Origin of the sequence: Streptomyces sp. NPDC048420, assembly GCF_040651535.1 — a bacterium.
In the GTDB taxonomy this organism is placed as follows: Bacteria; Actinomycetota; Actinomycetes; order Streptomycetales; family Streptomycetaceae; genus Streptomyces.
The window spans coordinates 1-57671 of record NZ_JBEZKG010000003.1 but is presented as its reverse complement, the minus strand read 5'-3'; the positions used below and the strand labels follow the sequence as shown (position 1 = coordinate 57671).

The 57671-nt window shown below is 71.5% G+C and carries 36 protein-coding genes (1 of these 36 running past the window's edge); 20 read left to right on the top strand and 16 right to left on the bottom strand.

Features of this window, described 5'->3' with window-relative positions:
- The 3 genes from AB0D34_RS05370 to AB0D34_RS05360 form a co-directional block, all read left to right on the top strand.
- On the top strand, positions 1-521 hold the final stretch of the coding sequence (locus AB0D34_RS05370) for an ABC transporter ATP-binding protein (RefSeq protein ID WP_362656764.1). 1186 nt of this gene lie to the left of the window's left edge; the window shows 521 of its 1707 coding nt (coding positions 1187-1707); its start codon lies off the left edge, out of view; it ends in the stop codon at positions 519-521.
- Positions 518-2539, top strand: a complete 2022-nt coding sequence (locus tag AB0D34_RS05365; protein ID WP_362656761.1) for an ABC transporter ATP-binding protein — start codon at positions 518-520, stop codon at positions 2537-2539. The genes AB0D34_RS05370 and AB0D34_RS05365 overlap by 4 nt, the downstream gene beginning before the upstream one ends.
- A 118-nt stretch (positions 2540-2657) precedes the next feature.
- Positions 2658-3725 (top strand): iron-siderophore ABC transporter substrate-binding protein, encoded by a 1068-nt coding sequence (locus AB0D34_RS05360; protein WP_362656758.1) that lies wholly within the window; start codon positions 2658-2660, stop codon positions 3723-3725.
- 53 nt (positions 3726-3778) lie between these two features.
- On the opposite strand, the gene AB0D34_RS05355 is transcribed toward AB0D34_RS05360, so the two are convergent.
- The gene (locus tag AB0D34_RS05355; RefSeq protein WP_362656755.1) at positions 3779-3988 is read right to left on the bottom strand and encodes an MbtH family protein; all 210 of its coding nucleotides are present in this window, start codon (positions 3986-3988) and stop codon (positions 3779-3781) included.
- Positions 3985-22941 carry an amino acid adenylation domain-containing protein gene (locus AB0D34_RS05350; RefSeq protein ID WP_362656752.1) on the bottom strand — a complete coding sequence of 6319 codons (18957 nt, stop codon included), beginning with the start codon at positions 22939-22941 and terminating at the stop codon, positions 3985-3987. The genes AB0D34_RS05355 and AB0D34_RS05350 overlap by 4 nt, the downstream gene beginning before the upstream one ends.
- A 170-nt stretch (positions 22942-23111) precedes the next feature.
- Between AB0D34_RS05350 and AB0D34_RS05345 the strand changes: the two genes are divergently transcribed.
- From AB0D34_RS05345 to AB0D34_RS05335, 3 genes are all read left to right on the top strand, one after another.
- The gene (locus tag AB0D34_RS05345; RefSeq protein ID WP_362656749.1) at positions 23112-24152 is read left to right on the top strand and encodes an iron chelate uptake ABC transporter family permease subunit; all 1041 of its coding nucleotides are present in this window, start codon (positions 23112-23114) and stop codon (positions 24150-24152) included.
- Between the two features lie 74 nt (positions 24153-24226).
- Entirely contained in the window at positions 24227-25285 is a 1059-nt protein-coding gene (locus AB0D34_RS05340) for an iron chelate uptake ABC transporter family permease subunit (protein ID WP_362656746.1), read from the top strand.
- 5 nt (positions 25286-25290) lie between these two features.
- Positions 25291-26139: an ABC transporter ATP-binding protein gene (locus tag AB0D34_RS05335; protein ID WP_362656743.1), complete on the top strand. Its 849-nt coding sequence runs from the start codon at positions 25291-25293 to the stop codon at positions 26137-26139.
- Between the two features lie 7 nt (positions 26140-26146).
- Here AB0D34_RS05335 and AB0D34_RS05330 read toward each other — a convergent pair whose 3' ends face one another.
- The gene (locus AB0D34_RS05330; RefSeq protein WP_362656740.1) at positions 26147-27094 is read right to left on the bottom strand and encodes a methionyl-tRNA formyltransferase; all 948 of its coding nucleotides are present in this window, start codon (positions 27092-27094) and stop codon (positions 26147-26149) included.
- Between the two features lie 124 nt (positions 27095-27218).
- On the opposite strand from AB0D34_RS05330, the gene AB0D34_RS05325 reads away from it, so the two are divergent.
- The gene (locus AB0D34_RS05325) at positions 27219-28523 is read left to right on the top strand and encodes a lysine N(6)-hydroxylase/L-ornithine N(5)-oxygenase family protein (protein WP_362656738.1); all 1305 of its coding nucleotides are present in this window, start codon (positions 27219-27221) and stop codon (positions 28521-28523) included.
- Positions 28524-28691: 168 nt separating this feature from the next.
- Here the strand turns inward: AB0D34_RS05325 and AB0D34_RS05320 are convergent, their stop codons facing one another.
- The 8 genes from AB0D34_RS05320 to AB0D34_RS05285 all read right to left on the bottom strand — a co-directional run bounded on the left by AB0D34_RS05320 (position 28692) and on the right by AB0D34_RS05285 (position 36406).
- Positions 28692-29384: a GntR family transcriptional regulator gene (locus tag AB0D34_RS05320; protein ID WP_362656735.1), complete on the bottom strand. Its 693-nt coding sequence runs from the start codon at positions 29382-29384 to the stop codon at positions 28692-28694.
- 64 nt (positions 29385-29448) lie between these two features.
- On the bottom strand, positions 29449-30450 hold the full coding sequence (locus tag AB0D34_RS05315) for a proline racemase family protein (protein ID WP_362656732.1): 1002 nt from the start codon (positions 30448-30450) through the stop codon (positions 29449-29451).
- 61 nt (positions 30451-30511) lie between these two features.
- On the bottom strand, positions 30512-31408 hold the full coding sequence (locus tag AB0D34_RS05310; RefSeq protein WP_362656730.1) for a dihydrodipicolinate synthase family protein: 897 nt from the start codon (positions 31406-31408) through the stop codon (positions 30512-30514).
- 32 nt (positions 31409-31440) lie between these two features.
- Entirely contained in the window at positions 31441-32838 is a 1398-nt protein-coding gene (locus tag AB0D34_RS05305; RefSeq protein ID WP_362656727.1) for an NAD(P)/FAD-dependent oxidoreductase, read from the bottom strand.
- On the bottom strand, positions 32831-33130 hold the full coding sequence (locus AB0D34_RS05300) for a (2Fe-2S)-binding protein (protein WP_362656724.1): 300 nt from the start codon (positions 33128-33130) through the stop codon (positions 32831-32833). Before AB0D34_RS05300 ends, AB0D34_RS05305 begins: the two co-directional genes overlap by 8 nt.
- Complete coding sequence (locus tag AB0D34_RS05295) at positions 33127-34281, bottom strand: FAD-binding oxidoreductase (RefSeq protein ID WP_362656721.1); 1155 nt, start codon at positions 34279-34281, stop codon at positions 33127-33129. The genes AB0D34_RS05300 and AB0D34_RS05295 overlap by 4 nt, the downstream gene beginning before the upstream one ends.
- 46 nt (positions 34282-34327) lie before the next feature.
- The gene (locus AB0D34_RS05290) at positions 34328-35143 is read right to left on the bottom strand and encodes a hypothetical protein (RefSeq protein WP_362656718.1); all 816 of its coding nucleotides are present in this window, start codon (positions 35141-35143) and stop codon (positions 34328-34330) included.
- 240 nt (positions 35144-35383) lie between these two features.
- Positions 35384-36406: a LacI family DNA-binding transcriptional regulator gene (locus tag AB0D34_RS05285; RefSeq protein WP_362656716.1), complete on the bottom strand. Its 1023-nt coding sequence runs from the start codon at positions 36404-36406 to the stop codon at positions 35384-35386.
- 374 nt (positions 36407-36780) lie between these two features.
- Between AB0D34_RS05285 and AB0D34_RS05280 the strand changes: the two genes are divergently transcribed.
- From AB0D34_RS05280 to AB0D34_RS05245, 8 genes are all read left to right on the top strand, one after another.
- On the top strand, positions 36781-38049 hold the full coding sequence (locus tag AB0D34_RS05280) for an extracellular solute-binding protein (RefSeq protein WP_362656713.1): 1269 nt from the start codon (positions 36781-36783) through the stop codon (positions 38047-38049).
- A 431-nt stretch (positions 38050-38480) separates the two neighbouring features.
- Entirely contained in the window at positions 38481-39353 is an 873-nt protein-coding gene (locus AB0D34_RS05275; RefSeq protein WP_362656710.1) for a sugar ABC transporter permease, read from the top strand.
- A 13-nt stretch (positions 39354-39366) separates the two neighbouring features.
- Positions 39367-40281, top strand: a complete 915-nt coding sequence (locus AB0D34_RS05270) for a carbohydrate ABC transporter permease (protein ID WP_362656707.1) — start codon at positions 39367-39369, stop codon at positions 40279-40281.
- 107 nt (positions 40282-40388) lie between these two features.
- Entirely contained in the window at positions 40389-41246 is an 858-nt protein-coding gene (locus AB0D34_RS05265; RefSeq protein ID WP_362656704.1) for a glycoside hydrolase family 43 protein, read from the top strand.
- A 264-nt stretch (positions 41247-41510) separates the two neighbouring features.
- Positions 41511-43991, top strand: a complete 2481-nt coding sequence (locus AB0D34_RS05260) for a carbohydrate binding domain-containing protein (protein WP_362656701.1) — start codon at positions 41511-41513, stop codon at positions 43989-43991.
- Between the two features lie 270 nt (positions 43992-44261).
- A complete protein-coding gene (gene rsgA / locus AB0D34_RS05255) occupies positions 44262-45353 on the top strand; it encodes a ribosome small subunit-dependent GTPase A (protein ID WP_362656698.1) in 1092 nt (363 codons plus the stop codon).
- 138 nt (positions 45354-45491) lie between these two features.
- Positions 45492-46880 carry an AlkA N-terminal domain-containing protein gene (locus AB0D34_RS05250; RefSeq protein ID WP_362657808.1) on the top strand — a complete coding sequence of 463 codons (1389 nt, stop codon included), beginning with the start codon at positions 45492-45494 and terminating at the stop codon, positions 46878-46880.
- Positions 46880-47362 carry a methylated-DNA--[protein]-cysteine S-methyltransferase gene (locus AB0D34_RS05245; RefSeq protein ID WP_362656695.1) on the top strand — a complete coding sequence of 161 codons (483 nt, stop codon included), beginning with the start codon at positions 46880-46882 and terminating at the stop codon, positions 47360-47362. Before AB0D34_RS05250 ends, AB0D34_RS05245 begins: the two co-directional genes overlap by 1 nt.
- Here the strand turns inward: AB0D34_RS05245 and AB0D34_RS05240 are convergent.
- Together AB0D34_RS05240 and AB0D34_RS05235 are read right to left on the bottom strand one after the other, a co-directional pair.
- Complete coding sequence (locus AB0D34_RS05240; RefSeq protein WP_362656692.1) at positions 47359-47730, bottom strand: PPOX class F420-dependent oxidoreductase; 372 nt, start codon at positions 47728-47730, stop codon at positions 47359-47361. The genes AB0D34_RS05245 and AB0D34_RS05240 overlap by 4 nt on opposite strands.
- A 78-nt stretch (positions 47731-47808) precedes the next feature.
- A complete protein-coding gene (locus tag AB0D34_RS05235) occupies positions 47809-48291 on the bottom strand; it encodes a DUF456 domain-containing protein (RefSeq protein WP_362656690.1) in 483 nt (160 codons plus the stop codon).
- A 206-nt stretch (positions 48292-48497) separates the two neighbouring features.
- On the opposite strand from AB0D34_RS05235, the gene AB0D34_RS05230 reads away from it, so the two are divergent.
- From AB0D34_RS05230 to AB0D34_RS05220, 3 genes are read left to right on the top strand one after another with little or no spacing between them, the layout of a single operon-like run.
- Complete coding sequence (locus AB0D34_RS05230) at positions 48498-50732, top strand: protein phosphatase 2C domain-containing protein (RefSeq protein ID WP_362656687.1); 2235 nt, start codon at positions 48498-48500, stop codon at positions 50730-50732.
- Positions 50733-50786: 54 nt separating this feature from the next.
- Complete coding sequence (locus tag AB0D34_RS05225; protein WP_362656684.1) at positions 50787-52529, top strand: pyruvate dehydrogenase; 1743 nt, start codon at positions 50787-50789, stop codon at positions 52527-52529.
- 31 nt (positions 52530-52560) lie between these two features.
- Entirely contained in the window at positions 52561-52929 is a 369-nt protein-coding gene (locus tag AB0D34_RS05220; protein WP_362656681.1) for a VOC family protein, read from the top strand.
- On the opposite strand, the gene AB0D34_RS05215 is transcribed toward AB0D34_RS05220, so the two are convergent.
- Complete coding sequence (locus tag AB0D34_RS05215; RefSeq protein ID WP_362656678.1) at positions 52926-53093, bottom strand: hypothetical protein; 168 nt, start codon at positions 53091-53093, stop codon at positions 52926-52928. The two genes, AB0D34_RS05220 and AB0D34_RS05215, sit on opposite strands and share 4 nt — an antisense overlap.
- Positions 53094-53836: 743 nt before the next feature.
- Between AB0D34_RS05215 and AB0D34_RS05210 the strand changes: the two genes are divergently transcribed.
- Positions 53837-54259, top strand: a complete 423-nt coding sequence (locus tag AB0D34_RS05210) for an ATP-binding protein (RefSeq protein ID WP_362656676.1) — start codon at positions 53837-53839, stop codon at positions 54257-54259.
- 73 nt (positions 54260-54332) lie between these two features.
- On the opposite strand, the gene AB0D34_RS05205 is transcribed toward AB0D34_RS05210, so the two are convergent.
- Positions 54333-55364: a DUF2637 domain-containing protein gene (locus AB0D34_RS05205; protein WP_362656673.1), complete on the bottom strand. Its 1032-nt coding sequence runs from the start codon at positions 55362-55364 to the stop codon at positions 54333-54335.
- A gap of 313 nt (positions 55365-55677) precedes the next feature.
- Positions 55678-56571: a (2Fe-2S)-binding protein gene (locus tag AB0D34_RS05200; protein WP_362656670.1), complete on the bottom strand. Its 894-nt coding sequence runs from the start codon at positions 56569-56571 to the stop codon at positions 55678-55680.
- A gap of 173 nt (positions 56572-56744) precedes the next feature.
- Between AB0D34_RS05200 and AB0D34_RS05195 the strand changes: the two genes are divergently transcribed.
- The gene (locus tag AB0D34_RS05195; protein ID WP_362656667.1) at positions 56745-57536 is read left to right on the top strand and encodes a GntR family transcriptional regulator; all 792 of its coding nucleotides are present in this window, start codon (positions 56745-56747) and stop codon (positions 57534-57536) included.
- Positions 57537-57671: the final 135 nt, after the last annotated feature.

Sequence of the window (57671 nt, the reverse complement as noted above, 5' to 3'; positions counted from 1 at the left end):
TGCCGAGGCTGAGCCTCGACGAAGTTCGCGGGGCCGTCCTGGTCGCCGAACACGACACGGACCTGTTCGAAGGGACGGTCCTGGAGAACATCACCGCGGCGGCGGCCTCCGGAACAGCGTCCGCCGTCGCCGTCACCGCCGCGATCACCGCCTCCGGCACCGACGAAGTGCTGCGGGCCCTTCCGGACGGCGCGCACAGCCCTGTCACCGCGCGCGGCCGCTCCCTCTCCGGAGGTCAGCGGCAACGGGTCGCGCTGGCACGGGCGTTGGCCGCCGACGCACCTGTGCTTGTCCTGCACGAGCCGACCACGGCCGTCGACAGTGTCACCGAGGTACGGACAGCTGCCGGGATCACGGACCTGCGCAGGACGCGCACCACGCTCCTGGTGACCAACAGCCCGGCCCTGCTCGCGGTGACCGACCGGGTCGTCCTCCTCGACGGCGGCCGACTCGCCGCACAGGGCCACCACGACCGCCTCGTCCACGAGCACCCGACCTACCGCGCGGCGGTCCTCACATGACGGACACCCACGACGACGGCCGCGACGACGACCGCCCCGCGCCCGACGCCCACCCTGCCTCCATCAGGCCGGAGCTCCGGCCCCATCCTGCCTCGACCGGCCGGGCCCCTCAGCACGGCCCCGACGACACCGCGGAGGCTGAGTCCTGCCCCGACGGCGATGCTCCGGGCCTCTTGGGCGGTCCCGGCGACACCGCCTCGGGAAACGAGCTCCACCCCGGCCGCGATGCCCCAGCCTCCCAACCCGCCCCCGCCCCCGCCCCCGCCCCCACTGCCCAGCCCCCTCACCTCCTCCCCACAGCCACCCCGCCCCGCACCCGTGCCGCGGTGGCCGAACTCCTGCGCCCCCACCGGGTACTGGCCCTCACCGCCTTCGCCGTCATGGTCGGTGCCACAGCCGTGAGTCTGCTCGTGCAGCCGCTGCTCGGGCGGATCGTCGACCTGGCCGCCGAGCGCGGATCCGTGGACGCCATCACCGCCACCGCGGCCCTCCTCGTGGCCGTCGCCGTCGCCCAGGGGCTCACCACCGGACTCGGGCTCTCCCTGATCTCCCGGCTCGGCGAGACGACCCTGGCCCGGCTGCGGGAGCGGTTCGTAGAGCGGGCCCTCGGGCTCCCACTGGAGCGGGTCGAGAAGGCCGGTGCCGGTGACCTGACCGCTCGGGTCACCGCCGACGTGTCCCTCATCGCCGACGCGGTCCGAAGTGCCCTTCCCGAACTGGCCCGTTCGCTCCTGACCATCGTCCTCACCCTGGGCGCACTCGCGCTGCTGGACTGGCGGTTCCTGCTCGCCGCCCTGCTGGCCGTACCGGTACAGGTGCTCACCGCCCGCTGGTACGTGGCCCGGGCCGTGCCGCTCTACGCCGACCAGCGTGTGGCCGCCGGTGCCCAGCAGCAGCAACTGCTCGACACCATCGGCGGCACCGCCACGATCCGGGCGTTCCGGCTGGAGCGCGAGCACACCGAGCGGGTCACCGAACGCTCCTGGTCCGTCGTCGAGTTGACCCTGCGCGGACTCCGGCTGGTTCTCGGCTTCTACAGCCGCCTGCACATTGCCGAGTACCTCGGCCTCGCCGCCGTACTGACCACCGGCTACTGGCTGGTCCGCCAGGGCTCGGCGTCCATCGGCACGGCGACCGCCGCCGCCCTGTACTTCCACAGCCTCTTCGGCCCGGTCAACGCGGCCCTCGCCCTCCTCGACGACGCCCAGTCGGCCACCGCGAGCCTCGCCCGCCTCGTCGGCGTCACCGACCAACCGGCGCCCGCACAGGGGCAGTTCGTGGCACGCAGTGCAACGGAAGTCACCGTTCGTGGCCTGAGCCACGCCTACCGGCCCGGCCATCCCGTCCTGCACGACCTCGACCTGACGATCCGGCACGGCGAGCGAGTCGCCCTGGTCGGCGCCAGCGGGGCCGGCAAGACGACCCTGGCCCGTCTGATCGCCGGCATCCAGGAGCCCACCTCGGGCACCGTCCTGGTCGGCGGTCTGCCCCCGGACGGCAACTCGGGCGCCATCGCCCTGATCACCCAGGAGACCCACGTCTTCGCGGGCCCCCTCGCCGACGACCTGCGCCTGGCCCGCCCGGACGCCACCGACGACGAACTGCGCGCCGCGCTCGACACCGTGGAGGCCCTCAGCTGGGCCGAGGCCCTGCCCGACGGACTCGACACGGTCGTAGGGGACGGCGGGCACCGCCTCGACGGAGCCCGCACACAGTCCCTCGCCCTCGCCCGGCTGATCCTGGCCGACCCCGCCCTCGTCGTCCTCGACGAGGCCACCGCCGAAGCGGGGAGCGCGGGCGCCCGCGCGCTGGAGAAGGCGGTCGCCCGGGCCGTGGACGGCCGCACCGCACTGATCGTCGCCCACCGCCTCAGCCAGGCGGCGGTCGCCGACCGGATCGTCGTCATGGACGGCGGCCGGATCGTCGAGTCCGGTACCCACGACGAACTCCGGGCCGCCGGGGGCCCCTACGCAACCCTCTGGGAGGCGTGGTCGGACACCCGGGGCGACGGCCCGTGACCCCCGCTCTCGCACGCACCTCCGTACCTCCGAAGCACGCACCTCCGTACCTCCGAACCACGCACCTCCGAACCTCCGAACCACGCACCTCCGTACCCCGAATCCCGAAGGACCGCCGATGTTCCGCTCCCGCAGAGCCGCCCGTCACACCGCGGCGCTCGCCTCCACCCTTCTGCTCCTCGCCGCCGCCACGGCCTGCGGCGACGACTCGGACTCCGACAGCTCGAACGCCGGCGCGGAGACGAGCTCCTCCGGAGACTCCGCCTTCCCGGTCACCATCGCCCACAAGTGGGGCAGTACGACCGTCAAGACCGAGCCGAAGCGGATCGTCACCGTCGGCCTCACCGACCAGGACTCCGTCCTCGCCCTCGGCAAGGTCCCCGTCGGCACCACGGAGTGGCTCGGCGGCTACAAGGGCGCCATCGGCCCCTGGGCCGCGGACAAGCTCGGCTCGGCCGCCGCCCCGACCGTCCTCAAGGACACCGGCACCGGCCCGCAGATCGAGAAGATCGCCGCGCTCAGGCCCGACCTGATCCTCGCGGTGTACGGCGGACTCACCAAGGAGCAGTACGAGTCGCTGTCCAAGTTCGCCCCCGTGGTCGCCCAGCCCAAGGAGTACAACGACTACGGCGTCCCGTGGCAGCAGCAGACCGAGATCATCGGCACGGCCCTCGGCGAGTCCGAGGAGGCCACGAAGGTGGTCAAGGAGACCCAGGACCAGATCCAGGCGGCCGTCACCCAACACCCGGAGTTCAAGGGCGAGTCGGCGGTGATGGCGACGCCGTACGAGGGCATCTTCGTCTTCGGCAGCCAGGACCCGCGCTCGCACCTGCTGACCGACCTCGGCTTCACCCTGCCCAAGGACCTCGACAAGGTCATCGGCGACCAGTTCGGCGCCAACATCAGCAAGGAGCGCACCGACCTGCTCGACCAGGACGCCCTCGTCTGGCAGGTCGGCGACGTCACCAAGGACGCCGACAAGCTGCACAAGGACGCCTCCTACAAGGACCTGAACGTCGTCAAGCAGGGCCGCGAGGTCTACGTCCCCGAGACCAGCGACTACGGCAACGCCCTGTCGATGAGCGACGTGCTCAGCCTCCGGTACGTCATCGAGCGCCTGGTGCCGCAGCTGTCGGCGGCGGTCGACGGCAAGGCGGACACGAAGGTGGAGCAGCCGGCGTCCTGAACCGTGCCGTGGGAAAGGGGGCCGGTGGCAACACCGGCCCCCTTTCTACGTGTTCAGCTGTCCATGCTCTCCGCGAGGCTCCGCGGACGCATGTCGGTCCAGTGGGTCTCCACGTGCTCCAGGCAGGACTGCCGGGAGGCGGGGCCGTGGACCGTGCGCCAGCCGGCCGGCACGTCCACGAAGTCCGGCCACAGGCTGTGCTGGTTCTCGTCGTTGACGAGCACCAGGTAGACGCCCTCGGGGTCCTCGAACGGGTTGCTCATACGGTTCCTTCCCTCGTTTCCTCACGGGCCGCCGCGACGAGCCCCTCCAGCGCCCTGAACCAGGCCTCGGCCAGATCCCGGACGGTCTCGCGGGTCAGCAGTCCTTCCAGATACGCCCAGTGGGCGGAGAGCACAGGACCGTCGGCCCGGTCCTCGGTGACCACGTTGATCTCCAGCGCGTGCCCCTCGCGCATCGCGCCCTCCGGGCCGATGTCGGCCACGTCCTCCTCGGGCGCGTACGACCAGTCCGTCTCCTCCGGGATCCCGAACCGCCCCAGGTAGTTGAACTCGACCCGAGCCTGCTCCGAGCCGGCCAACACCTGACGGGTACGGGGGTTGAGATGCCGCAGCATGCCGTAACCGACCCCGCCCGCGGGCCGCGACGCCAGATGCTCCCGAACCCGCCGTACGGCGTCCCGGGCCGCTGGGCCACCGGCGAAGACCTCGTCCGGGTCGACGGGCCCGGCGTCCAGCCGCACCGGGTAGACGCTCGTGAACCAGCCGACCGTACGGGAGAGATCGACCCCGTGTCCGGCCAACTCCTCCTCCCGGCCGTGCCCTTCGAGGTCGACGAGGACCGAGGTTCCCGAACCCCCCTCGCGGCGCCGCCAGTCGGCGAAGGCCAGGGCGAGCGCGGCGAGCAGCACGTCGTTCACGCCGGCGCCGAAGGCCGCGGGCACGGTCGACAGCAGCGGCCCGGTGTGCTCGGCGGGCAACCGCAGGACGACCTCCCGACGGGTCGCGGTCGTGTCGCGCTCCGGGTCCGGCTCCCGCAACAGGGGGAGTGGTGCGGTGTCTTCGTGGTCCCACAGGGGGAGTTCGGCCTCGCGCGCCGGGTCCTGCGCCAGCTGGTCGAGCAGTCGCGACCATGTGGCGAACGACGTCTCGACCGGGGCGAGTTGCACCGGCCGCCCGGCCGAGACGTGCTGCCACGCCGTCGCCAGATCCGGCAGCAGCACCCGCCAGGACACCCCGTCCACCACCAGGTGATGGGCCATCAGCAGCAGCCGCCCGGGCGCGCCGCCCGCGTCGAACCACACCGCCCGGACCATGGCACCCGCGTCCGGGTCGAGGAGCGCCCGGGCCGCGTGTGCGTGTTCCCTTACGGCCTCGCTCAACCGCTCCGCGTCCAGTCCCGCCACGTCCACGCGCTCGATCCACGAGGCCGCGTCGACCGTCCCGGCGGCCGGAACATGCAGCGACCAGTCCTCGACGGCCTCACGGGACGGCCGTACGAGCGTCGCCCGCAGCAGGTCGTGCCGGTCGGCCAGGGCCTGGAGTACGGCGGTCAGGCCGGGCAGGTCCAGGGCCGCGGGCGTGCGGACGAGCGCCGACTGGTGGTAGGTCGAGAAGGGACCGCCCAGTTTGCGCAGCCAGTGCATCACCGGGGTGAGCGGGACCGTGCCGGTGCCGTCGTCCTCGGGGCGGGGTGCCGTGTCCGCCGCCGAGGCGACCATGCTCAGCGCGGCGACCGTGCGGTGGCGGAACACCAGCCGCGGAGTGATCCGTACCCCCGCCGCCCTGGCCCGTCCGACGAGCTGCATCGCGACGATGCTGTCCCCGCCGAGAGAGAAGAAGTCGTCGTCCACACCGACCTGTTCGAGGTTCAGCACCTCGGCGAAGACCGCGCACAACGTCTCCTCCAGCGCGGTGGCGGGAGCCCGTCCGGAGGACAGCGCGGAGAAGTCCGGCGCGGGCAGCGCGGCCCGGTCCAGCTTGCCGTTCGCCAGCTCCGGGAAACGGTCGAGGGCGACCACGGCCGCCGGGACCATGTGCTCGGGGAGCCGCGCGCCGACGTGCGCACGCAGTTCACCCGGGTCCGCCGTCGCACCGGGGGCCGGGACGACGTAGGCCACGAGCAGCTTGCGCACACCCTCCTGATGAACCGTCACCAGGGCCTGACTGACCTTCGAATGAGCGGTGAGCGCGGACTCGATCTCGGCCGGCTCGATACGGAATCCGCGGATCTTGACCTGGTCGTCGGCCCGGCCGAGGTAGTCGATACGCCCGTCGGAGGTCCAGCGGGCCAGGTCACCGGTGCGGTACAGCCGGGAGCCCGGTTCGCCGAACGGGTCGGCGACGAACCGCTCGGCCGTCAGCCCGGGAGCGTGCAGGTAGCCGCGGGCGAGTCCGCCGCCCGCCAGGTACAGCTCGCCGGTGACGCCGGGCGGCACGGGCCGCAGCCCCGCGTCCAGGACGTACGCCCGGGTTCCGGCCACCGGGCGTCCCACGAGCGGGCGTTCGCTGTCGCGGACGCGGGCCACGAGGGCGTCCACGGTGGACTCGGTCGGCCCGTACAGGTTGAACGCCTCGGTGCCGGGCAGTTCCGCCAGCCGCCGCCACAGGGCGACCGGCACGGCCTCGCCGCCGACGCCGACGACCGCGAGGGGGAGGCCGCCGTCGTCGAACCGGTCGGCCAACTGCGCGAAGAACGAGGGCGTGACCTCCAGGAAGTCGAAGCGGTGCCGGACCACGGCCGCCGCGAGCAACTCCGGGTCCCTGCGCGTCTCTTCGGACACGATGTGCACGCAGTGCCCGTCCAGCAGCCACAACTGCGGCTGCCAGGAGGCGTCGAAGAAGAACGACCAGGCGTGCCCCGCCCGCAGGTGCCGCCGCCCGGCCGCCTCGATCGCCGGCCCGTAGAGGGTCTCGCGGTGGCTGTGGAAGAGGTTGCCGAGGGTCTCGTGGGTGACGACGACCCCCTTGGGGCGGCCGGTGGAGCCGGAGGTGTAGATGACGTAGGCGGGGTGTCCGGGGGCGAGGTCGGCGGTGACCTCGCCGGACTCCGTGCGCGCGATCCGCTCGACGACCGCGGGATCGTCCAGGACCAGCGTCCCGGTTCCCGGGGGCAGGACCGCGGAGAGTTCGCGTGTGGTGAGCGTGACCACGGGCCGGGCGTCGTCGAGGACCTCCGCCGTACGCTCGACCGGCGCGTCGGGGTCGAGCGGCAGATAGGCAGCCCCCGCCTTGTGCACCGCGAGCACGGCCACCAGGAAGTACGCGGTCCGCGGCAGCGCCAGGGCGACGAACCGCTCGGGTCCCGCCCCGCGTTCGACGAGGAGCCGCGCCAGCCGGTTGGACTCGGCGTCCAGCTCGGCGAAGGTGAGCTCGATGCCCTCGGAGGCGACGGCGGGCAACTCCGGGTGCCTGCGCACCTGTTCCGCGAAGCGCGCGGGCACCGTGGTCGGTTCGCCAGGGAGCGGCTGACTGTGCCAGCCGCCGCTCAGCAACCGCCTCTCGTCCTCGTCGAGGATCTCGATGCGCGCGATGGACAGGCTCGGGTCGGCGACTACGGCCCGCAGGACGCGCCGCAGCCGGTCCGCGAAGGACTGCGCGGTGCTGTGGTCGAACAGGTCCGCGCTGTACTCCAGCACCCCGTCGATCCCGCTCCCGTCCGCGCGTTCCACGAAGTCGAAGGACAGGTCGAACTTGGCGGTGGTCTGCGCGACTTCGTCGCTGCGGACCTCAAGGCCCGGCAGCCCCGTGCTCTCCCCGCCGGCCGCCAGATACACGACCATCACCTGGAACAGCGGATGCCGTGCGAGTGAACGGGCCGGGTTGAGCGCCTCCACCAGCCGCTCGAACGGCACGTCCTGGTGGTCGAAGGCGGCCAGGTCGGTCTCCCGTACCCGGCCCAACAGTTCACCGAAGGCGGGGTCGCCGGAGGTGTCGGTGCGCAGCACCAGGGTGTTGAGGAAGAACCCGACGAGATCGTCCAGGGCCGCGTCGGTCCGTCCGGAGATGGGGCTGCCGATCGGGATGTCGTGTCCCGCGCCCAGCCTGGAGAGCAGGGTCGCCACGGCGGCCTGGAGCACCATGAACACACTGACCCCGTGCTCGCGTGCCAACCGGTTCAGCCCGGCGGCCAGTTCGGCGTCGAGCGCCAGGTCCGCCGAGCCGCCGCGGTACGACGACTCCAGTGGCCGTGGCCGGTCCACGGGCAGGGCCAGCTCCTCGGGGAGCCCGGCCAGCGCCCGTTTCCAGTAACCGAGTTGCCGCTCGCCGACTTGGTCGAGGAGCCGCTGCTGCCAGAGCGTGTAGTCGGCGTAATGCACCGGCAGCGGCTCCCACTCGGGTGCCCGCCCTTCGACCCGGGCCGCGTAGGCGTGCGCGAGGTCCCGGTGCAGCGGTGCCTCGGACCACTCGTCACCGGCGATGTGGTGCAGCAGAAGCAGCAGGGTCCACTCCCTCTCGCTGGTGCGGAACACATGGACGCGCAACGGCGGTTCGCGGTCCAGCTCGAATCCGTACGCCCCGGCCTGCGCGAGCCGCTCGGCGAGCCGGTCCGCGTCGACGTCCTCCACCTCGAAGAACACCTCACCCGGCGCGAGCACGAGCTGGCGGGCCCGGCCCTCCTCGTCAGGGAACACCGTGCGCAGCGTCTCGTGCCGTACGACCAGGTCGTGCACCGCGGCCCGCAGCGCCGCCACGTCCAGGTCGCCGCTCAGCCGCCAGGCCGAAGGGATGTTGTACGTCGCGCTCGGGCCCTCCACCTGGTACAGCACCCACAGCCGCTGCTGGGCGGAGGAGAGGGGCAGCCGTGCCGGACGGGGACCGGACGTGAGCGTCGGCCGGGCCTCATGGGTGCTGCTCTCGGTCAGACGGGCCGCCAGCGCGGCCGGGGTCGGCGCGTCGAACACCGTACGCAGGGACACCTCGGCCCCGAGCGCCGCCCGTACCCCGGAGACCAGCCGCATGGCGAGCAGGGAGTGCCCGCCGAGGGCGAAGAAGTCGTCGTCGACGCCGACCCGGTCCACGCCCAGGGCGTCCGCGAACAGCCCGCACAGGATCTCCTCCCGCGGATCGCGGCCCCGGCCGCCCGCACCGCCGTCCGCCGCCAGGTCCACGGCGGGCAGGGCGCGGCGGTCGAGCTTGCCGTTCGGGGTGAGCGGCAGCGCGTCCAGCGTCACGAAGGCCGCCGGGACCATGGCCCCGGGCAACGCGGCAGCCGCGTGCCGGCGCAGCTCGTCCGGGTCGAAGCCCGCTCCGGCGGCCGGAACCACGTACGCCACGAGCAGCTGGCCGTGTGCCACGACGACCGCGTGCCCGACCGAGGCGTGCACGGCGAGGACGGACTCCACCTCTCCGGGCTCCACGCGCACCCCGCGGACCTTGACCTGGTGGTCGGTGCGGCCGAGGAAGTCGAGCGTGCCGTCGGGCCGCCACCTGGCCAGGTCGCCCGTGCGGTACATGCGGGTGCCGGGGGTGCCGTGCGGGTCCGCCACGAACCGCTCGGCGGTGAGTCCGGGACGGTCGAGGTAGCCACGGGCGAGCTGGACGCCCGCCAGGTACAGCTCGCCGGGAACACCCGGCGGGACCGGCCGTAGGCCCGCGTCCAGGACGTAGGCGCGGGTGTTCCACACGGGGCGGCCGATCGTCACCGCTGCGGTGCCCGGCGGCACTTCACCGGCGGTGACGTCGATGGACGCCTCGGTGGGCCCGTACAGGTTGTGCAGCCGCGCCTCCGGCAGCACCCGGTGGAAGCGTTCCGCCACCGCGCCCGGCAGCGCCTCGCCGCTGCACATCACCTGCCGCAGCCCGGTGCAGCGCGCGGCCGCGGGCTCGGCCAGGAACACCTGGAGCATGGACGGCACGAAGTGCGCGGTCGTGACGCCCTGTTCCCGGATCAGCTCGGCCAGATAGGCCGGATCCCGGTGCCCGTCAGGCCGTGCGACGACCAGCGCGGCCCCGGTGATCAGCGGCCAGAAGAACTCCCACACCGACACGTCGAACCCGGACGGCGTCTTCTGCACCACCCGGTCCCCGGCCGTCAGACGGTACGCGTCCTGCATCCACAGCAGCCGGTTGACGATCCCGGAGTGCGGGACGACCACCCCCTTGGGGCGACCGGTCGAGCCGGAGGTGTAGATGACATAGGAAGGGCTCAACGGGTCGTACGACGACGGCAGTTCACCTTCCGGGCCGGCCGGGAGCGTGTCCTCGACGACACACACCGGGCGGGCCTCCTCCAGCATGAGGGCGAGCCGCTCCCGGGGCTGGTCGGCGTCCAGCGGCAGGTAGGCGCCGCCTGCGCGGTGCACGGCCAGCAGGGCGACGACGAGGTCCAGGGAACGCGGCAGGGCCACGGCCACCGTGCGCTCCGGTCCCACGCCCATTCCGGCAAGCACCCGGGCGGTCCGCTCGACCCGCGCGTCCAACTCGGCGTAAGTGAGCCGCTGTTCGCCGAAGACCAGCGCCAGGGCGTCCGGCGTGCGGGCGGCCTGCGCACGGAACAGCTCGGGCAGGGTGGTCGCCGGCACGTCGTGCGCGGTGTCGTTCCAGGCGCCCAGAACGGTGTGCCGCTCCGCCTCCGACAGCACGTCCAACTCCCGCACCGGCACGTCCGGTTCGGCGGCCACCTGCTCCAGCAGCCGCACCAGCCGCCGGGCCGTCCGCTCGGCCGTGGAGTCGTCGCACAGGTCGAGCGCGTACTCCAGTTGCAGAACCAGCCGGTCCGACTCGTCCACGAACGTGAAGTGCAGGTCGAACTTGGCCATACCGGTGTCCATGTCGAACCACTCGGTCGGCATCCCCAGCACATCGGGGTCGCCGCCGGGGCGGTGGTGGTAGCCGAGCATGACCTGGAACAGCGGGTTGCGCCCGGCCACCCGGGGCGGGTTGACGGCCTCCACGACCCGGTCGAAGGGCAGGTCCTGGTGCTCGTACGCGGCCAGCGCCGACTCCCTTACACGGGCCAGGAGGTCACGGAACCGAAGGCGGTCGCCCGAGATGTCGGTGCGCAGGACGATCGTGTTGACGAAGAAGCCGACCAGGTCGTCCAGCGCGTCGTCGGTGCGGCCCGCGATGGGAGAGCCAAGCGGGATGTCGTCCCCGGCGCCGAGCCGGTGCAGCAGGGCCGCGGTGGCGGCCTGGAACACCATGAACATGCTGGTGCCGGTCGCCCCGGACAGGTCCCGCAGCGCGCGGGCGGTGTCGGGGGCGAGCTTCAGACGGACCTTGCCGCCCCGCCCTGTGGGCACCTCCGGCCGAGGGCGGTCGAGGGGGAGGGGCAGCTCTTCGGGAAGATCACGAAGGGTCTCGGTCCAGAAGCCGAGCTGCTCCTCGCCGACCTGCCCGAGCAGCGTGTCCTGCCAGAGCGTGTAGTCGGCGTACTGGACCGGCAGCGGCTCCCACTCGGGCGCGTGACCGTCACGACGGGCCTCGTACGCACGCCCGAGGTCACTGAGGAACGGCCGGTCCGACCACTCGTCGGTCGCGCTGTGATGCAGGACCAGAGCCAGGACGTGCTCGTCCGGCCCCAGCCGGAACACGTCGGCACGAACAGGCAGTTCGGTTCTCAGGTCGAACGGCCGCCGCTGGGCCTCCTCGACGTGTGCCGCCAGCTCGTCTTCCCGGCAGTCGACGACCCGGAACGCTGGTTCGGCCGCACCGATCCACTGGCAGGGCTCGCCTTGAAGTTCCACGAAGCGTGTACGCAGCGACTCGTGACGACCAGTCACATCCCGTACGGCGTCCCGCAGGGCCTCCAGGTCCAGCCGTCCCCGGAGCCGGAACACCAGCGGGAAGTTGTAGGCGACCCCGTCCCCGGTGATGCCCTCCACCAACCACAGCCGGCGCTGTGCGGCCGACAGCGGGACACGGTCCGGCCGCTCGGGCAGGGCCTTCAGCACCGGCCGCGCCGGACGTCCACCCGCCGCGCGCACCGACAACGCCTCGGGCGTCGGCGCCTCGAACAGGTCCCGGATGGCCAGCTCCGCGCCCAGTTCGGTGCGGGCCCGGCTGATCAGCCGGGTGGCGAGCAGTGAATGTCCGCCCAGGTCGAAGAAGTTGTCCTCGGCGCCGGTGCGGGGCAGCCCCAGCACCTCGGCGAAGAGCCGGCACAGCACCTCCTCGACGGGTGTGCTCGGCCCGCGCCCCTCGGACAGGGCCACCGCGGGCTCGGCATCGGGCAGTGCCCGGACGTCGAGCTTGCCGTTGTCGTTCATCGGCAGCCCCGGCAGGACCACGAAGGCGGCCGGGACCATGTAGTTCGGCAGCCGCCGGCCCAGCTCCTCGCGCAGCCGCCGCACGAGTGCGCTGTTGCCGCGGGTCGCCGTGGGCGTGTTGGCGTACGGGTCGGCGCCCCGGTCGGCGCGGGGTCGGTGGAGGCCGGACGTACGGACCGGATCGGTCTCCGTGCGGACGAACACGGCGTCGTAGTAACCCGGTTCGTGGGACCACGTGGTCAGCACCCGGTGGCCCTCGTGGAGGCTCCGCAGCTCCTCGGGCTCTACCCCGGGCGCGACGATCCCTGTCGGCCGCCCCGCGTCCATCGCCCGGGTCGCCGCGAGGTCCTCGGCCGTACGCGGGTCGGGGATCCGTCGTACGCGGAGCACGTCGACCCCTTCGAGCCGGGCCCGCAGCGCACTCACCTCCGTCCACTCCCACTCCGGGGCGTCCCGCAGGTCCAAGGCGCCCTCGCCGTCGTACAGGACGACGTCGTACCGGTAGCGGGTCAGTTCGTTGTGGTGCCGTCCCGCCTTGGTGCGCAGGTCGACGCCGACGCCGAGGGTGCTGAACCAGTCCGGGTCGACGAGGAGTTCCTTCTCCAGCGCGAGTCCCCGGTCCACGGCCCGGCGCAGGTCCTCGGCGCCGCGGGCCAGCTGGATACCCGTCTGGAAGACGCGGGCCTGCCGCAGGTCCCGTACGTCACCGAGGAACAGGGCGCCCCCGGGGGCCAGCAGGCTCATCGCGCCGCGGATCACCTTGCGCAGATGGTCCAGGCTCGGGAAGTACTGCACGACGGAGTTGATGACGATCGTGTCGAAGTGGCCGACCGGCAGACCCTCCGTCACCTCCGCCCCCTGGCACCGCAGTTGGACCTTGCGGGACAGCTCCGGGTCTGCCCTCAGGTCCTCGCCGAGCTTGCGGATGACGGGCTCGGCGAAGTCCGTGGCCCAGTACGACTCGGCGTCCGGGGCGAGTCGGGACAGCAGCAGCCCTGAACCGACGCCGATCTCCAGGACGTTCCTCGGGTTCAGCTCCCGGATCCTGCGCACGGTGGCCTCGCGCCACTCGCGCATGTGGTCCAGGGGGATGGGCTCGCCGTCGTAGGAGCTGTCCCAGCCCGCGAAGTCCTCGGTGAAGACAGCTGTGTCGATCTCCGTGTACTCGGCGGAGTAGATCTCCCGCCATTCGCCGATCTGGTCCCGCTCGGCCTCCTCAAGGGCCTCGGTGTCGGGTTCGGCCGGGACGACGTACGCCACCAGCCGCTTGGTGCCGGGCGCGGAGGTGTCGTCACGGGCGATCACCGCGGCCCGGGACACCTCGGCGTGCTGGGCGAGCGCCGTCTCGATCTCGCCCAACTCGACGCGGTACCCACGGATCTTGACCTGGTCGTCGGTGCGGCCGAGGAAGTCCAGGTTTCCGTCGGGACGCCGCCGTACGAGGTCGCCGGTGCGGTAGATCCGCTCACCAGGCCGGCCGTACGGGTCGGCCACGAACCGCTCGGCGGTCAGCCCCGGACGGTCCAGGTAACCCCGGGCCAGGCCGACGCCCGCGATGTACAACTCGCCCGCCACACCGTCCGGTACGGGGCGCAGCCAGGTGTCGAGAACGCGGGCGCGGGTGGCGCGGATCGGGCGGCCCACGGTCGGGGTCGCGCTGTCGAGGGTGCCGCCGCCCAGGGTGTTGATGGTGTACTCGGTGGGCCCGTAGAGGTTGTAGCCGTACGTCCCCTCGGTGTCCCGGAGCGTGTTCCACACCGTCTCGGTGACCGCCTCGCCGCCGAGCAGCACCAGCGGGGGCCGGTGCCCCTCCAACAGGCCCTCCTCGATGAGGAGATGGGCGTAGGTCGGCGTCACGTTCACCACGTCGACGCGGTGCTCCTCGCAGTACGCCACCAGCGCGGTGGCGTCCCGCCTGAGCTCCTCGTCGCAGATGTGCACCTCATGTCCCTCGACCAGCCACAACAGCTCCTCCCAGGACATGTCGAACGCGAACGACACGGTGTGCGCGATCCGCAGCCGCCGCCCGCCTGCCGCGGCGATCGCCGCGGCGAAGATCTCCTTCTGGTGGTTGAGCTGCATGTTCGTCAGGCCGACGTACGGCGTGACGACACCCTTGGGGCGCCCGGTCGACCCGGACGTGTAGATGACGTAGGCCGGGTGGTCCAGGCTGAAGCGGCGGCTGACCGGCTCGGCGGACAGCCCGCCGAGCATCTCCGGGTCGTCGAGCAGCACCCTCGGTGTGTCGCCGGTCAGGGTCCGGGACACCGCCTCCGTCGACAGCAGGAGCAACGGCCGGGCGTCGGCCAGCATCAGCGACAGCCGCTCGGCCGGATGGTCCAGCTCCAGGGGCAGATAGGCGGCCCCGGTGCGCAGTACGGCGAACAGCGCCACCACCGTGTCGATCGAGCGTGGCAGCCCGAGCGCCACCACCTGCTCGGGCCCGGCGCCCCGCGCGATCAGCAGTCGCGCCAACTGGTTGCAGCGCGCGTCGAGTTCGGCGTACGTCACCGTCCGCGCCCCGAAGACCAGCGCCGTCGCGTCCGGGGTGCGGGCCGCCTGGGCCGCCAGCATGTCCGCGACCGTCTCCTGCGGCACGGGCTGCCGCTGTGCGGTCTCCTCGCGGGCGAGTGCGGAGGACTCGGCGGGCAGGAGCGGGTCGAGGGAGCCGACGGCGGCTTCCACGTCGGTCACCAGTCGGCCCAACAGGAGGACGAACCGGTCCAACAGGCCCCGCGCGTAGGCGTCTTCCAGCAGGTCGGGCCGGTAGGTGAGGGTGACCCGAACCTGCTCGCCGGGCGTCACGACCAGGTTGGCCGGGTAGTGCGTGGCGTCCACGTTGGCCACGGCGGTGGCCCCGTGCCGGTCGCGCAGCTCGGCGAGCCGCTCGTCGGTGTCGGCGTTGCGCAGCACGAACAGTGTGTCGAACAGCCGCCGATGGCCCGACTCGGCCTGCAGCACACCCAGGCCCAGATACTCGTACGGCATCAACTCCAGCCGCTCGCCCTGGATCCGGCGCAGCAGGCCGAGGACCGGCTCGCGCGGGTCGAAGGCGAGACGCGCCGGGACCGTGTTGAGGAACATGCCGATCACGTTCTCGACGTCCGGCACCTCGGTGGGCCGCCCTGCGACCGTCGTGCCGAAGGCCACGTCACTACGGCCCGTCGCGCTCGCCAGGACCAGCCCCCAGGCCGCGTTGAGCACGGTGTTGAGGGTCAGCCCGTGCCGCCGGGCGGTGTCCCGCAGCCGATCGGCCACCTCCGGAGCGAGGGCGGCGTCCAACTGCTCCGGGATCACCGGCTCAAGACCCCGGTCGGAGACCGCGGGCACCAGCAGCGTCGGCTCCTCGAATCCGGCCAGGGCGGCCCGCCAGGCAGCCGTGGCCTCGCTGTCGTCCTGCCGCTCCAGCCAGGTCAGATAGTCACGGTACGAGCCGGGGCGGGCCAGTCCGGCCGCGTCGCCCCCGCTCTCGTACAGGGCGAACAGCTGGTCCAGGAACAGCCAGGCCGACCAGCCGTCCCACAGGATCAGATGCCGTCCTACGATCAGCCGGTCACCGCGCCCGTCGCCGAGCCGCACGAGCAGCATCCGGAACAGCAGGGGACGGCCGAGGTCGAAGCGCCGGGACCGTTCCTCGTCCATCAACTCCCGCAGCCGTACGTCCTGTTCGGCGTGCTGGAGGCCGGTGAGGTCCACCTCCGTGAGCGGGATCTCGACGTCCCGCACGATGAACTGCACCGGCTGGCGCTGGCCTTCGCTGGTGAACCCGGCCCGCAGGCTCGGGTTGCGGTCCAGCAGCGTCCGGGTCGCCGCCCGCAACCGCTCGGTGTCCACACGTTCGGCGAAGTCGAAGGACTCGTGGACCGTGTAGACGTCCAGCGCGCTGTCGTCGTACGTGGAATGGAAGAACAGGCCCTCCTGGAGCGGGGCGAGAGGCCACACGTCCTCGATCCGCCCCGGGGCGAGCCGTTCGACCCGGCTCCGCTCCTCCTCGGTGAGGACGAACGCGGACGCCTGTGTGACGGTGTTCCCTGCCAGGCCGGCCAGGCCTACCACTTCGGCCGCGGCCGCCAGCGCGGCGGGTGTGCGGTGTTCGAAGACTTCCCGCGGCCCCAGGACCAGACCCGCGCGGTGGGCCCTGCTGGAGACCGCGATGGAGCTGATGCTGTCACCGCCGAGCAGGAAGAAGTCGTCGTCGACACCGACCTCGGGCAGCTTCAGTACGGCGGCGAAGATCTCGGTGAGGATCTGCTCGCGCGGATTGCCCGGAGCGCGGTGCTCGGTGGACCGTACGGCCTGCGGGGCGGGCAGCGCGGCCCGGTCGAGCTTGCCGCTGGGGGTGAGGGGGAGGGCGTCCAGGGTGACCCAGGCGCCGGGGACCATGGGGGAGGGGAGGGTCTTGGCCAACTCCCGCCGGAGCACTGCCACTTCGAGACCGGGGCCGACGAGATAGGCCACGAGCGTGTCGTCCCGTACCGTCGCGGCCGCCTGTGCCACCCCGGGCAGTCGCGTCAACGCCGCCTCGATCTCGCCCAGTTCGACGCGGTTGCCGCGCAGTTTCACCTGGCGGTCCGTGCGGCCCAGGTACTCGATCTCGCCGTCCGTACGACGCCGGACCAGGTCACCGGTGCGGTACATCCGGCTGCCGGGTGGGCCGTAGGGGTCGGCCGTGAAGCGTTCCGAGGTCAGCGCGGGGCGGGCGTGGTAGCCCCGGGCGAGCTGGACGCCGGTGAGGTAGAGCTCGCCGGGTACGCCGTCGGGGACCGGGCGTAGGCAGGCGTCCAGGACGCGCAGGCCCGTGTTCCACACCGGCCGCCCGATCGGGACGGTCGCCGTGTCCTCCGACGGGTCGTACGGGTGGTGGGTGACGTCGACCGCGGCCTCGGTGGGGCCGTACAGATTGTGCAGCGGCACTCCCGTCAGGGCGTGCCAGCGGCTCGCGGCGGACACCGGCAGCGCCTCGCCGCTGCTCAGGACGCGGCGCAGCGAGGCCGCCCAGCCGGGATCGTCCGTGACCTGCGCCGACTGGAGGAACGCCTCCAGCATGGACGGTACGAAATGCATCGTCGTGACGGCCTGCTCGCGCACCAGGCCGGCCAGGTACACGGGGTCGCGGTGGCCGTCCGGCTTGGCGAGCACCACGGCCGCGCCCTCCAGCAGCGGCCAGAAGAACTCCCACACGGACACGTCGAAGCTGGACGGCGTCTTCTGCAGGACCCGGTCGTCGGGGCGCAGCCCGTAGGCGTCCTGCATCCAGGCGAGCCGGTTGAGGATGGCGCGGTGGGAGACCACCACGCCCTTGGGGCGGCCGGTGGAGCCGGAGGTGTAGATGAGGTACGCGGGGTCGTCGGGGTGGGGGGCAGCCGGAACGACCATGTCGGAGCCGTCGATGAGCTCGTCCAACAGGATGACGGCAGGAACGTTCCCTCCCGGCAGCCGGTCCTCGCTGCCGGACACCGTGACCACCGCCGTGGCCCCCGAGTCGGCCAGCATGTGCGCCACCCGGTCCGCCGGATAGTCCAGGTCCACCGGCAGATAGGCCGCGCCCGACTTCAGTACGCCGAGCAGTGCGACCATCAGTTCGGTCGAGCGGGGGACGGCGACCGCGACGAAGGCGCCGGGACGGGCACCGGCTCGCTGGAGGCGTTGTGCCAACACATCGGCCTGTGAGGAGAGTTGGGAGTACGTCAGTCGCTCGCCCTCGAAGACGACCGCTGTCGCTTCCGGTGTCCGGGTCACCTGGGCGGCGAAGGCCTCGGCCAGCGTGGTGTCCGGGACCGGGCGTTCCTCGCCCCTCGGGTGGGCCCGCAACACCTCGTCGGGCGAAAGCAGTTCGACGCTCGCCGCTTTCGTCTCCGGATCGTCGGCGATGGCCTCCAGGACCCGAGTCAGCCGTTCACCCAGGGCACGGACGAAGTCCCCGTCCAGCCGGTCCGCGTGGTGCTTGAGCCGGAGGTCGAGCCTTCGGCCCGGCTTGACGACGAGGGCGAGCGGATAGTGGACGGCGTCATGGAACGCGTCCCCGGTGATCCGCACCCGTCCCGTCCCGTCCCGCAGGTCTGTCTCGGCGGGGTAGTTCTCGAACACCACGAGGGTGTCGAAGAGTTCGCCCCCGCCCGCGTGGCCGGCGAGCCGCTGGATCTCGGCGAGCCCCAGGTGCTGGTGGTCCAGCAGTCGTGCCTGCTCGTCCTGGAGCCGGCGCAGGAGCTGACCCATCGGAGTGCCGGGCGTCCAACGGAACCGTGTGGGCAGGGTGTTGATGAACAGGCCCACCATGGAGTCGATGCCGTCGACGTCGGTGTCCCGCCCGGAGACGGTGGTGCCGAACACCACGTCGCCCCGGCCCGTCAGCCGGCCGAGCAGCAACCCCCAGGCGGCCTGCACCACCGTGCCGAGGGTGACGCCGTGCTCGCGGGCCCGCTCGGCCAGGCGCGCGGTGGTCCGCTCGGGCAGCTCCAGCCGGACGTGCCCCGGTCGCACCGGCGTCCGTCCCGCCTGACCGTCGACCAGCCGCGTCGGCTCGTCAAACCCGGCCAGGGCGTCCCGCCAGGCCTCGCGGGCCGCCTCCTGGTCCCGCTCACCGAGGCGGCGCAGGTGGGTGCGGTAGGGCGTGACGTCGGCCAGCGGGGGAGCGTCGGTGCCGTAGAACGCCATCAGCTCGCGGTGCAGGACGGGCAACGACCAGCCGTCCGCGATGATGTGATGGAATGTCAGGATCAGTCGGGCGCGCTGGTTGTCGAGTCGTACGAGAGCGCAGCGCAGCAGCGGGGGTGCGGCCAGGTCGAAGCCGGCGGCCCGTTCCTCGGCGGCGACTCGCTCGGCGTCCTGGGTGTCGGTCTCCCGCCATGGAAGCTCGGCGCCGCGGGTGACGACCTGCACCGGTGAGCCGTCCGGCAGGCGTCGGAAGGCCGCCCGCAGCGGCGCGTGCCGGTCCAGGAGCCGCTGAGCCGCCCGCCGCAGGGTCGGACCGTCGACCGGCCCCGCCAGGTCGAGTACCTGCTGCACCACATACAGATCGGCGCCGGTCAGCGAGTGGAAGTAGAACCCCTGCTGGAGCGGGGTCAGCGGCAGCAACTCCTCGATCTCCAGCGGCCGTACACCCTGGATCTCCGCGAGCTCGGCCTCGTCGACCGCCACCAGGGGCGCCTCCTCGGCGAGCTCGCCCGTGCGCTCGACCGCCGCCTTCGCGAGGGCCTCGACCGTGCGGTGCCGGAAGACGTCCCGGGTGGTCAGCCGCAGGCCTGCCCGGCGGGCCCCGATGAGCAGCTGGATCGCGGTGATGCTGTCACCGCCGAGGGCGAGGAAGTCGTCCTCCGCCGTCACCGAGTCGAGGCCCAGCACCTCCGCGTACAGCGCGCAGAGCAGTCGTTCGCGGGAGGTGCGGGGCGGGCGTCCCGAGCTCATCGCCGAGTAGTCCGGGGCGGGCAGCGCCCGGGCGTCGATCTTGCCGCTCGGGGTGACGGGCAGCGCGTGCAGGGGCACGAAGGCCGAGGGGACCATGTAGTCGGGCAGCCACTCGGTGGCATGCGCGCGCAGGGTCCGCATCAGCGCCTGGGCGTCACGGAAGGGCGCGGGGCGGTTGGCGTGGGGGTATCCGCTACCCGCGGGGCGGTACAGGCCGGCGAGGGGCTCGGTCGCGCGCGGGGCGGGGGCGGTGAGGGGCTCGTCTGGGGTTCGGCCGGGGGCCGTGAGGGTTCCGTCCGGGTCGTGGTCGGTATGGGTCGGGACGTCGTCCGGGGTGCGGCCGCGGCTGGTCGGAGTCGTGTCCGGGGTGCGGTCCGCAGGGGTCGGGGGCCCGTCCGGATCCGTGGTTCGGTCTGGGCCGGGGCGGGGTGCCTCCGTGTGGGGGTCCGCGTTGGTGAGGGGCTCGTCCGGGGTGCGGCCGGGGGCTGTGGGGGTTTCGTCCGTGGTTCGGTCTGGGCCGGGGCGGGGTGCCTCCGTGTGTCGGTCCGCGTCGGTGAAGGGCTCGTCGAGGGTGAGTACGGCGTCGAAGGCGCCGTCGTCCGCGCTGCCGTTCCAGGTGAGGGCGGACCGGTAGCCGTGTTCGGCGGCCAGGGTTTCCAGGCTCGCCGGGTCCGCGCCCGCGGCCGTCTCGCCGCTGCTGCCCTCCAGGCGCCACAGGTCGGCCAGGTCGTCGGCGAGGCGGGCGTTGGGCACTCCGGTGATCCGCAGCCGCCGTGGCTGGTCCGCCAGCAGCCCGGCGAGTCCGGCGAGCCCGTCGGCCTCCGCCCAGGGGACCTCCCGCTCCTCGGGGACCACTGCACGCGGCCCCGGGCGCAGCACGACGTCGTAGCGGTACCGGCTCAGTTCGTTGTGGTGGGCGGCCCGCTTGATCCGGATCTCGGTGTCGAAGCCGTCCAGGGCGGCGAAGTAGTCGGGATCCAGGAGCAGTTCGCCCTCCCAGCGCACCGACTGCTCCACGGCGGCACGCAGGGCACCCTTGTCCTCGCTACCGGCCCGCCGGGTCTCGACGGCCGCGCGCAGGGTGCGCAGCAGCCGCAGATTGCGTACGTCGCCCACGAAGATCCGTCCGCCGGGCGCCAGGAGTCCGGCGGCCCGGTGCAGTACGTCGGTGAGGTACTCCGCGCTCGGGAAGTACTGGGCCACGGAGTTCAGGACGACGACGTCGAAGTACCCGACCGGCAGCCCGGAGGTGTCGTGCGCGGGCTGGGCGCGCAGCTCGACCTTCGCCGCCAACCCGGCGTCGAGCTGGGCGCGCAGGGCCTCCACGGCCTCCGAGGAGAGGTCGGTGCCCCAGTAGGCCCCGCAGTCGGGCGCGATCCGGGACAGGATCAGCCCGCTGCCGACGCCGATCTCCAACACCCGTCCGGTCGAGCCGAGTTCACGGATGCGCTCGACGGTCGCGTCCCGCCACTCCCGCATCTCCTCGACGGGGATGGGCAGCCCGTCGTACATGCTGTTCCAGCCCGCGAAGTTCTCCTCGAAGCCCTCCGAACCGGCGGCGCTGTAGAGGAGTTCGTGGACCTGTTTCCACTCGGCCACGCGGTCGCCGGACCCGTCTAGGGCCGGGACGACATAGGCGGCGAGCCGTCGGTCACCGGGTCGGTCCTCGCGGGCGACCACCGTGACCTGGTCGACGGCGGGGTGGCCGCGCAGCACGGACTCGATCTCACCGGGCTCGATCCGGAAGCCGCGGATCTTGACCTGGGCGTCGGCCCGGCCGAGGAACTCCAGCCGCCCGTCGGCCCGCCACCGCACCAGGTCGCCGGTGCGGTAGAGCCGCTCGCCCGGCGTCCCGAACGGGTCCGCGACGAACCGCTCCGCCGTCAGGTCCGGGCGCCCCAGATACCCCCGGGCGAGTCCCGCGCCCCCGAGATACAACTCACCCGTGACACCGGCGGGGACCGGCCGTAGAAAGGCGTCCAGGACATACGCCCGGGTTCCCGGATCGGGCACCCCGATCGGCACGATCGCCCCGGCCGGGATGTCCGGATCGCACAGACCCAGCGTGGAGTTGGTGGTCGCCTCGGTGGGCCCGTACGCGTTGAACATCATCCGTCCGCGCGCATACCGCCCCACCAGCTCCGGTGACACGCGCTCGGTACCCGCCAACAGGGTCGCCGTGGGCGGCAGTTGTACGTCCTCCGGCATCGCGGCGAGCAGCGCGGGCGGCAGGATCATGAAGGTGATCCCGTGCGCGTTCGCGTAGTCCGCGAGGGGTGCCCCCGGGACCCGGAGCTCGGCGGGCACGACGACCAGCCGCCCGCCGGACAGCAGCCCCAGGCACAGGTCCCAGAAGGCCACGTCGAAGCTCGGTGAGGCGAACTGCAGCACCCGGCTGTGCGGTCCGATCCCGAACCGCTCGCTCTGCGTGGCGACGAGCTTCGCCACGCCCCCGTGCGCGAGGACGACACCCTTGGGGCGGCCGGTCGAGCCCGAGGTGTAGATGACGTAGGCGGAGTTGAGGACGGTCAGGTCGACTACGGGGGTGTGGGTCGGGGCGGCCGCCAACTCCGCGGTCACGGCCGGGGAGTCGAGCTCCAGAAGCGTGGGACCGGCGAGCTCCCGAGCCGTCTCCCTTGTGGTCACCAGGCACACGGGTGCCGCGTCGCCGAGCATGTACGCGATCCGGTCCGCCGGATAGTCGTGGTCGATCGGCAGATAGGCGGCCCCGGACTTGAGGACGGCGACCTCGGCGACGATCAGGTCGATCGAGCGGGGCAGCGCCAGGGCCACGATGCGCTCAGGACCGGCACCCCGGGCGATCAGGACGTGCGCGAGCCGGTTGGCCCGTATGTCCAGCGCCGCGTAGGTGAGTTGCTCGTCCCCGAAGACCAGGGCGACGGCGTCGGGGCGCTCCCGTACCTGCTCGGCGAACATCGCGGGCCAGGTCCTCGCGGGCACGGAGTGCGCGGTTTCGTTCCAGCCGACGACGACCTGCTCGTACTCCTCCGGGCCCATCAGGGCGAGTCGGGCGACGGAAGTGCCGGGCCGGGCCAGCGCGTCGGTGAGCAGGGTGCGGTAGTGCACGAGGAGCCGCTCGACGGTCGTACGGTCGAAGACGGCCGGGTCGTACGACGCCCGTGCCGTGCCCCCGTCGACCGTCACCAGAAGGTCTACCGGGCCGGGAAGTTCCCCGGCCGTGCCGAACGCGATGTTGAAGAACAGGCCGCCGCCGCGGGTGGGACGCGGGTGCAGCTCGTCGACCAGGAGGTCGAGCGGGACCCGGTGGGTCTCCGCCTCCTCCCAGGCCTCGGTCACGCGGCGGAGCAGTTCCTGGAAGGTGGGCTCATGGTCGACGGACACTCGCACCGGTAGGTCGTCGTGGCCGACGGTGATGTCCACGGCGCCGCTGTGGCGGTGGAGCAGGGCGACAAAGGCGGCCAGCTGGACGGTGGTTGACGCCTCGGGGACCTCCGACGCGACGTGGTCCCGCTCCGGCGCCGGCTCGGAGGGGTGTGGCCGGTCGGCCGGCAGTGCGATCTCCAGGGGGAGCGGTGTGAGCAACCGCCGCCAGTAAGCCAGGACTTCCTCGGAACCGCACACAGCAGCGTGCCTCCCCAGCGGGTCGTGCCCGGCTCTGCGCCGGGGATCGGCGCCATACTAAGGTAAGGGTTACCTAATTCACAGGGTGCGCACAGAGGGTGCCCAAAGGGGTGGGACGGCAACCGGAGACGTCCTACAGTTAAGGCCAGCCTCAGCTAAGGAAGTTGGACGTGGGGACCTCGGCGGTCCGGGCGGCGAAGCGCCCCCGCGCAGTACTCCTGCTCGCGCTCAGTTGCGCGGCGCTCCTGGCGCTGTGTGCCCTGTCGATGGCGTACGGCGCGCTGGGCGTCCCCCTCGACCAGGTCTGGCACACCCTGCTCGGCGACCCGCCCAGCAGCCGTGTCGACACGGTCATCTGGTCCGTACGACTGCCCCGCACCGCCCTCGGTCTGGCCACCGGTGCCGCCCTCGGCCTCTCGGGCGCGCTGATGCAGGCGCTGACCCGCAACCCGCTGGCCGACCCGGGCATCCTCGGGGTGAGCGCGGGCGCGGCCTTCGCGGTCGTGCTGTCGGTGGGGGTCGCCGGCATCGGCTCGGTCTACGGCTACATCTGGTTCGCCTTCGCGGGCGCACTCGCGGCGAGCGTCCTGGTGTACCTGCTCGGCGGCCTCGGCCGCTCCGGCTCCACCCCGGTGAAACTCGCGCTCGCCGGAGTCGCCGTGACCTCTGTGCTGTTCTCCCTGACCAGCGCGGTCGCGCTGACGGACCCGGACGCACTGAACCGCTACCGGTTCTGGTCGGCGGGGTCGTTGGCCGATCAGGACGAGGGGGTGCTGCTGAGGGTCCTGCCGTTCCTGGCGGTGGGCGCGGTCCTTGCGCTGGCCTGTGCTCCTGCGCTGAACCGCCTCGCGTTGGGCGACGACGTGGCGAAGTCGCTGGGCCTGCGGATCGGCGTGGTCCGCATCCTGGGGGTCGTGGCCGTCACCCTCCTCACCGGCGGCGCGGTGGCCGTCATCGGCCCGGTGGTCTTCGTGGGCCTGGTGGTCCCGCACATCGCCCGCGTTCTGGCACAGGCGGCGGGCATCGGCCCGGACTACCGCTGGCTGCTGCCCCTGTCGGCTGTGCTGGCCCCCTGCCTGCTGCTGGCCGCGGACATCGCGGGCCGCCTCCTGGCCCGCCCGGTGGAGATCCAGGCGGGGGTGCTGGTGGCGTTCGTCGGGGGCCCGTTCTTCATCGCGCTGGTCCGACGGCGCAGGCTGGCGGAGCTGTGATGACCCACCTAGGGGCGCGGGGAACTGCGCGACCAGCCACGTCGCACCCGCAGCCGAAAACGGAGCTGTGACCCATGACGACCCAACTGGCCCCCAGCCGCGTCGCCTTCAGATTTTCGGCGCCCCCAATCTCCGGCATCCTCCGTCCCCGCCTCCTGGCCACCTGCCTCGGCCTGACCATCGCCACCTTCCTGGTCTTCTGCGTGGAGACCTCGATCGGCGACATCTCCATCCCCCTCACCGACGTCATCAAGGCCCTCTTCGGAACCGGCGACCCCGGCACCCAACTGATCGTCCAGGAACTCCGCCTCCCCAGAGCCCTCGCAGGACTCCTCGTCGGCATCGCCTTCGGCCTCTCCGGCGCCCTCCTCCAGACCGTCACCCTCAACCCCCTCGCCAGCCCCGACATGATCGGCATCACCCAGGGCGCCGGCACCGCGGTGGTCGCGGGGATCGTGCTCGGCTGGGACGGCGGCATGGGCACCCAAACCCTGGGCCTGGTCGGCGCGTTGACCACCGGACTGCTCGTGTACGCCCTGGCATGGAAGCGCGGCACCACCGGCTACCGCATCGTCCTGGTCGGCGTCGGTGTCGCCTGGATCTGCACCAGCGCCACCGACTACCTGATGGCCCGCGGCCAGCGCTTCCAGGCGCAGGCCGCCCTCGGCTGGCTCGTCGGCAACCTCAACGGCCGCACCTGGGACCAGATCGGCCCGCTCGCCCTGACGATGGCCGTCCTGATCCCCGTGGCCCTGCTCCTCGGCCGGCAGATGCGGATCCTGCAACTCGGCGACGACGTGGCCCGTGGTCTCGGCACCCGCGTCCAACTGGTCCGTGTGGCCGTCCTGTTGGTCTCCGTCGGACTCGTGGCCTTCGGTACGGCGACCGCGGGCCCGGTCGCCTTCGTGGCGCTGGCCGCGCCCCAGGTGGCCCAACGCCTGTGCGGTACGACCTTCCCGCCGCCCGTGGCCGCCGGGCTGACCGGCGCCGTCATGGTCCTGGGCTCCGACCTGATCGCACGGGAGATCGTTCCCGGTACCGAGTTGCCCGTCGGGATCGTCACCGGTGTGCTCGGCGCACCCGTACTGCTGTGGCTGCTAGTCCGCGCCAACCGCGCCGGTTCAGGAGGCTGAAAGACGTGACAGACCTGTCCAGGGACAAGGCGGGCCCCGACCTGCGGGCCGAGGGCTTGCGGCTGGCGTACGACGACCGGATCGTCGTGGAGGACCTCGACCTGGCGATCCCGCCGGGCCGGATCACCGCCGTGGTCGGCGCCAACGCCTGTGGAAAGTCCACCCTGTTGCGTGCCCTTGCCCGGCTCCTGGCACCCAAGGCCGGGACCGTCCTCCTCGACGGCCGCTCCGTGCACTCGATCCCGACCCGGGCCCTCGCCCAACAGCTGGGCATCCTCCCGCAGTCGCCGGTCGCACCCGAGGGACTCACCGTCATCGACCTCGTGGGGCGCGGCCGTTCACCGCACCAGACCTGGTGGCGGCAGTGGTCGGGCACCGACGAGGAGGCCGTCCACGAGGCGCTGAGGGCCACCGACATGACCGACCTCGCGCACCGGGCCGTCGACGAACTCTCCGGCGGGCAGCGGCAGCGCGCCTGGATCGCCATGGCCGTGGCCCAGGGCACGCCCGTGATGCTCCTGGACGAGCCGACGACGTATCTCGACCTCGCCCACCAGATCGACGTGCTGGACCTCATCACCGACCTGAACCGGCACCAGGGCCGTACGGTCGTCATGGTGCTGCACGACCTCAACCAGGCCTGCCGGTACGCCGATCACGTCGTCGCCATGAAGGCCGGCCGGATCGCCGGCGAGGGGCCCCCGGCCGAGGTGATCACCGCTGCGATGGTGGAGGACGTCTTCGGGCTGCGGTGCGTGGTCGGCGAGGACCCGGTCAGCCGGACGCCGATGGTGGTGCCGATGGGCCGGCACCACGAGGGGACGGACGATCCCGCGACCGTCCCCATCGGGTGACCGGCCGCTACGGACGGGCCGTCAGATAGCCGCCCATCGTGCGGAAGTAGTCCGTCGCCGCGTGCTCGCTGCCGTCTTCTGTCCGCACCCGCCTGACCAGCAGACCGGGTAGCCGGCCCGAACGCGCCTCCCGGCCCGCGACGATGACGACCCCGTCGCCCTCGCGGATGAAGATACGGCCCGGGGTGCCGCCGTAACGGCCCTCGGAGACCGCGGCCGAGACGATCCGGACGCGTTCGCCGCGGTGGTGGGTGAAGGCGTTCGGATACGGGTCCGACTGCGCCCGCACGAACCGCTCCAACTCCTCGGCGGTCCAGGTCCAGTCGATCCGGCTGTCCTCCAGGGACCGCTTGTGGAAGAAGCTCGACTTCGAGCGGTCCTGCGCGGTCCACACCGCCTTGCCGGAGTCGATGAGTTCGAGGGAGTCGGCGACGAGCGGGCCGATCAGGTCGACCGTGCGGTGGAAGAGGTCCGTCGCGGTGTCCAACGGGCCTACGGGAACGGATCGTTGGAGCAGTACGTCGCCCATGTCGAGCTCGGCGTCCATGCGGTGGGCGGTGACGCCGACCTCCTTCTCGCCGTTGATGAGCGCCCAGATCAACGGGGAGAAGCCGGCGTAGGTGGGCAGCAGCGAGTCGTGGATGTTGAGCGTGCCGTGCGGGGGCAGGTCGAAGATCTCCGGCGGCAGCCAGGTGCGCCAGTTGTTGGCGACGATCAGATCCGGCTCAACCTCCTTGAGCCTGCTGAGGAGTTCGTCGTCGCCAGGGCGGTTGCGCAGCAGCACGGGTACGCCGTTCTCCTCGGCGAGGTCGGCCACCGAGTCGTTCCAGATCTTCTCGTACGCGTGCTCGCTCTTCGGGTGGGTCACCGCCAGGACCACGTCGTGTCCGGAGTCCAGCAGAGCTCTCAACGTCCGGTGTCCCCAGGTCTGGTAACCGAACATGACGACTCGCATGTATGAGCCCTCCTCAGCCATTGCTAGGTAAGGCTAACCTTATCTAACATGTGTGCGCTTGGGGGAGGCTGTGCTCTCACTTTGGGAACACTGTGCACTCCCACCCAGGGGAGAGGATGACGCGGTGACGGCACTGCAGACCGGTCCGGACTCCATCTACGACGTACTCGGCATCGGGTTCGGCCCCTCCAATCTCGCCCTCGCCATCGCACTCCACGAACACTCCGCGCAGTCGTCGACGGGGGCGGCGCCGAGGGTCCGGTTCCTGGAGAAGCAGGCGGGGTTCGGCTGGCACCGGGGCATGCTCATCGACGACGCCACCATGCAGGTCTCGTTCCTCAAGGACCTGGTCACGATGCGCGATCCCACCAGCGACTTCAGCTTCCTGTGCTACCTGCGCGACCAGGGCAGACTGGTCGACTTCCTCAACCTGAAGACGCTCTTCCCGCTCCGCATCGAGTTCCACGACTACTTCGAGTGGGCCGCCGCCAGGGTCGCCCACCTCGTCGAGTACTCCGCCGAGGTCGTCTCCGTCCGGCCCGTCACCGAGGACGGCGAGGTCCGCTACTTCGACGTCGCCAGCCGCGACCCCCGCACCCCGGGACGGCTCACCGTCCGCCGCGCCCGCAGCATTTGCGTGGCCACCGGCCTCGAACCGCACCTGCCGCCGGGCGCCGAACGCTCCGAACGCGTCTGGCACAACAGCGAGTTGCTGCCCCGCGTCGACGAACGGCGCCGCTCCGGCGGGCCGGTGCGCCGCGCCGTCGTCCTCGGCGCGGGCCAGAGCGCCGCCGAGGCCGTCGACTACCTCCACCGCAGCTTCCCCGACGCCGAGATCTGCTCGGTCTTCGCCAAGTACGGCTACACCCCGGCCGACGACAGCCCGTTCGCCAACAAGATCTTCGACCCCGAGGCCGTCGACCTCTACTACGGGGCGCCCCGCGAGGTGAAGCAGGCCCTCTTCGACTACCACCGCACCACCAACTACTCCGTGGTCGACATGGAGTTGATCGAGGCGATGTCCCGGACCATGTACCAGGAGAAGGTCCAGGGCCGGGAGCGGCTGCGCATGATGAACGTCTCCCGCATCCGCGAGGTCGAGGCCGAGGCCGACGAGGTCAAGGTGACGGTGGAGTTCCTGCCGACCGGCGAACGCGAGGTCCTCGCCGCGGATCTCCTCGTCTACGCCACGGGTTACCAACCCCGTGGCATCGGTGAGCACTTGGGTGAGGTCGCCAAGTTGTGCCTGCGGGACGAGGAGGACGCGCTCGTGGTCGGCCGCGACCATCGGGTGGCGACGGCTCCGCATGTCACGGCCGGGATCTATCTCCAGGGCGGCACGGAGCACACGCATGGGCTGACGTCGACGTTGCTGTCCACGACGGCCGTGAGGGCGGGGGAGATCAGGGAGTCCTTGCTGGCCGGGTAGACGGTCGGCTCGTCGGGTGCGGGCCGGTGGGGGCTGGTCGCGCAGTTCCCCGCGCCCCTGAGTGGGTTCGGTCCAGGCATGCCCAGCTGCAACTCCTCAGGGGCGCGGGGAACTGCGCGACGAGCCACAACGCACCCGCACCCGCCAGACACACCCCGCCCCCGCCCCCTAATGCGCCGCCCACAACCCCCGCACATGCCCGATATGCCGAGTCATGACCTCCCGCACCGCCTCCTCGTCGCGGGCGACCAACGCGTCCAGCAGCTCCAGATGCTCCTCCGCGGACGCCAGCAGCCGCCCCGCCTTCACCAACGGAGTGAGCCCGTACAGCCGAGACCGCCCCCGCAGGTCACCCACCACCTCGACCAGGTGCGCGTTGCCCGCGAGGGCGAGCAGCCCGAGGTGGAAGCGGGTGTCGGCCTCGACATAGGCGATCAGGTCACCGGACACCGCGGCCTGGACGATCTCCCGGGCGGCCGGGCGCAGCGCCTCCAGGGAGACCGGGTCGGCGGTAGTGGCCAGCTCCACCACCGTGGGGATCTCGATGAGCGAGCGGACGTGGGTGTACTCGTCGAGCTGCCGGTCGGAGACCGCGGTGACCCGGAACCCCTTGTTGGGCACGGTGTCGACCAGTCCCTCCTTGGCGAGGTCGAGCATGGCCTCGCGCACGGGCGTGGCCGAGACCCCGAACCGCGCGGCGAGCGCGGGCGCCGAGTACACCTGCCCCGGCAGCAGCTCGCCCGCGATCAACGCGGCCCGCAGGGCGTCGGCGACCCGCTCCCGGTAGCTGCTCTTCTTGCCGCCGAGGACGGGCAGGGCGGGAGTGGCGGCTGGGCCGCTGGATCGCGGGGCGGCGGTCATGAGGGGATCTCCTAGTGGTGCAATGTCACGCGGCACCCGGCATTATCCTCGACGCGCTCTGCGCTCACAGGACGAATCCCGCCGGGAACGGGTCGGTCGGGTCGAGCAGGTACTGGGCCGTGCCGGTGATCCAGGCGCGGCCGGTGAAGCTGGGCAGGACGGCGGGGCGGCCGGCGACCTCGGTGGTGCCGAGCAGCCGGCCGGTGAACCGCGTCCCGATGAAGGACTCGTTCACGAACTCGGTGTGCAGCGGGAGTTCATCGCGCGCGTGCAGCTGGGCCATGCGCGCGCTGGTGCCGGTGCCGCAGGGGGAGCGGTCGAACCAGCCGGGGTGGATCGCCATCGCGTGCCGGGAGTGCCGGGCGGTGGCGCCGGGCGCGATCAGATGGACGTGATGGCAGCCGCGGATGGACGGATCCTCCGGGTGAACGGGCTCCTCCTCCGCGTTGATCGCCTCCATGAGGGACAGCCCCGCCTTGAGGATGTCCTCCTTGCGGGCCCGGTCGAAGGGCAGCCCGAACTGGTCCAGCGGCAGGATGGCGTAGAAGTTGCCGCCGTACGCCATGTCGTATGTCACCGTCCGCCCGTCGGCCAGTGCGATCTTGCGGTCGAGGCCGACGGAGAAGGACGGCACGTTCCGCAGCGTGACGTTCTTCGCCCTGCCGTCCTCCACCGCGACCTCGGCGACGACCAGGCCGGCCGGGGTGTCGAGCCGGATCGTGGTGACCGGCTCGACGACCTCGACCATCCCGGTCTCCACCAGCACGGTCGCCACCCCGATCGTGCCGTGCCCGCACATCGGCAGATATCCGGAGACCTCGATGTAGACGACCCCCCAGTCGCAGTCCGGGCGGGTCGGCGGCTGGAGGATCGCCCCGCTCATCGCCGAGTGCCCGCGCGGCTCGTTCATCAGGAACTGCTTGATGTCGTCACGGTGCTCACGGAAGTACAGCCGCCGCTCGTTCATGGTGGCGCCGGGGATCGTGCCGATGCCGCCGGTGATCACGCGGGTGGGCATGCCCTCGGTGTGCGAGTCGACGGCGTGCAGGACGAGTTTGCTGCGCATGACGCTCCTGGTGATCGAGGGGTTGTGGCACCCGGCGGTGGGCGGTCTGTACGAGTCCGGCCTACGCGAGCCCGGCCGCGACCGCCCGCTCGGTGGCTGCACGCACGACGGCCTCCTGATCCGGCAGCAGCGCGACCCGCGGCGGACGGCAACTCCCGCCGTGGCGGCCGACGATGTCCATCGACAGCTTGATCGCCTGGACGAACTCGACCTTGGAGTCCCAGCGCAGCAGCGGATGCAGTTGCTCGTACAGCTTCTTCGCGGTGGCCAGGTCGCCGGCCACGGCCGTCCGGTACAGCTCGACGGAGGACCTGGGCAGCGCGTTCGGATAGCCGGCCACCCAGCCCTTCGCCCCCGCGACGGCGAGCTCCAGAAGGACGTCGTCGGCGCCGATCAACAGGTCGAGTTCCGGAGCGAGTTCGGCCAGCTGGTAGGCGCGGCGGACATCGCCCGAGAACTCCTTGACCGCGTGGATGTGCCCCTCGGCGTGCAGCTTGGCCAGCAGCTCCGGGACCAGGTCGATCTTGGTGTCGATCGGGTTGTTGTACGCCACGATCGGCACGCCCGCCTTCGCGACCTCGGCGTAGTGCGCGAGCACCGAACGCTCGTCGGCACGGTACGCGTTGGGCGGCAGCAGCATCACGGCGGCACAGCCCGCGTCGCGCGCCTGCTCGGCCCAGCGGCGGGACTCCGCCGAACCGTACGCGGCGACACCCGGCATCACCCGCTCACCGCCGATCGCGGCCACGGCCGTCTCGACGACCCTGGCCCGCTCCTCGGGCGTGAGCACCTGGTACTCGCCCAGCGATCCGTTCGGTACGACACCGTCACAGCCGTTCTCGACCAGCCAGGCGCAGTGCTCGGCGTACCTGTCGTAGTCGACGGAGAGGTCGTCGTTCAGCGGCAGCGCGGTGGCGACGAGCACTCCGCGCCAGGGACGAAGGTCGGTGGTGGTCATACGGGATTCCCTTCTCAATACGGTGTGACATTTCACTGAAGCTCTGACTCCCCGGCCCGGGCCAGCACGCCCAGCGGCACCGGCCGCGCGAACGGTCTGCGCCCCGCCGACTCCGCGCACCCGGCGATCCCCGCGATCCCTGGCCCGCACACCCGGCCCTGGCACCAGCCCATTCCGGCCCGGGTCAGCAGCTTCACGGTGCGCAGATCACCGGCGCCGAGCTCACGCACCGCAGACCGCACCGCACCGGCCGGCACCTCCTCGCAGCGGCACACCACCGTCTCGTCGGTGACCTGCTCGGTCCAGTGCACGGGCGGCGCGTACACGGCGTCGACGGCGGAGAAGAACGCCCGCAGCCTCTCCCGGCCACGGGCGACGCCGGCCCACTCGCCCGGATCCGGCACCCGCCCGGCCAGCCGTGCCGCGATCGATCGCCCGGCGATGTGCCCCTCGGCGAGGGAGAGGGCGGAGCCGCCGATGCCGGTGGTCTCGCCCGCCGCCCACACACCCGGCACATCGGTGCGCTGCTCGCCGTCCACGTACACGTCCGTCCCGTCGACCCGGCAGCCCAGCGCCTCGGCGAGATCGGTGTGCGGCAGCATGCCGTGGCCCACGGCCAGGGTGTCGCAGGCCAGGCGCCGCCGAGTGCCCGGACGCGCCCGTCCGCCCCGGTCGAGCGCCGCCACGGTCACCGCCTCCAGCCGCTCGGTGCCGTGCGCCGCCACGACGGTGTGGTGGAAGAGGGTGCGTACCCGGTGCCGGAGCAACTCACCGGCGTACCGGGCGCCTTCGGCGACCTTGCCGGGTTCGGCCGCCAGCGCCCGGGACCGCCGTACGAACGCCCGGGGGTCGGCCGAGTCCACCAGCGCGGCGACCGTCGCGCCCGCCGCGGCGAGACCGGTGGCGACGGGCAGCAGCAGCGGTCCGGTCCCGGCCACGACGGCGGTACGGCCGGGCAGCACCAGGCCGCCCTTGAGCATGGCCTGCGCCCCGCCCGCCGTGACGACACCGGGCAGCGTCCAGCCGGGGAAGGGCAGTACCTTCTCGTAGCCGCCGGTCGCGAGGAGGACGGCGTCGGCGCGCACCTCCACCGGCTCCTCCTGCTCCGGGCCGAGCAGGGCGTGCACGGTGAGGCCGGCGGGGCCCCGGCGCTCGACGAACCAGACGTGATGGTCCGTCAAGTGGCTTGCTCTTCCCGCCCGTACGTGAGTGGTCAGGCCGTCCCGCAGCTTCTCCCAGGTACGCCACTGATGGTGCAGCGCCTGCGGACGCCCGGCCCCGAGTCCGGCGGCGGGCTGCCGGTAGAACTGCCCACCCGCTTCCTGGGCCGAATCGATCAGCCTGACACGGACACCGCGCGTGGCCGCCGCGAGGGTGGCGGCGAGCCCGGCCGGACCCGCGCCGATCACCGCCAGAGTCGGTTCACTCATCGTGGCCCGTCCCCTCCTGGGTGCGGATCGCGTCGCCCGGGCGCAGGGGCACCAGACAAGCCCGTTGGTTCGGGCGGTCGTTGACGGTCACCAGGCAGTCGAAGCAGACGCCGATGCCGCAGAAGACGCCTCGGGGGCGGCCCTCGCCCCGGGTGCTGCGCCAGGAGGTCACCCCCGCGGTCCACAGCGCGGCGGCGACGGTCTGACCGGGCAGCGCGTCGATCTCCTGCCCGTCGAACGTGACGGTGAAGGCGGGACCGGGCTCGGCGCGCACGAGTTCGAACGGGTTCACGGAGCCTCCTGGGGCGGAAACCGGTCCGGACGGAAGGGTGCGAGATCGAGATCCGGGGCCCGACCGAGGATCACCTGGGCGATCAACTGCCCCGTCCCCGTGGACAGTCCGATGCCCGCCCCCTCGTGACCACACGCGTGGAACAGCCCCGGCACCCGCGGATCGGGCCCGATCGCGGGCAGGTGATCCGGCATGTACGGCCGGAAACCGAGGTAGGTCCGCATCGCCCGCACCCGCTCCAGGAAGGGGAACAGACGCGTCGCACCCGCCGCCAGCGCACGCAGCGCGGGCAGCGACAACGACCGGTCGAAGCCGACCCGTTCACGGCTCGCGCCGATCAGGACGGGACCTGCGGCCGTCCCCTCCACCACCGGCGAGGTCTGCAGCGCCGCCGAGTCACTGGCCACATCCGCCACGTAGTCGGCGGCGTACACCTTGTGGCGGACCAGGCGCGGAAGCGGCTCGGTGACCAGGACGAAGCCGCGCCGGGGGAGTACGGGGAGGTCCACTCCCGCCAGCGCGGCCAGCTCACCGCCCCAGGTCCCGGCGGCGTTGACGACATACGGCGCGTGGATCTCGCCCCGGTCGGTCCGCACCCCGAGCACGGCGCCGCCGGTGTCGCGCAGCACCTCCGTCACGGTCGCCCCGGTGACCAGACGGGCACCCGAGGCCCGTACGAGATGGGCCGCGGCCAGTGTCGGCATCACCTGGGCGTCCTGGGGGTACAGCACCCCGCCCGCGAGTTCCGGCGCCAAGTGGGGTTCCAGGTCCTGGAGTTGATCCGCTTCCACCCGTATCGCCTCGACGCCGGCGGCCCGTTGCCCGGTCGTGAAGTCGTCCAGGGCTTCGAGGCCTTCGGGGGTGGCGGCGACGACCACGCCGCCCTTGGGCTCGTACTCGATCGCGTCACCGACCTCCTCCGCGAGCTCGGCCCACAACCGGCCGGACAGCAGGGCGAGTTCGAGCTCGGGGCCCGGCTCCTTGTCGGAGACGAGCAGATTGCCCTCACCGGCGCCGGTCGTGCCGCCGGCCACGAGGCCGCGGTCGACGACGATCACGTCGAGGCCCGCCCGGGCGGCGTACAGCGCACAGGTCGCGCCCACCATCCCGGCTCCGACGACCACGACATCGCAGGTCAGTCGCTTACTCACGCCAGTACTATGTCACATACCGCCAATCCCTGGAACACCCTCGACGTCAGTCGATCTCCCCGGGGTCCGCCGCCGGCGTCCGGCCCGCGCGGACGTCCTCAAGACGTGCCGTGCCCAGCTTCACGGCCTGCTCGGTGCTGTCGTCGTCGGCGCCGTCGAGACCACCGTTGGTGACGGTGATCGCGTCGGTGCCGACCCGTACGGCCGCGACATCGAGCGTGAGTGTGGTGGGCTCCCCGCCCGAGGCGCCCTGGACCGTGACACGCAGCCCCTGCCGGGCGTCGCCCTCCTTGGGCAGGGAGGTCTCGATCACCTGGACCGTGCGCGTTCCGCCCGAACTGTCGGTCGCCGTGAACTGGTCGCACTCGACCGGCAGTTTCTTCAACCAGGCGAAGGAGGCGGCCAGCGCGGCCTTGTCGTAGGCGGCGACCTGGTACAGCAGCCGCGACTCGCCCTCCTCGAAACCGGTCAGCGCGGACGCCCCGGACGGCTTGCCCAGGAGTCGTTCGCCGTAGAGTCGGTCGAGCAGCTTCTGGCAGTCGGCCGCGTTCGCCTTGGCGGTGAGGAAGTCGGCGACGTCGACCTTCCCGACCAGGAGCCTCTCACGCCAGGTGGCCGCGTCCTTGACCTCGCTCCAGTCGTCCTCCAGGTCCGCCTCGGTCACCAGCGCGACCCGCGCTCTGGCCTCGGTGAGCTCGGCCGGGGACTCCTGGGCCAGCGGCGAGGGGGAGATCTCCGTGGTGTCCGCGGTGCCCGACCCGCTGTCGTCACCGTCCGAACAGGCGGCTGTGGTCAACAGGACCCCGGCGACCAGGGCCGAGGCGAGCGCACGGGCGGGGCGGGAAGGGCGGTGGGGCGTCACGGGGGCTCCTGGAGATGTGGGGGACGACCTCCATGCCACAACCCCTCCCTCCGTACGACCAGCGCACCGGGCTGTTCGAGTGAGTGCGCGCTCGTGCCCCAGGCTCCGGAAACCGGTGGCGTCGCGTTCCGGCGCCCTTGGGTGAGGGGGCCGATCACCGGCAGCCGAGCACCGCTTCCGCCGTCGTTTCCCGCCGCGCCCTTCCTGGTACGGAGCCACGTCGGTGGCGGCACCCCGCGGTCAGGGGTTCAGGCCGTCCGAAGCCGCCGCGGTGGAGTTGCGCAGCACGAGTTCCGTGCTCACCTCCATGTGCTCCATGAGCAGCTGCTGTCCCTCGATCAGGGACAGCAGCGCGCGGGCGGCCTTCTGGCCCATGTCGTGCAGCGGCTGGCGCACCGTGGTCAGGCCGGGGAAGCTCTGGGCGGCCTGTGGGAGGTCGTCGAAGCCGACGACCGAGAAGTCGGTGGGGACGTTCAGTCCCAGGGCTCGGGCGCCATCGATCGCGCCGAGGGCCATGAGGTCGGCGCCGGCGACGATGGCCGTGGGACGGTGCTCGGTGATCAGACGGGTGGCCGTACGGAATCCGCAGGCGTAGGAGAAGTCGCAGGACGCGACCATGCGCTCGTCCACCTTCAGGCCGGCTAGCCGCATCGCGTCCTCGAAGCCCTGGAAGCGGACGGAGGTGCTTTCGAGGTCTTCCTCGCCGCGGAGGTAGGCGATCCGGGTGTGACCGAGGTCGATCAGATGCTGGGTGCCCTGGCGCATGCCGTGGTAGTTGTCGACGGTCAGGCGGGGCAGTGGTACGTCCAGACGCCGGGGGTCGATGATCACGCAGGGCAGGTTCTGGCGGCGGAGCAGTTCCACCGTCTCGTCCTCCAGGACCGGAGCGATCATCAGGACGCCGTCGACCATGCCGCGGCTGAGGAACTGGATCCGGTCCTTCTCCCGCACCGCGTCGTGGTACGAGGCGTTTACCAGCAGTTCCTGCTCGACGCTCGCCAGTTCGTCCGCGACGCCGCGCAGGATCTCCAGGCCGTACTGGCTGGTGAGGTCCAGGGCGATGAGGCCGACGAGCCCGGTGCGGCCGGCCTTGAGGTTGCGGGCGGAGACGTTGGCCCGGTAGCCGAGGCGGGCCGCCACCTCCAGGACGCGCCGACGGGTCTCCTCGGAGGCACCCGGCTTGCCGTTCACCACGTTGGACACGGTCATCGCGGAGACGCCGGCCTCCTCGGCCACCTGCGCGATGGTCACCCGCCCTGCCACGCCCACTCCCGCTGTCTGTCGAGCACTTGGACCGAGGGGAATCCCCGGCTGTGCGGGCACACTCTTGCACGCCGCCGGGAAAACTTCCACGAAACTGTAACGATAAGGCTAGTCGCCTGCTCGCCGAAACCCTCATGACATGCGGACTCCGTTGGTCTCCGGGCGGTTACGTCGACCACGGAAAGTTACGTATAGATGTCACCTAAGTTTTGCGTTACAGTTCCCGGCCATCGGCACGAAACGTTTTGCCGCAACCAGGGCCCACCGGCCCGTTCCGCCGTATCGGAGCTGCACTCACACGGATGCAGACCGACCGGATCAAACCCCTTGAGACATGACGAGTCGGTCTGTACCGACGATGGGTGAGGTGTGCAATGAAGCGCTCTGGGAGACGAATCGCGGTCGCCACCACGGTCGCCGCCATGGCGATGTCGCTGGCCGCGTGCGGGGGTGGGTCGAGTGGTGCCTCCAGTGACGGAACGGTGACCCTGCATGTGGAGGCGTGGAAGGGCGGCGGCGCGGAGCCCGCGAACATCGCGGAGATCAACAAGGCCTTCGAGAAGGCCCACCCCAAGATCAAGATCGACTTCGAGTACATCACCGCGAACGACACCTACGTCCAGAAGCTCCAGCCCGAGCTGCTCGGCGGCAAGGCCGGTGACGTGATCATGGTCGACACGGACAAGATGAAGAAGTGGGGCGCCTCCGGCTACCTCGCCGACCTGTCCGACGAGTCGTGGGCGAGCAAGATAGCCGCCGACGCCAGGCCCTTCGCCCAGTCCGACGGCAAGACGCTCGCCATGCCCATGGAGCTCATCGGCATCGGCCTGTACGCCAACATGGACCTGCTCAAGAAGGTCGGCGTCACCGAAGTCCCCGCCGACTGGCCGACGTTCCTCGCCGACCTCGCCAAGCTCAAGAAGGCCGGCATCAACCCCATCGCGCTGCCCGACAAGTCCGGCTGGACCGGCAGCTCCACCTTCCAGGCCGCCGGATCGACCCTCGTCTACCAGAAGAACAAGCAGTGGGACGCCGACTTCCTGGCGGGCAAGACCTCCTTCGACCCCGACTGGAAGGAGTCGCTGGAGCAGTTGAAGACCCTGGAGGACAAGGGGTACGTCAACTGGAAGAACGAGCTCGGCGTCGACGAGTGGTCGCAGGGCCCGCAGAACTTCAGCGCAGGCAAGAGCGCCTTCTACTACCAGGGCGCCTGGCAGGTCTCCAACATCAAGAAGGCCGGCTTCCCCGTTTCGTTCGCGCCCTGGCCGGGCGGCGCCGAGGGCACCAAGCCCAACGGGATGCTCTTCTCCGGCACGATGTGGGCCGTCAACTCCCAGTCGCAGCAGGGCGACGCGGCGCGTGAGTACGTCAAGTTCTGGTCGCAGAGCGCCACCCTCTCCAAGTACCTGGAGGCCGAGAACGCAGAGTCGCCGTTCACCGGCGGCACCACGCCGGAGAGCAGCGAGACGACGGCCTTCACCACGGCCTTCCACGAGGGCCGTTACCGGATCCTGCCGTCCGACTCCTGGTACGGCGCGACCGCCGAGACCGCGATCGGCTCGAAGATCCAGGCGTACCTGCTGGGCAAGGCGTCCGTCGCGCAGACCCTCAAGGACATCCAGACCGCGGCGTCGGCCAAGTAGCCCTGCCCGCCCCCAGGTCAGCCGTGGCGGGAGCGTGTGGGACGGCTCCTGACCGCCCCCGCCACGGCCACTGAACCGCCCTGGCTCCGGCCAGTCCTGCACCACCGGCTCCGGCCAGTCCTGCACCACCGGCTCCGGCCAGTCCTGCACCACCGGCTCCGGCCAGTCCTGCACCATCCCGGCCTCGGCCACCGCACTGCCCCCCCGCTCGGCCAAGGCCCCTGCACCGCCCCGGCTTCGGCCAGTCCTGCACCACCCCGACCACGGCCACCGCACCCCCCGCTCGGCCTCGGCCACCGCACCGCCCCGGCCCCAGCCACCGCCCCCCGCCCCGGCCTCGGCCCCTGCACCCCCCCGCTCCGCCAAGGCCACCGAACCGCCCCGGCCCCCACCAGGGCCACCAAGAAGCCCCGGTCACGAGGAGGACCCCCGTGTTCCACCGACGGCGCGCCACCATGGCCGCCTTCCTGCTGCCGGCGATCGCCGTCTACGGCACGTTCATGCTGTATCCGCTCGCCCGCGGCGTGTACCTGAGCATGACCGACAGCCTCGGCGGCCCGATCGCCCACTTCGTCGGCACCGACCAGTACCAGGCCATGGCCGACGCCCCGGACGTCACCGCCGCCCTCTGGCACACCATCGTGTACGCGGCCGTCGTCGTGATCGTCCAGAACGGCCTGGGCCTGCTCTTCGCGAGCCTGCTCTTCCGGCGGCCGAAGGTCCGCAAGGCGCTCAGCGTGACACTGCTGACCCCCACCCTGGTCTCACCGGTGATGGCGGCCTTCATCTGGTCGTACCTCTTCGCCCCGGACGGCGGCATCAACGCGCTGCTCGGTCTGTTCGGCCTCGACTCACTGCAGCACGTCTGGCTCGGCGACACCTCCACCGCCCTGTACGCCGTGGCCGCCGTCAACATCTGGATGTTCGCGGGCTATTCGTGCGCGATCTTCCTGGCCGGGTACATGAGTGTGCCCACCGAACTCCTCGACGCCGCCGCGGTCGACGGCGCGGGTGGCTGGCGGCGCTTTTGCAGCGTGGAGTGGCCGATGCTGGCCCCCGCGCTCACCGTGAACGTGACCCTCAGCCTCATCGGCTCGCTCAAGGTCTTCGAGTTCCCCCTGGTGCTCACCAACGGCGGTCCGGCCGGCGCCACCGAGACGCTGACCACACTCGTCTACCGGAACGTGTTCGGCGGCGGGAAGTTCGCCTTCGGAATCGCCGTCTCCGTACTCCTCCTGGTGACCGTGGTCGTCCTGTCCAGCGCCACCTCCTCCCTGCTCCGGCTCCGCGAGCGACGAATCTGACGGGCGGCCCATCATGACTTCCAAGACACTTCCCCCGCCGGCCGCCCAGCGCTCCGCGCCCCATCTGCCGCCGGCCCCCGCCAAGTCCTCGACGCCAGGCACCCGTTGGCGTCGAACGGTCGGCGGTCTCGGAACCGCACTGCTCTGCCTCGGTGTGCTGGTGTTCGTCCTGCCGTTCCTCTTCACCATCGTCACCTCGCTGCGCAGCGCGGCGGACGTGGCCCGGGCCCCGCTCGGTGTCCCGCACACCTTCACCCTGAAGAACTTCTCCGACGCCTTCTCGCAGATCCACTACGGCCGCAGTGCCCTGAACACGCTGCTCATCACGGGCCTTTCCTGCCTGAGCATCACCGTGATCGGCTCGCTGGCCAGCTACCCGCTCGCGCGCATCACCCAGGGCTGGTCGACGTGGGTGTACCGGCTGTTCATCCTGGGCACCTCGGTGCCGGTGTTCGTCGTGGTGGCGCCGCTGTACCTGCTGATGCGCGACCTGAACCTGCTGGACAACTACGCGGGCGTGGTCTTCATCTACACCGCGATGTTCCTGCCGGTCGCCGTGTTCTTCTACACCAGCTTCATCCGCTCGATCCCGATGGACATCGAGGAAGCCGCCGCGCTGGACGGCTGCGGAGCCTTCCGCACCTTCTTCACCATCATCCTGCCGCTGCTGCGGCCGATCACCAGCACCCTGCTGACCTTCATCTCCCTCCAGGTCTGGAACGACCTGATCGTCCCGCTGGTCTTCCTACAGGACCCCGACAAGCGCACGGTCATGGTGAACGCCTACTCGTTCATCGACCCGCACACCGTGCAGCCGACGACCCTGTTCCCGGCCGCCCTGCTCGGCGTGGCGCCGCTGTTCCTGATCTTCATCTTCCTGCAGCGCCACGTGGTCGCGGGCATGTCCGCCGGCGCCGTCAAGTCCTGATCCCCGGGCGCCGGTTCACCCTCCGACGCCGTACCGCGTGCAGCCGTACGGCCATCCCGCCCCGCCCTGCTGTCACCAGCTCCGAAGTCCGGAAGGACCCCCCACCCATGTATGTGGTCTCGTACTTCACCGACGCCGACGAGGCGCTGCATCTCGCCTACAGCCACGACGGCGAGGAATTCACGCCGGTGAACGGCGGCCGCCCGGTCCTGCGGGGCACGGTCTCCACCGGCAGGCTGCGGGATCCGTTCATCGGGATCGGACCCGACGGTCTGTTCCACCTGCTGGCCACCGACGGATGGACGAGCCCGTCCATCGTCCACGCCACCTCGGCCGACCTGCTCACCTGGTCCGAGCAACGGCTGATACCCGTGATGGGCGGGGTGCCGGGCGCCCTCAACGCCTGGGCCCCGGAGTTCTTCCTGGACCGCCGGACCGGGCTGTACCACCTCATCTGGTCGTCCGTGGTCGAGCCGGGCGGCTCCGCCGAGGGCCGCGACTTCGAGCACAACAGCCAGGACCACCGCATCTGGCACTGCACCACCGCCGACTTCCACACCTTCTCCGACTCCGGCATCTTCTTCGACCCCGGCCACACCGTCATCGACGCCACCGTGCGCGAACTCGACGGCGGCGGCTTCCTGATGGCCTTCAAGGACGAGCGCGGTGTCAACGACCGCGCCACCACCCACAAGGACATCCACGTGACCACATTCGAGGTCCCCGGCGGCACGTACACCACGCCCAAGGGGCCGGTGACGCCCTCCCTGGTCGAGGGTCCCTCGATGTTCCGCCGGGGCGATGAATGGATCATGATCTACGACCACTTCCTCGAAGGCAGATACGGGGCTGCCCGCAGCGAGGACGGAGTGGACTGGCAGCCGGTCGCGCTGTCCCTGCCGCCGGGCATGCGCCACGCCTCCGTGCTCCAGACGCGGATCCCGACCTCCCTGGCCGCGCGCTAGGGCCAGTCCGGCGGATCAGACCGGCTGCAAGGCGGAGGAATGAGTCGACGCACATCTGCGGCGCGTGACGACAACGCCGCTTGGGGTCCCCTCCGGGGGAGTGCGTGCAAGGCCCCAGGCCGCCGACATGATCCGCCGGACAGGCCCTGGAGCGCCCACGGAATCCGGGCGGCGTCCGCGCCTCGGCCGACCGCCCGGTGCAGGAAGACCCGCGTCACGCATCCGCGGCGCGGAGGACACGATCACCCAGCAAGGAGCGTCGCAATGGAGCGTCGTAGACCGACGCGCCCGGCCCGCCGGGCAGCACGCGTTCTGGCCCTCATCGCCACAATGGCGGGAGCCCTCCTGGCCCCGGCCCACACCGCGCTCGCGGCGGGCACCGCCTACTACGTCGACTGCTCGGCCGCAGGCAACGGCAGCGGCACCCAGACCAGCCCCTGGAACGCGGTCGGCAGCGTCAACAGCACCACCTTCACGCCCGGCGACAGCATCCTCTTCAAGGCTGGCACCACCTGCACCGGCCAGCTCTCCCCGGGCGGCTCGGGAGCCGCGGGCAGCAACATCTCGATCAGTTCATACGGCTCCGGCGCCAAGCCGGTCATCGACGCGGCCGGTGCCACCGGCGCGGTCATCAAACTGCTCAACCAGCAGTACTGGGACATCGGCGGCCTGGAGCTGATCGACAACGCCTCCTCGCCCGCCTACCGCTCTGGCGTCCTCGCCGAGAACAGCTCCGGCGGGATCCTGCACCACATCCGCGTGCACGACATGTACATCCACGACATCGCGGGTTACGGCGGCGGCTGGTACTCCACCAACGCGGGCGTCGGCATCCAGACCGACCACACCACCCCCGTCTCCACCTGGGACGACGTGGTCATCGAGAACAACACCTTCGACCACGTCGACCGCATCGCCGTCGCCGTCACCCCGGACGGGGACGGCCAGGGCACCGGTCTGACCACCGGCACGGTCATCCGCAACAACACGATGACCTACGACGGCGCGGACGACATCCTCGTCGTCAAGAACGACGGCGCCCTCATCGAGGGCAACAAGGCGGGCTACGGCGGCGCCAAGAGCACCTGCCCGCCGTCCGGCCAGTACTGCAACGGTGCCTCGGCCGGCATCTGGATGTCCGGCAGCTCCAACACCGTCGTCCAGAACAACGAGGTCTACTGTCACGTCAACGGCGCCGACGGCACCGGCTACGACGTGGACTGGGGCAACCACAACACCACGTTCCAGTACAACTACAGCCACCAGAACCTCGGTGGCTTCATGCTGGTCATGCCGCCGTTCAGCATCGCCAACGAGCCCACCTCGACCGTCCCCAGCGACGGCACGGTGATCCGCTACAACATCAGCGAGAACGACGGCACCAACGCCGGCTGCCCCACCTCGGGCACTCCGACACATGGCAAGGGCGTCTTCCACTTCGTGGGCAACATCCCCAACCAGAGCGGCAGTTCGTCGGCGGTCCCGCTGATCTACAACAACAGCATCTATGTCAACCAGAGCGGTCTGAACACTCCGATCCTCTACTCCCGTAAGGGTTCGAGCGTCACCGGCACCCTTTCCTTCCGGAACAACGCCGTCTTCAACTACGGCACCGGCGGCTACTTCAGCACCAGCTCGGGCTCCGTCTACTCCAACAACCTCTTCTACGGCAACCACCCGTCGTCCGAGCCCGCAGACTCCGCGAAGGTCATCGCCGACCCCCAGTTCCGCAACCCCGGCAACGCCAACTCCTCGTCCTCCTACACCGGCAGGAACGCCTACCAGGTCCACCCGTCCTCCGCGGTGATCCGGGCCGGCGCGGTCATCTCCGACAACGGCGGCAAGGACGCCTACGGCAACACCGTCTCCGCCACGGCCGCCCCCAACATCGGCGCCTACAACGGCACCGGCGGCAACCTGCTCTCCAACGCGGGCTTCGAGACAGGCGCATTGAGCCCCTGGACCCAGGCCAGCGGCAACGCCTCGTCCGTGACCGGCACGGGCGCCCACACCGGCGGATACACGCTCACCACGACCGCGAGCGGCAGCGGCGCCAACCAGGCACTGACCGGCCTGAGCCCCAACACCACCTACCTGCTCACGGGTTGGGCGAAGGTTGCCAACGCGGGCGAGACCCTCGCCATCGGTGTGAAGAACTTCGGTGGCACCGAGACGTACACCAACATCGCCACGGCGTCGTACAGCCAGGCGGCGGTCCTCTTCACCACCGGCTCCTCCAGCACCACGGCCACGGTCTACTGCTGGAAGAACGCGGGCGGTTCGGGCACCGGATACTGCGACGACCTCGCGGTGGAAGCCCTGTCGTCCGCGACCAACGCCCTCACCAACCCCGGTTTCGAAACCTCCGCGCTGACCCCGTGGGCCCAGTCCACCGGTACGGCGTCCAGCGTGGTCGCGTCCAACGCCCGCACCGGCTCGTACTCCCTCCAGACCGGCGCCGGCGCCAGTGGGGCGATCCAGACGGTCAGCGGTCTCACCTCCAGTGGCACCTACCTGCTCGCCGGGTGGGCCAAGGTCGCCACCGCCGGTGAGGAGGTCGCGGTCGGCGTGAAGAGCTTCGGCGGTGCGGAAACGTATCAGCGGGCCTCGACCACGTCCTACGCCCAGCAGCCCATCTTCTTCACCACGGGCGCCACCACCACCTCGGCGGGCGTGTACTGCTACAAGAACGCCGGCTCGGCCGCCGGCTACTGCGACGACTACACCCTGATCAAGCTCCCCTGAGCTTCACCGCATGGGCGGGCCGGTGCAACCCGGCCCGCCCATGCGCGACAAGTGGAAAATGACTGGAACCCGAGCGCATGTCGCTCTAGAGTCGGATCACTTCGTGCGGTGGCCACTGCCACTGCCGTCGACCGCGTGAGGAACGGGAGGTGTGACCGATGGCTGTCTCTGTGATGGGCGCTGCCCGCATCCAGTTCATCAAGTCCACTTCCGTGGCCGTCGGCTGACCTCAACTCCTAGTGCCGGGGCCACCCTTGTGAAGGGTCACCCTTGACTTCCAGTTCAGTTTTCTCCGCTCTCGCTCCCTACGGCTGGGACGAGGCATGGGCGGACGCGTTCGCCCCCTACGAGCCCGAGGGGCTCCTGCCCGGACGCGTGGTCCGGGTCGACCGCGGGCAGTGCGACCTCGTCACCGCCCACGGGATGGTGCGGGCCGACACCGCTTTCGTCACCCCGAACGACCCCATGCGGGTCCTGTGCACCGGCGACTGGGCCGTCGTCGAGCCCGCCGGTCACCCCCGCTACGTACGGACGTATCTGCCGCGCCGTACCGCCTTCGTACGCTCCACCTCCTCCAAACGGTCCGAGGGGCAGATCCTCGCGGCCAACGTCGACCACGCGATCGTCGCCGTGTCGCTGGCCGTCGAACTCGACCTCGGCCGCATCGAACGGTTCCTCGCCCTCGCCTGGGAGTCCGGCGCCCAGCCGGTGGTCGTGCTGACCAAGGCCGACCTCGTGCCGGAGGCGGCGACGCTCGCGCATCTCGTGCAGGACGTGGAGACGACGGCGCCGGGTGTGCCCGTGCTGACCGTCAGCGCGCTGGACGGGGAAGGGCTCGACGTCCTCGTCGCGATCGTCTCCGGCGGTACGACCGTGCTGCTCGGGCAGTCCGGTGCGGGGAAGTCGACGCTCGCCAACGCGCTCGTCGGCGAGGACGTGATGGCCGTGCACGCCACCCGTGACATCGACGGAAAGGGACGTCATACGACCACCACCCGCAACCTCCTCGCCCTGCCGGGCGGGGGAGTGCTGATCGACACGCCCGGCCTCCGTGGTGTCGGGCTCTGGGACGCCGAGACCGGTGTCGGACAGGTGTTCTCGGAGATCGAGCAGCTGGCCGAGCGGTGCCGGTTCCACGACTGCGCGCACGAGAGCGAGCCGGGGTGCGCGGTGCTGGCTGCGATCGCCTCCGGAGAGCTGGCGGAGCGGCGGCTGGACAGCTATCGGAAGCTGATCCGGGAGAACCAGCGGATCGTGGCGAAGACGGATGCGCGGCTCCGTTCGGAGATCCGGAAGGAGTGGAAGAAGCGGGGGGCACAAGGGAAAGCGGCGATGGAGGCGAAACAGGGGCGGCTCCGGTAGTCGGTCGGGTGCGGGGTCTTTCAGGGGCGCCGTTCGCGCAGTTCCCCGCCCCCTGAAAGACCCCGCACCCGCCCACGAACCGCCGTGTCCGATTTCCGCCAGCAGTACACCCGTGCACGGCGGAGACTGGATGGCGTGATGGACGAAGACACCAGGTACGAAGCCGTACGCAGCCGGGACGCCCGGTTCGACGGGGAGTTCTTCTTCGCTGTCGAGACGACCGGGATCTACTGCCGGCCCAGCTGCCCCGCGGTGACCCCGAAGCGCCGCAACGTCCGCTTCTACGCGACGGCCGCCGCCGCGCAGGGCTCGGGTTTCCGGGCCTGCCGGCGGTGCCGTCCGGACGCGGTGCCCGGTTCCGCGGACTGGAACGTACGGGCGGACGTCGTGGGCCGGGCGATGCGCCTGATCGGCGACGGAGTCGTCGACCGGGAGGGCGTCGCCGGACTCGCCGGCCGCCTCGGCTACAGCGCACGGCAGGTCCAGCGCCAGCTCACCGCGGAGCTGGGCGCGGGCCCCGTCGCGCTCGCCCGCGCCCAGCGGGCCCACACCGCGCGCGTCCTGCTCCAGACCACCGGCCTGCCGGTCACGGAGATCGCGTTCGCGTCGGGCTTCGCCAGCGTGCGGCAGTTCAACGACACGGTCCGGGAGATCTACGCCTCCACACCGAGCGACCTGCGCGTCGCCGCCCGCACCACCCGCCACGCGGCCACCCCCACGGCGGGCATTCCGCTACGACTCGCTCACCGCGGCCCCTACCAGTCCGCCGCCGTCTTCGACCTGCTGGAACGCGAGGCCGTAGCCGGTATCGAGGAGGTGAGCGGGGCACCCGGGCGGCGCACCTACCGCCGCACCCTCCGCCTCCCGCACGGCACCGGCATCATCGCCGTCCACGAACGCCCCGGGACGACCGGAACCACCTCCGGCGCCAACCCCGGCGGCTGGCTCGACGCCCAGCTGCACCTCACCGACCCCCGCGACCTGACCACCGCCGTCGGACGACTGCGGCGCCTGTTCGACCTCGACGCCGATCCGTACGCCGTCGACGAACGGCTCGCCGCGGACCCGAGGCTCGCTCCGCTGGTCGCCGCCCGCCCCGGCCTGCGCTCACCCGGCACCGCCGACCCCGAGGAGTTCGCCGTACGGGCACTCGTGGGCCGCAGCGCATCCGAACGGCTCGTGCGGCGCTACGGCAAGACCCTGGACGCCCCCTGCGGAAGCCTCACCCATCTCTTCCCCGACCCGCACACCCTCGCTCAGGCCGAGCCGCCCGGACCGCTGGCCGCGCTCACCACCGCCCTCGCCGACGGCACCGTACGAGTGGATCCCGGCGCCGACCGGGACGAGGCGGAGCGTGCGCTGCTCGCGTTGCCCGGTCTGGACGGTCGTACCGTCGCCGTCATCCGCACCCGCGCCCTCGGCGACCCGGACGTCGCCCCGCCGGGAGCCGACGCCCCCGACAGCTGGCGCCCCTGGCGTTCCTATGCCTGGCAACACCTGTGTACAGCAGGAGAGTTGGAGTTCTGATGACCGCCTACTGGACCTCGATCGACAGCCCCGTCGGCGCCCTCCTCCTGACCGCCGACACCTCCGGCGCACTGACCTCGCTCTCCGTACCGGGGCAGAAGAACGGCCGTACCGTTGACGGGAGTTGGCGCCAGGACCCCGGACCCTTCCGGGCCGCCGAGGAGCAGCTCGCCGCCTACTTCGCCGGTGAACTCAAGGAGTTCGAGCTGGAGTTGAGCCCCGAGGGGACCGAGTTCCGGCGCCGGGTCTGGGACGCCCTCGACGACGTGCCGTACGGGGCGACCACGACGTACGGTGCGATCGCCGCGCGCGTCGGTGCCTCCCGGATGGCCGTACGGGCCGTCGGCGGTGCGATCGGCGCCAATCCGCTGCTGATCCTGCGCCCCTGCCACCGTGTGATCGGCGCGAACGGCACCCTGACCGGGTACGCGGGCGGCCTGGAGCGCAAGACCACGCTGCTCACGCTGGAAGGCGCCCTCTAGGAGTCGTCGAGACCCCAGCTGTGGATCCGCCGCGGATGGATGCGGATGACCTCCTCACTGAAGTGCGCGCCCAACTCGTGCGGACCGGTGAGGAGTTCCGCGTCCCCGCGGATGTCTATGCCGCGCACCCGCCACGGCCGCACGCTGACGACATCGTCGACGACCAGCGCGACCTTCGGGTTCTTCTGGAGGTTGCGCCACTTCTTGGTCCGGCCCATCGCATAGCCGCCGACCAGGATGGTGCCGTCGTCCTGCGGGAAGAAGCCGACCGGGTTCGCCTGCGGCTGCCCGTGCTGGTCGACGGTGGCCAGCCGTCCCAGCCGCTGGGACCTGAGATACGCGCGCTCGGCCTCGCTGAATTCGGTCATGGCAGCCACCCAAACACGCGCCGCGCCGCCCGCACATCGGATCGTCGACCTAGGTCTCCCTGGGGCCACGGCCCTACGTCAGCCCCACAGCACCGTCCCGAGCCACGCGCCCATGATCAGCAGACAGGTGAACAGCTCCGCCAGCACACTGGAGCCGCCCGAGCGCATCGCCGTACGCAGGGCGGCCTTCGCCTCGCCGTGCCGGCCCAGACGGAGTCGCTCCGAGAGGTAGATGCCGCCCATGAACCCGGGGATCGCACCGAGCACGGGGACCAGGAAGAAGCCGAGGAACGCCCCCGCTCCGGCGTACGCCCCCATGCGCGGGGTGGCCCCGCTCTCCCGCAGTCGCCGGGGTGGCAGCGCCCAGCGCACCACCTGGGAGAGGAACAGGGCGACGGTCGACCCCACGAGCACGAACCAGGCGACCGGCTGCGGATCCTTCAGCGCCCACCACAGGACCGCGGCCCACACGAGCCACGACCCCGGTACCCCGGGCACCAGCACTCCGACCAGGCCGAACAGCATGACCAAGCCGACCAGCAGGAGGTCCCACGCTCCCATTCGTCCAGGGTGCCGGACGGTGCCACGATGCGCAGGTCAGCGATGTTCGACCCGGCGGTTCTCCCGTGGGGGGTGGAATCGTCCGGCGACCTCTTTCGCCACACCAGTTCGACAGCTCACTCGACACGCCGTTCGACGCGCGCGGCCGCGCCCGATTTTCGGGATGCCCCGTTTTCATACGGCCCGCGCGGTGGACAATTAGGGGCATGAGCCAGCAGGGGGGAAGGCCCACCGGTCACGAGGACGACTGGTGGGGGCAGCTGTACGACTCCACGGACGACACGGGACCCACACCGGCCCCGGACTCCCTGGACGACCGCTTCGCCTCTGCGGCGGGGGCGGTGTCCCGCGACGGCTCCGGCGGTGCGGGCCGCACGGCCGAGGAGCCTGCCGCTCCTGCGGACGACGGGAGCGGGCGGACAGGGCCCGGCGGCACACGGCCCGGCTTCGACGCGGCCGCCGCGGGTGAACGCGGCCGTCGGTCCGGTCCCGGGACCGGAGTGCCCGCGCCTCGCTCGGGCTTCCCCGACGCGCCGGAGGATCCACCTCGTACGACTCCTCACGGGCCGCCCGCTCCACCCCCTCCGCGCTCGAGTCCGCCCCGCACCCCCTGGGATTCTCCGCCCGACGCGTCCGAGGGCCCCGTGGCCTACCCGCCCGGCCCCAAGCCCCCCGGTTTCGTCGAACGCACCCCCGAGGACCGCCAGGCGCCGCCATCGGGCAGTCGGGCGTCCACGGAGACACCTCCCGCCACGAGCGTTCCGTCCTCCCGGATGCGGTCCGACGTGCCGCCCCCGCCGCACTCCGCCCCACCTCCCCCCGCCGGCCCGCCCGGCGCCACTCCGAGGGACAGCGTGGACCCCGGTGCACGCCGCCCGGAAGACGACTGGTGGGCCACGGCCCCCGCCGCCCCCGAGACAGCCCCCACCCGGAACCCCCCTCCCACCGCCTCCCGCACCGGCCCCGGCTCCACCCAGCCCAACCCGACCGCAGAGCCCCCCGGCTCCCACCATCCGGCACCCCCTCCCACCCCGCAGAACGGCCCGAGCAGCCCCGGCCAGGCAGCCCCGACCACCCCGGCGCCCGGGCAGCGCGGCGACGGCGGCTCGCGGCAGGCGGGCCCGGTCGGTCCGGCTTCCGGCGGGCAGTGGGAAGACGACCTCCGGCAGGCGGACCCGGCCGCCCCGGCGCCCGGGCAGCGCGGCGACGGCGGCTCGCGGCAGGCGGGCCCGGTCGGTCCCGCTTCCGGTCGGCAGCGGGAAGACGACCCCCGCCAGGCAGCCCCGACCACCCCGGCGCCCGGGCAGCGCGGCGACGGCGGCCCCCCACGGACCGGCCCCGCCGCAGGCGGCTCCCCGCAGGACCATGACGGTGTCGAAGCCGGAAGAGAAACCGACCCCGACCTCACCCCCCGCTCCGCCCCCGCGCCGCAGGCACTCCGCACGGCCACCCATGTGGACCTCCCGACCCTCCCTCCCGTCCCCGTCGCCTTCGTCGGCTCCGGGCCCCCCACCTACGACGCCGAACCCACCGCCCTCCCGCCCGCGGACCCCGACGAACTCGACGACCTGGTCGCGGACACCGTGCTGGACGGGGCCCGGTACGGAACCTGCACCCTGCGGGCCGTCTCCGTACGCGGGGACTCGGCCAGGTTCCGGGGTGAGCCCCGCAGGGACTCGCTGCTCACCGCCCGCTTCGGCACCGGCGACCAGGCGCTGATCCTGGTCGCCATGGCCACCGGCGCCCGCGCCACCCCCGGCGCCCACCGGGCCGCCGCCGAGGCCTGCCACTGGATCGGGCGGGCCGTGGGACGCAGCCACGCCCGGCTCGCGCAGGACATCGGCGCCGCCCGCCGAGGTGATCTGAAGTCAGGGCTGCACCGCCTCACCGACCGCAGTCTCGGCAAGCTCCGCGCCAGCGCCGCCGAACAGGGCGTCGACCCGGAGGAGTACGCCGCCACCCTGCGCTGTCTGCTCCTGCCCGCCGACCCCGACTGCCGGGTCCGGGTCTTCTTCGGCGTCGGCGAGGGCGGCCTGTTCAGGCTCCGCGACGGCGCGTGGCACGACATCGAACCCCGCATCACCGACATCACCGGCGAACCGGTCGTCGGCTTCGGCTCGCTCCCTTCCGAGACCCCCGAGGGCGACCGCCTCACCATGGACCTCGGCATCCCCACACCCCCGAGCCCCTACGAACCCGCCCCGGAGCCGTCCCGCCAACCCTTCCGCTTCCGCGCCTCCGTCGCCCGCCCGGGTGACACCCTCCTGATGTGCACCGGCGGCCTCGCCGAACCCCTGCGCGGCGAACCCGACCTGTGCGAGTACCTCACGGGACGGTGGTCGGGACCCCCACCCGGCCTCGCCGGCTTCCTCGCCGACAGCCAAGTCCGGGTCAAGGGATATGCCGACGACCGTACAGCCGCGGCGGTTTGGGAGGCGTGATCGCGGTCATTGTGGATTGATGGACCCAAGGAGACCGAAGGGGTGCATGGATCCATGGCCAAGCAGAACGTCGCCGAGCAGTTCGTGGACATCCTCGTCAAGGCCGGAGTGAAGCGCCTCTACGGCGTCGTCGGCGACAGCCTCAACCCGGTGGTGGACGCCGTCCGCCGCAACACCGCCATCGACTGGGTGCACGTACGGCACGAGGAGACCGCCGCCTTCGCCGCTGGCGCGGAGGCCCAGGTCACCGGCAAGCTGGCCGCGTGTGCCGGCTCCTGCGGGCCCGGCAACCTGCACCTCATCAACGGCCTCTACGACGCCCACCGCTCCATGGCCCCGGTCCTCGCCCTCGCCTCGCACATCCCCTCCAGCGAGATCGGCCTCGGCTTCTTCCAGGAGACCCACCCCGACCGGCTCTTCCAGGAGTGCAGCCACTACAGCGAGCTGATCTCCAGCCCCAAGCAGATGCCCAGGCTGCTGCAGACCGCCATCCAGAACGCCGTCGGCCGCTCCGGCGTCAGCGTCGTCTCCCTCCCCGGCGACATCGCCGACGAGCCCGCCCCCGAGAAGGCCGCCGAGACCGCCCTCGTCACCTCCCGGCCCAGCGTCCGCCCCGGCGACACCGAGATCGACAAACTCGTCGCGATGATCGACGCCGCCGACAAGATCACCCTGTTCTGCGGCAGCGGCACGGCGGGCGCGCACGCCGAGGTCATGGAGTTCGCGGAGAAGGTCAAGTCACCCGTGGGGCACGCCCTCAGGGGCAAGGAGCACATCCAGTACGACAACCCCTTCGACGTCGGCATGAGCGGCCTCCTCGGCTACGGCGCCGCCTACGAGGCCACCCACGAGTGCGACCTGCTGATCCTGCTCGGCACCGACTTCCCGTACAACGCCTTCCTCCCCGACGACGTGCAGATCGCGCAGGTCGACGTACGCCCCGAACACCTGGGCCGCCGCTCCAAGTTGGACCTCGCCGTCTGGGGCGATGTGAAGGAGACCCTGCGGTGCCTCACGCCCCGGGTGCAGGAGAAGACCAACCGGCGCTTCCTCGACAAGATGCTCAAGAAGCATGCCGACGCGCTGGAAGGGGTCGTCAAGGCGTACACCCGCAAGGTTGAGAAGCACGTCCCGATCCACCCCGAGTACGTGGCCTCCGTCCTCGACGAACTCGCCGACGACGACGCGGTGTTCACCGTCGACACCGGTATGTGCAATGTGTGGGCCGCCCGCTACATCACGCCCAACGGCCGCCGCCGCGTGATCGGTTCCTTCTCCCACGGGTCGATGGCGAACGCGCTGCCGATGGCGATCGGGGCGCAGTTCACCGACCGCAGGCGGCAGGTCGTGTCGATGTCCGGCGACGGCGGATTCTCCATGCTGATGGGCGACTTCCTGACCCTCGTGCAGTACGACCTCCCCGTGAAGGTCGTCCTCTTCAACAACTCCTCGCTCGGCATGGTCGAGTTGGAGATGCTGGTCGCCGGGCTCCCCTCCTACGGCACCACGAACAAGAACCCCGACTTCGCGGCCGTGGCCCGTGCCTGCGGTGCCCACGGGGTGCGCGTCGAGAAGCCCAAGGACCTCGCGGGGGCCCTGAAGTCGGCGTTCAAGCACAAGGGTCCGGCCCTCGTCGACATCGTCACCGACCCCAACGCCCTCTCCATCCCGCCGAAGATCAGCGCCGAGATGGTCACCGGCTTCGCCCTCTCCGCCTCGAAGATCGTCCTCGACGGCGGGGTGGGCCGCATGCTCCAGATGGCCCGCTCCAACCTCCGGAACGTGCCGAGGCCCTGAGAGGCGTCCTGTCGGGTGCGAGACTGGGCGGATGCCGGACATCGCTTTCACCGAAGTCGCGCCCGTCGTCCCCGTCCGCAGCCTTGACGCCGCCCTGGAGCGATACCGCCGTCTGGGCTTCGCCGCGCGCGCCTACGACGGTCCGGAGCGGTACGGCTTCGCCGAGCGTGGCGCGGTCTCGATCCACCTCAGCGAGTGGTCCGAGCACGACCCTCTCCGCACCGGAGCCGTCGTCTACCTCTACGTGAGTGACGCCGACGCCGTCCATGCCGAGTGGACGGCGTCCGGCGTCGAGGGCCGCTTCACCGAGCCGACCGACACGTCTTACGGGCTACGGGAGTTCACCTACGTGGACACCGACGGCACGGCTCACCGGGTGGGGTCCCGGGTCGTCGCCTAGCTGTCGTAGTCCACCCACGCGCGCTCGCCGGCGGTGTTCGTGCCGTACCAGTAGCGGGGCAGGCCCTTGATGCTCGTGGTGCGGAACGGGCTGAACGCCTGGGAGGACAGGACCAGCACCCTCGTCGTCGACATGACCCGCGGCAGCCACAAGATCTTCCACATCGGCAGCAAGGGCATCGGGGGCAAGTGACGGCGGATTCCGGCCAGTTTCCCGGCTGTCACACCCCTTCATCCCGTACGGCGGGAACGGCAGCCGGGAGTCGGCAGATCGGCCCATGCCCTGCGGTCAGGGTGTCCCGGAGTCACCTGGGTTCGTGGGCCCGCGGCACCGCCGGGTCGGCTGCCGCGCCCGGGAACGGAAGCACCGGCTCACGTCCCCCTGCCGACGGCGGGGGCGCAGGCCGTACAAGGGGTGTTCGGGGCGCCGTACGGTAGGCCCCTTGCCCGGAGGCCGGGGACCGGCACATGGGTTCGTGGACTTCACGACGCCCGTCCCAGCCCTCGCAACCCCGGCCGACCAGCGGCTTTCCTGCACCTTCCCGACTGTGAAGGGCTCTCGTGCAGCCCTTGGTGTGCGGCCCCTCGACAGTGGTTCGCAGGGCACATGCCATGCAGACGTGACCAGTGGCACAAGCGACGCGTATCGGGCGGTCCGTGCAGACCGTCGCCGGGCGGGGCACGGGGCCCGCCCCCTCCGCCGGGACGGTCGCGGTCGTCGCCGTCGGGGTGGCCGAACACCTGGTCGTTGATGATTCGACATGACTGTCGCATGAACTACGGGGCATGGATCCCCGTGAACGTGTTCGAGCAGGAGGGGAACCGACATCGGCACGCGGGCGGGGGTCATGAAGAGGCAGGCACGAGGAGGCGGTCCCACGGCAGTAGGGGCCTTCTCGGCACAGACCATGGAGGAGAAGGCCGAGGGCGCACCGGAGCAGGCGCGGTCGCCGCAGCTCCGGCGCAGACTGGAGCGGGCGGACCTGGGGGCCGTACCCGAGACACGCAGGGCCCTGCGCGAGTTGTTACGACACTGGGGGAGGCCCGGACGATCCGAGATAGCCGAACTGCTCACCAGCGAACTCGTCACCAACGCACTCGTGCACACCGACCACGACGCGGTCGTCACGGCCACGGTGGGGCCGCGGGCCCTGAGGGTGGAGGTGCGGGACTTCGTCGCCCGCAGACCCAGAATGCGCGTACCGAACGCCGATGACGGTACGCACGGCCGGGGCCTTGTCCTCGTCCAGTCCCTCGCGGACGCCTGGGGCGTACGAGTGCACGGCGTGGGCAAGGCCGTCTGGTTCGAACTCGACGCCGGAGCGGCGTGAACCAACGGAAGGGGGCGTGACCCGCGCGGTCACGCCCCCTTCCCGTGGTGCTGCCGGCCCTGGGGCCGCGGCCTCAGCCGAACTGCTGCTCAAGATCCTTGAGCTTGCGCTCCAGGGAGTCCAGGCGCGGCAACGCCATTGTGTCGTCCTCCGAAGTGAGGTCGACGGTCGACGAATCGGCCCCGCTGCGGACGGGTTGGAGCGAGGGCCGGTGCCGTACCGGCAGGGGCTCCGGGTTGGACATCGCGGGCTCCGCGGAGGCCCGCTCCAGGGCGGCGGCCTGCGGCGGCTGCTCCAGCTGGCGTCGGCCGGGGAAGCCGCGGTGGCCCCGGCTGATCGCCTTGAGCTGCGCGCGCTCGACCCGCTCCTGCTCACGGCGGCGAAGGCGGGCCGCCTCCTTCTGGCGCTTGTCCTCGCGGACCTCGTCGACCGCCTCGTCGAGGCTGCGCACGTTCTCGAGCAGCATCAGCGACCAGGCCTTGTACGTCTCACGCGGCGCCCTCAGCCAGCGCACCACACGGATCTGGGGCAGCGGCCGCGGCACCAGTCCCTGCTCGCGCAGGGCGGCCCGACGGGTCTGCTTCAGCGCGCGGTCGAACAGTACGGCCGCCGACAGCGACATGCCCGCGAAGAAGTGCGGGGCGCCCGCGTGGCTCAGACCCCTGGGTGCGTGCACCCAGTTGAACCAGGCCGCCGCACCGGCGAACGTCCACACGAGTATCCGGGAGCCGAGGGCCGCGTCACCGTGGCTGGCCTCGCGCACCGCGAGCACGGAGCAGAACATGGCCGCGCCGTCCAGGCCGAACGGGACCAGGTACTCCCAGCCGCCGGACAGGTTCAGGTTCTGCTGGCCGAAGCCCACCAGGCCGTGGAAGGAGAGCGCGGCGGCCACGGCCGCACAGCAGAACAGGAGGACATAGGAGGCGGTGCCGTATATGGCTTCCTTGCGCCTACGGCGCTCCTCGGTGCGCTCCCACGAGTCGTCTTTCGCGTGCTCCCCGCCGGACCGCTTGCTCCGCGCGAGCACCGCCATCGCCGCGAGCATGCCCAGGAGCAGTACGGCGCCCGGAAGCAGCCAGTTCAGCGATATGTCGGTCAGTCTCATCTGGGGTCCCTTGCATTGGGATAGGGCGTAACGCCCGCCATAGTGGCCCACTCCCACCGGCCCTCAGGGGGTTTCGGGGCAAGAGGCCGCCAAGGAAGTGCAAGGGAGTTGCCCAGGGCAGCGATTTGCTCGAACTGCCGCTTGAGGGGCGGGAGTTGAGTTCGAATAAGACTACCCGTACGGGTGGTTCCACGGAAAGTTCCTGCGCCGAGTGAGGAAGTTGTGAATTGCCTGTAACCGAACGGGCGTCCCAGTCGGCGTTGATCTTACGGGACGTGGAAACGGCGTGTGCGGCGGGGTCCCTGAAGGGGCCTCAACTGGCGGCGGCCGCCGTGAGCTTGGCGATCCTGACCGTCTCGCAGTTGCGCGGGCAGGAGGCGCAGGTGTCGTCCGCGTCCAGTGTGTAGTACATGCAGCAGCTCGCCCGGTCCCGGGTGGGCAGGGGTTCGCCGTTCGGGCCCGTGAGGACGCGGAAGGCCGGGGAGCCGACGTACGGCTTCGTCGTCCCGGGCAGCAGGAGGTCGAGCGCGTGCTCCGCCCGCTTCTTCTCGTGCTCGCCGAGGAGTTCGGCGACGTACCAGAGCCCCTCGACGATCTCGTCGGTCACCATGCCCCACAGGGCCCGGCCGCGACGGCGCATGCGCGGGCCGAAGGCGGCGAGCACGGGTTCCATGTGCTCGGCGATCGCCTCGCGGAGCTCGGCGCGCAGGGCGTCCTCGTCGGGGACCGGGCGGGCGTCGGGGTGGTCGGCCGCCGGGTCGTCCGGGAGGCAGGCGAAGGTGCCCGGGTGGACCGCGAAGGCCATCGGTCCCCGGGTGCGGTCGTACGAGACGTGCGTCACGGGATAGCGGGGCACCCTGCGGTGCAGGAACCACGGCGTGGTGAAGAGGAGACAGGCCGGCCAGGCGTAGCGGTGCAGACCGAAGCTCGCGATGACGTCCGGGCGGCCCTGCTTGCCGTTGTCCCTGAGGACCTGCTCGTCGTCCCAGGCGAGGAAGGTGTCCAGGGCGGTGGGGTCCTCCGCGAGGGCCGCAGTGGTGATCCAGCCGTCGGTGGTGGGGAGAGGGGTCCGGTGGGGCAGCTCCGTGACCGTCAGTGTGGGGAGGGCCTCGGCCATGCGCGCGTAGGCGGCTGTGACGGGCGAACGAGGGGTGGAGCGGGCGGCGGAACGGGCGGCGGAACGGGGGGCGGGCAGCGGTATGGGCATGCGGGGCCACCGATTCGCAGTCGTGGGCGCCTGAGGCGAGGTCAAGAGGTAAGGCTTACCTTACCCAAGATCGTCGGGATTTGAACTGAGGCGTTCTGCGCCTAAGGTGCTTGACGGGTGAGTAACAACCCGTCGTAATGGCCCCAAGTACCGACACGTCCGGAGGAGGACCCGTGAAGCAGGGTGCGCAGGGCTCCGCCGGGACGGGTGGGGTGGAGCGGGATGTGGCAGCGGTTCGGGTGCCGGCGCAGATGCGGGCGGCCGACGTGTCCCGGGCGCGGGTCGAGGCCGTGAGCGGGGTTCGGGGTGAGCACACCCACAGTGAGGTGCCGATTCCGCGGCCGGTGGTGCAGCGGGCCTCCGTGCGGGGGCAGATCCTCGACGCGCTGCGTACGGCGCTGGTGGCGGGGGAGCTGCGGCCCGGCGAGGTGTACTCGGCGCCCGCGCTGGGGGAGCGCTTCGGGGTGTCCGCCACGCCGGTGCGTGAGGCCATGCAGCAGTTGGCGCTTGAAGGGGCCGTCGAGGTCGTTCCCAACCGCGGCTTCCGGGTGGTCGAGCGGGGGGCCCGTGAGTTGGCCGAACTCGCCGAGGTGCGGTCGCTGATCGAGGTGCCGGTGATGCTGCGGCTGGCGCGGAGTGTGCCGGTCGAGCGGTGGGCCGAGTTGCGGCCACTCGCGGAGGCGACCGTGCGGGCGGCGTCGTCGGGGTGCCGGGCGGAGTACGCGGAGTCTGATCGGGCGTTCCATCGTGCGGTGCTGTTGCTTTCGGGGAACGAGCAACTGGTCCAGATCGCGGAGGACTTGCATCGGCGGTCGCAGTGGCCGTTGGTGGGGGGTCCTGCGTCGCGGGGGCGGGGGGATCTGATCGCGGATGCGGCGGAGCATGTGGCGCTGCTGGATGCGTTGATTGCGCGGGATGTGGATGTGGTGCGGGTGTTGGTGGGGGGGCATGTCGGGGTGGGCTGAGGTTGTGGGTTGTCTGCGGGGTGCGTGGGGGCTGGTGTTGTGCGCAGTTCCCCGCGCCCCTGGATGCCTGCGGCGGCCTGTTGCGGTTCGGTGGGGGTGTGTGTAGCGCGTGCGGTGTGTTGTGGGTCGGGGCCG

Coding starts and splice junctions, on each gene's coding strand:
- AB0D34_RS05365 (WP_362656761.1), top strand. CDS start 518: ATGACGGACACCCACGACGACGGCCGCGACGACGACCGCCCCGCGCCC.
- AB0D34_RS05360 (WP_362656758.1), top strand. CDS start 2,658: ATGTTCCGCTCCCGCAGAGCCGCCCGTCACACCGCGGCGCTCGCCTCC.
- AB0D34_RS05355 (WP_362656755.1), bottom strand. CDS start 3,988: ATGAGCAACCCGTTCGAGGACCCCGAGGGCGTCTACCTGGTGCTCGTC.
- AB0D34_RS05340 (WP_362656746.1), top strand. CDS start 24,227: ATGACGACCCAACTGGCCCCCAGCCGCGTCGCCTTCAGATTTTCGGCG.
- AB0D34_RS05330 (WP_362656740.1), bottom strand. CDS start 27,094: ATGCGAGTCGTCATGTTCGGTTACCAGACCTGGGGACACCGGACGTTG.
- AB0D34_RS05320 (WP_362656735.1), bottom strand. CDS start 29,384: ATGACCGCCGCCCCGCGATCCAGCGGCCCAGCCGCCACTCCCGCCCTG.
- AB0D34_RS05315 (WP_362656732.1), bottom strand. CDS start 30,450: ATGCGCAGCAAACTCGTCCTGCACGCCGTCGACTCGCACACCGAGGGC.
- AB0D34_RS05310 (WP_362656730.1), bottom strand. CDS start 31,408: ATGACCACCACCGACCTTCGTCCCTGGCGCGGAGTGCTCGTCGCCACC.
- AB0D34_RS05305 (WP_362656727.1), bottom strand. CDS start 32,838: ATGAGTGAACCGACTCTGGCGGTGATCGGCGCGGGTCCGGCCGGGCTC.
- AB0D34_RS05280 (WP_362656713.1), top strand. CDS start 36,781: ATGAAGCGCTCTGGGAGACGAATCGCGGTCGCCACCACGGTCGCCGCC.
- AB0D34_RS05270 (WP_362656707.1), top strand. CDS start 39,367: ATGACTTCCAAGACACTTCCCCCGCCGGCCGCCCAGCGCTCCGCGCCC.
- AB0D34_RS05265 (WP_362656704.1), top strand. CDS start 40,389: ATGTATGTGGTCTCGTACTTCACCGACGCCGACGAGGCGCTGCATCTC.
- AB0D34_RS05260 (WP_362656701.1), top strand. CDS start 41,511: ATGGAGCGTCGTAGACCGACGCGCCCGGCCCGCCGGGCAGCACGCGTT.
- AB0D34_RS05250 (WP_362657808.1), top strand. CDS start 45,492: ATGGACGAAGACACCAGGTACGAAGCCGTACGCAGCCGGGACGCCCGG.
- AB0D34_RS05245 (WP_362656695.1), top strand. CDS start 46,880: ATGACCGCCTACTGGACCTCGATCGACAGCCCCGTCGGCGCCCTCCTC.
- AB0D34_RS05240 (WP_362656692.1), bottom strand. CDS start 47,730: ATGACCGAATTCAGCGAGGCCGAGCGCGCGTATCTCAGGTCCCAGCGG.
- AB0D34_RS05235 (WP_362656690.1), bottom strand. CDS start 48,291: ATGGGAGCGTGGGACCTCCTGCTGGTCGGCTTGGTCATGCTGTTCGGC.
- AB0D34_RS05230 (WP_362656687.1), top strand. CDS start 48,498: ATGAGCCAGCAGGGGGGAAGGCCCACCGGTCACGAGGACGACTGGTGG.
- AB0D34_RS05225 (WP_362656684.1), top strand. CDS start 50,787: ATGGCCAAGCAGAACGTCGCCGAGCAGTTCGTGGACATCCTCGTCAAG.
- AB0D34_RS05220 (WP_362656681.1), top strand. CDS start 52,561: ATGCCGGACATCGCTTTCACCGAAGTCGCGCCCGTCGTCCCCGTCCGC.
- AB0D34_RS05215 (WP_362656678.1), bottom strand. CDS start 53,093: ATGTGGAAGATCTTGTGGCTGCCGCGGGTCATGTCGACGACGAGGGTG.
- AB0D34_RS05210 (WP_362656676.1), top strand. CDS start 53,837: ATGGAGGAGAAGGCCGAGGGCGCACCGGAGCAGGCGCGGTCGCCGCAG.
- AB0D34_RS05205 (WP_362656673.1), bottom strand. CDS start 55,364: ATGAGACTGACCGACATATCGCTGAACTGGCTGCTTCCGGGCGCCGTA.
- AB0D34_RS05200 (WP_362656670.1), bottom strand. CDS start 56,571: ATGCCCATACCGCTGCCCGCCCCCCGTTCCGCCGCCCGTTCCGCCGCC.